Origin of the sequence: Maribacter sp. IgM3_T14_3 (genome assembly GCF_049603095.1) — a bacterium.
GTDB lineage: Bacteria > Bacteroidota > Bacteroidia > Flavobacteriales > Flavobacteriaceae > Maribacter.
Map to the genome: position 1 here is coordinate 2,506,444 of NZ_CP187138.1, position 57,671 is coordinate 2,564,114.

The 57,671-nt window shown below is 35.1% G+C and carries 52 protein-coding genes, 1 tRNA gene and 2 pseudogenes (2 of these 55 only partly in view); 24 read left to right on the forward strand and 31 right to left on the reverse strand.

The genetic code is table 11. From position 1 onward, the window contains the following. The 3 genes from feoB to ACPF9A_RS11205 form a co-directional block, all read right to left on the reverse strand. Window positions 1-25: the beginning of a ferrous iron transport protein B gene (gene feoB, locus ACPF9A_RS11195; protein ID WP_423996907.1), read on the reverse strand. 2,162 nt of this gene lie to the left of the window's left edge; the window shows 25 of its 2,187 coding nt (coding positions 1-25); the start codon lies at window positions 23-25; the stop codon falls past the left edge of the window. Next, window positions 22-267, reverse strand: coding sequence for a FeoA family protein (locus ACPF9A_RS11200; protein ID WP_423996909.1), 246 nt, complete (start codon window positions 265-267; stop codon window positions 22-24). The genes feoB and ACPF9A_RS11200 overlap by 4 nt, the downstream gene beginning before the upstream one ends. Before the next feature lie 105 nt (window positions 268-372). Beyond that, window positions 373-1,056 carry an SCO family protein gene (locus ACPF9A_RS11205; protein WP_423996911.1) on the reverse strand — a complete coding sequence of 228 codons (684 nt, stop codon included), beginning with the start codon at window positions 1,054-1,056 and terminating at the stop codon, window positions 373-375. A gap of 162 nt (window positions 1,057-1,218) precedes the next feature. Here ACPF9A_RS11205 and rseP point away from each other — a divergent pair, with 162 nt between their 5' ends. The 5 genes from rseP to ACPF9A_RS11230 all read left to right on the forward strand — a co-directional run bounded on the left by rseP (window position 1,219) and on the right by ACPF9A_RS11230 (window position 6,757). After that, on the forward strand, window positions 1,219-2,571 hold the full coding sequence (rseP, locus tag ACPF9A_RS11210; RefSeq protein ID WP_423996913.1) for an RIP metalloprotease RseP: 1,353 nt from the start codon (window positions 1,219-1,221) through the stop codon (window positions 2,569-2,571). 123 nt (window positions 2,572-2,694) lie between these two features. After that, window positions 2,695-2,768 (forward strand) — tRNA-Asn (locus ACPF9A_RS11215). A 284-nt stretch (window positions 2,769-3,052) separates the two neighbouring features. Continuing rightward, window positions 3,053-3,532 carry a biotin/lipoyl-containing protein gene (locus ACPF9A_RS11220; RefSeq protein WP_423996915.1) on the forward strand — a complete coding sequence of 160 codons (480 nt, stop codon included), beginning with the start codon at window positions 3,053-3,055 and terminating at the stop codon, window positions 3,530-3,532. A gap of 183 nt (window positions 3,533-3,715) precedes the next feature. Beyond that, the gene (accC, locus tag ACPF9A_RS11225) at window positions 3,716-5,188 is read left to right on the forward strand and encodes an acetyl-CoA carboxylase biotin carboxylase subunit (RefSeq protein ID WP_423996917.1); all 1,473 of its coding nucleotides are present in this window, start codon (window positions 3,716-3,718) and stop codon (window positions 5,186-5,188) included. Between the two features lie 27 nt (window positions 5,189-5,215). Further along, window positions 5,216-6,757 (forward strand): acyl-CoA carboxylase subunit beta, encoded by a 1,542-nt coding sequence (locus ACPF9A_RS11230; protein WP_423996919.1) that lies wholly within the window; start codon window positions 5,216-5,218, stop codon window positions 6,755-6,757. A gap of 51 nt (window positions 6,758-6,808) precedes the next feature. Here the strand turns inward: ACPF9A_RS11230 and ACPF9A_RS11235 are convergent, their stop codons facing one another. Then, a complete protein-coding gene (locus tag ACPF9A_RS11235) occupies window positions 6,809-7,060 on the reverse strand; it encodes a substrate-binding domain-containing protein (protein ID WP_423996921.1) in 252 nt (83 codons plus the stop codon). Window positions 7,061-7,410: 350 nt separating this feature from the next. Here ACPF9A_RS11235 and ACPF9A_RS11240 point away from each other — a divergent pair, with 350 nt between their 5' ends. The 6 genes from ACPF9A_RS11240 to scpA all read left to right on the forward strand — a co-directional run bounded on the left by ACPF9A_RS11240 (window position 7,411) and on the right by scpA (window position 15,119). Next, complete coding sequence (locus ACPF9A_RS11240; RefSeq protein WP_423996923.1) at window positions 7,411-9,705, forward strand: PAS domain S-box protein; 2,295 nt, start codon at window positions 7,411-7,413, stop codon at window positions 9,703-9,705. Window positions 9,706-9,716: 11 nt separating this feature from the next. Beyond that, window positions 9,717-10,133: a response regulator gene (locus ACPF9A_RS11245; protein WP_423996925.1), complete on the forward strand. Its 417-nt coding sequence runs from the start codon at window positions 9,717-9,719 to the stop codon at window positions 10,131-10,133. Between the two features lie 107 nt (window positions 10,134-10,240). Beyond that, entirely contained in the window at window positions 10,241-10,396 is a 156-nt protein-coding gene (locus ACPF9A_RS11250; RefSeq protein ID WP_073241915.1) for a YqaE/Pmp3 family membrane protein, read from the forward strand. 277 nt (window positions 10,397-10,673) lie between these two features. Further along, complete coding sequence (locus ACPF9A_RS11255; protein ID WP_423996928.1) at window positions 10,674-11,483, forward strand: DUF6503 family protein; 810 nt, start codon at window positions 10,674-10,676, stop codon at window positions 11,481-11,483. A gap of 107 nt (window positions 11,484-11,590) precedes the next feature. Further along, complete coding sequence (locus ACPF9A_RS11260) at window positions 11,591-12,964, forward strand: methylmalonyl-CoA mutase subunit beta (protein WP_423996930.1); 1,374 nt, start codon at window positions 11,591-11,593, stop codon at window positions 12,962-12,964. Continuing rightward, window positions 12,957-15,119, forward strand: coding sequence for a methylmalonyl-CoA mutase (scpA, locus tag ACPF9A_RS11265; RefSeq protein WP_423996932.1), 2,163 nt, complete (start codon window positions 12,957-12,959; stop codon window positions 15,117-15,119). Before ACPF9A_RS11260 ends, scpA begins: the two co-directional genes overlap by 8 nt. A 74-nt stretch (window positions 15,120-15,193) precedes the next feature. Here the strand turns inward: scpA and ACPF9A_RS11270 are convergent, their stop codons facing one another. Further along, entirely contained in the window at window positions 15,194-16,438 is a 1,245-nt protein-coding gene (locus ACPF9A_RS11270) for an MFS transporter (protein WP_423996934.1), read from the reverse strand. Between the two features lie 238 nt (window positions 16,439-16,676). On the opposite strand from ACPF9A_RS11270, the gene ACPF9A_RS11275 reads away from it, so the two are divergent. Next, complete coding sequence (locus tag ACPF9A_RS11275) at window positions 16,677-17,249, forward strand: RidA family protein (RefSeq protein ID WP_423996936.1); 573 nt, start codon at window positions 16,677-16,679, stop codon at window positions 17,247-17,249. Window positions 17,250-17,695: 446 nt separating this feature from the next. Here the strand turns inward: ACPF9A_RS11275 and ACPF9A_RS11280 are convergent, their stop codons facing one another. Beyond that, window positions 17,696-18,445 (reverse strand): hypothetical protein, encoded by a 750-nt coding sequence (locus ACPF9A_RS11280; RefSeq protein WP_423996938.1) that lies wholly within the window; start codon window positions 18,443-18,445, stop codon window positions 17,696-17,698. Between the two features lie 476 nt (window positions 18,446-18,921). Between ACPF9A_RS11280 and ACPF9A_RS11285 the strand changes: the two genes are divergently transcribed. The 6 genes from ACPF9A_RS11285 (at window position 18,922) to rimK (ending at window position 25,708) form a co-directional block, all read left to right on the forward strand. Further along, complete coding sequence (locus tag ACPF9A_RS11285; protein ID WP_423996940.1) at window positions 18,922-20,334, forward strand: arginine decarboxylase; 1,413 nt, start codon at window positions 18,922-18,924, stop codon at window positions 20,332-20,334. Between the two features lie 93 nt (window positions 20,335-20,427). Then, window positions 20,428-21,366 (forward strand): agmatinase, encoded by a 939-nt coding sequence (speB, locus tag ACPF9A_RS11290; RefSeq protein WP_423996942.1) that lies wholly within the window; start codon window positions 20,428-20,430, stop codon window positions 21,364-21,366. Next, window positions 21,353-22,330: a deoxyhypusine synthase family protein gene (locus ACPF9A_RS11295; RefSeq protein WP_133686063.1), complete on the forward strand. Its 978-nt coding sequence runs from the start codon at window positions 21,353-21,355 to the stop codon at window positions 22,328-22,330. The genes speB and ACPF9A_RS11295 overlap by 14 nt, the downstream gene beginning before the upstream one ends. Window positions 22,331-22,332: 2 nt before the next feature. Further along, on the forward strand, window positions 22,333-22,656 hold the full coding sequence (locus tag ACPF9A_RS11300; RefSeq protein WP_133686064.1) for a hypothetical protein: 324 nt from the start codon (window positions 22,333-22,335) through the stop codon (window positions 22,654-22,656). 116 nt (window positions 22,657-22,772) lie between these two features. Further along, window positions 22,773-24,299: a bifunctional GNAT family N-acetyltransferase/carbon-nitrogen hydrolase family protein gene (locus ACPF9A_RS11305; RefSeq protein WP_423996944.1), complete on the forward strand. Its 1,527-nt coding sequence runs from the start codon at window positions 22,773-22,775 to the stop codon at window positions 24,297-24,299. Window positions 24,300-24,334: 35 nt separating this feature from the next. Continuing rightward, entirely contained in the window at window positions 24,335-25,708 is a 1,374-nt protein-coding gene (gene rimK / locus ACPF9A_RS11310) for a 30S ribosomal protein S6--L-glutamate ligase (protein ID WP_424004463.1), read from the forward strand. A gap of 19 nt (window positions 25,709-25,727) precedes the next feature. Here rimK and ACPF9A_RS11315 read toward each other — a convergent pair whose 3' ends face one another. Beyond that, window positions 25,728-26,675, reverse strand: a complete 948-nt coding sequence (locus ACPF9A_RS11315; protein ID WP_423996946.1) for an NAD-dependent epimerase/dehydratase family protein — start codon at window positions 26,673-26,675, stop codon at window positions 25,728-25,730. A 63-nt stretch (window positions 26,676-26,738) separates the two neighbouring features. Here ACPF9A_RS11315 and ACPF9A_RS11320 point away from each other — a divergent pair, with 63 nt between their 5' ends. Beyond that, window positions 26,739-27,239, forward strand: a complete 501-nt coding sequence (locus tag ACPF9A_RS11320) for a hypothetical protein (RefSeq protein ID WP_423996948.1) — start codon at window positions 26,739-26,741, stop codon at window positions 27,237-27,239. Window positions 27,240-27,393: 154 nt separating this feature from the next. On the opposite strand, the gene ACPF9A_RS11325 is transcribed toward ACPF9A_RS11320, so the two are convergent. The 4 genes from ACPF9A_RS11325 to ACPF9A_RS11340 form a co-directional block, all read right to left on the reverse strand. Then, window positions 27,394-28,098: a hypothetical protein gene (locus ACPF9A_RS11325; RefSeq protein ID WP_423996950.1), complete on the reverse strand. Its 705-nt coding sequence runs from the start codon at window positions 28,096-28,098 to the stop codon at window positions 27,394-27,396. 133 nt (window positions 28,099-28,231) lie between these two features. After that, complete coding sequence (locus ACPF9A_RS11330; RefSeq protein ID WP_423996952.1) at window positions 28,232-28,606, reverse strand: hypothetical protein; 375 nt, start codon at window positions 28,604-28,606, stop codon at window positions 28,232-28,234. Window positions 28,607-28,730: 124 nt separating this feature from the next. Further along, the gene (locus tag ACPF9A_RS11335; RefSeq protein WP_423996954.1) at window positions 28,731-29,537 is read right to left on the reverse strand and encodes an SDR family oxidoreductase; all 807 of its coding nucleotides are present in this window, start codon (window positions 29,535-29,537) and stop codon (window positions 28,731-28,733) included. Next, the gene (locus ACPF9A_RS11340; RefSeq protein WP_423996956.1) at window positions 29,530-31,812 is read right to left on the reverse strand and encodes a M28 family peptidase; all 2,283 of its coding nucleotides are present in this window, start codon (window positions 31,810-31,812) and stop codon (window positions 29,530-29,532) included. The genes ACPF9A_RS11335 and ACPF9A_RS11340 overlap by 8 nt, the downstream gene beginning before the upstream one ends. A 120-nt stretch (window positions 31,813-31,932) precedes the next feature. Here ACPF9A_RS11340 and ACPF9A_RS11345 point away from each other — a divergent pair, with 120 nt between their 5' ends. Next, the gene (locus tag ACPF9A_RS11345; RefSeq protein ID WP_423996958.1) at window positions 31,933-32,397 is read left to right on the forward strand and encodes a CBS domain-containing protein; all 465 of its coding nucleotides are present in this window, start codon (window positions 31,933-31,935) and stop codon (window positions 32,395-32,397) included. A gap of 194 nt (window positions 32,398-32,591) precedes the next feature. On the opposite strand, the gene ACPF9A_RS11350 is transcribed toward ACPF9A_RS11345, so the two are convergent. The 14 genes and pseudogenes from ACPF9A_RS11350 to ACPF9A_RS11415 form a co-directional block, all read right to left on the reverse strand. After that, window positions 32,592-32,942, reverse strand: coding sequence for a hypothetical protein (locus tag ACPF9A_RS11350; RefSeq protein WP_423996960.1), 351 nt, complete (start codon window positions 32,940-32,942; stop codon window positions 32,592-32,594). Then, entirely contained in the window at window positions 32,943-33,434 is a 492-nt protein-coding gene (locus ACPF9A_RS11355) for a DUF6265 family protein (protein ID WP_423996961.1), read from the reverse strand. A gap of 51 nt (window positions 33,435-33,485) precedes the next feature. After that, entirely contained in the window at window positions 33,486-33,866 is a 381-nt protein-coding gene (locus ACPF9A_RS11360; protein ID WP_423996963.1) for a VOC family protein, read from the reverse strand. After that, a complete protein-coding gene (locus tag ACPF9A_RS11365; protein WP_423996965.1) occupies window positions 33,863-34,279 on the reverse strand; it encodes a hypothetical protein in 417 nt (138 codons plus the stop codon). Before ACPF9A_RS11365 ends, ACPF9A_RS11360 begins: the two co-directional genes overlap by 4 nt. Further along, entirely contained in the window at window positions 34,276-34,947 is a 672-nt protein-coding gene (locus ACPF9A_RS11370) for a DUF433 domain-containing protein (RefSeq protein WP_423996967.1), read from the reverse strand. The genes ACPF9A_RS11365 and ACPF9A_RS11370 overlap by 4 nt, the downstream gene beginning before the upstream one ends. 203 nt (window positions 34,948-35,150) lie before the next feature. Then, window positions 35,151-35,660: an outer membrane beta-barrel protein gene (locus ACPF9A_RS11375; RefSeq protein WP_423996969.1), complete on the reverse strand. Its 510-nt coding sequence runs from the start codon at window positions 35,658-35,660 to the stop codon at window positions 35,151-35,153. 147 nt (window positions 35,661-35,807) lie between these two features. Then, window positions 35,808-36,365: a hypothetical protein gene (locus ACPF9A_RS11380; protein ID WP_423996971.1), complete on the reverse strand. Its 558-nt coding sequence runs from the start codon at window positions 36,363-36,365 to the stop codon at window positions 35,808-35,810. Between the two features lie 7 nt (window positions 36,366-36,372). After that, the gene (locus ACPF9A_RS11385) at window positions 36,373-36,591 is read right to left on the reverse strand and encodes a DUF6500 family protein (RefSeq protein WP_423996973.1); all 219 of its coding nucleotides are present in this window, start codon (window positions 36,589-36,591) and stop codon (window positions 36,373-36,375) included. 3 nt (window positions 36,592-36,594) lie between these two features. Beyond that, a complete protein-coding gene (locus ACPF9A_RS11390; protein WP_423996975.1) occupies window positions 36,595-36,786 on the reverse strand; it encodes a DUF4177 domain-containing protein in 192 nt (63 codons plus the stop codon). Window positions 36,787-36,804: 18 nt separating this feature from the next. Further along, entirely contained in the window at window positions 36,805-37,377 is a 573-nt protein-coding gene (locus ACPF9A_RS11395) for a pentapeptide repeat-containing protein (protein WP_423996977.1), read from the reverse strand. Between the two features lie 8 nt (window positions 37,378-37,385). Beyond that, a complete protein-coding gene (locus tag ACPF9A_RS11400; protein WP_423996979.1) occupies window positions 37,386-40,541 on the reverse strand; it encodes a WD40/YVTN/BNR-like repeat-containing protein in 3,156 nt (1,051 codons plus the stop codon). A 188-nt stretch (window positions 40,542-40,729) separates the two neighbouring features. Further along, the gene (locus tag ACPF9A_RS11405) at window positions 40,730-42,280 is read right to left on the reverse strand and encodes a M20/M25/M40 family metallo-hydrolase (protein ID WP_423996981.1); all 1,551 of its coding nucleotides are present in this window, start codon (window positions 42,278-42,280) and stop codon (window positions 40,730-40,732) included. A 211-nt stretch (window positions 42,281-42,491) separates the two neighbouring features. After that, window positions 42,492-43,784, reverse strand: a complete 1,293-nt coding sequence (locus ACPF9A_RS11410; protein ID WP_423996983.1) for a Zn-dependent hydrolase — start codon at window positions 43,782-43,784, stop codon at window positions 42,492-42,494. 76 nt (window positions 43,785-43,860) lie between these two features. Continuing rightward, a pseudogene (locus tag ACPF9A_RS11415) lies at window positions 43,861-43,935 on the reverse strand (CDGSH iron-sulfur domain-containing protein); the annotation flags it as partial. A gap of 43 nt (window positions 43,936-43,978) precedes the next feature. Here ACPF9A_RS11415 and ACPF9A_RS11420 point away from each other — a divergent pair. Continuing rightward, a complete protein-coding gene (locus ACPF9A_RS11420; protein WP_423996985.1) occupies window positions 43,979-44,458 on the forward strand; it encodes a CatA-like O-acetyltransferase in 480 nt (159 codons plus the stop codon). A gap of 28 nt (window positions 44,459-44,486) precedes the next feature. On the opposite strand, the gene ACPF9A_RS11425 is transcribed toward ACPF9A_RS11420, so the two are convergent. Beyond that, entirely contained in the window at window positions 44,487-45,989 is a 1,503-nt protein-coding gene (locus ACPF9A_RS11425; protein WP_423996987.1) for an ATP-binding protein, read from the reverse strand. Window positions 45,990-46,207: 218 nt separating this feature from the next. On the opposite strand from ACPF9A_RS11425, the gene ACPF9A_RS11430 reads away from it, so the two are divergent. The 3 genes from ACPF9A_RS11430 (at window position 46,208) to recQ (ending at window position 49,976) form a co-directional block, all read left to right on the forward strand. Next, window positions 46,208-46,894 carry a GNAT family N-acetyltransferase gene (locus tag ACPF9A_RS11430; RefSeq protein WP_423996989.1) on the forward strand — a complete coding sequence of 229 codons (687 nt, stop codon included), beginning with the start codon at window positions 46,208-46,210 and terminating at the stop codon, window positions 46,892-46,894. Between the two features lie 264 nt (window positions 46,895-47,158). Continuing rightward, complete coding sequence (locus ACPF9A_RS11435; protein ID WP_079511889.1) at window positions 47,159-47,491, forward strand: single-stranded DNA-binding protein; 333 nt, start codon at window positions 47,159-47,161, stop codon at window positions 47,489-47,491. Window positions 47,492-47,891: 400 nt separating this feature from the next. Further along, window positions 47,892-49,976, forward strand: a complete 2,085-nt coding sequence (gene recQ / locus ACPF9A_RS11440; protein WP_423996990.1) for a DNA helicase RecQ — start codon at window positions 47,892-47,894, stop codon at window positions 49,974-49,976. Window positions 49,977-49,995: 19 nt separating this feature from the next. On the opposite strand, the gene ACPF9A_RS11445 is transcribed toward recQ, so the two are convergent. From ACPF9A_RS11445 to metG, 5 genes and pseudogenes are all read right to left on the reverse strand, one after another. Continuing rightward, the gene (locus ACPF9A_RS11445; protein ID WP_423996992.1) at window positions 49,996-50,829 is read right to left on the reverse strand and encodes a phosphatase PAP2 family protein; all 834 of its coding nucleotides are present in this window, start codon (window positions 50,827-50,829) and stop codon (window positions 49,996-49,998) included. Window positions 50,830-50,922: 93 nt separating this feature from the next. Beyond that, window positions 50,923-52,290: a hypothetical protein gene (locus tag ACPF9A_RS11450; RefSeq protein WP_423996994.1), complete on the reverse strand. Its 1,368-nt coding sequence runs from the start codon at window positions 52,288-52,290 to the stop codon at window positions 50,923-50,925. A gap of 139 nt (window positions 52,291-52,429) precedes the next feature. Beyond that, a pseudogene (locus tag ACPF9A_RS11455) lies at window positions 52,430-53,330 on the reverse strand (histone deacetylase family protein). Between the two features lie 8 nt (window positions 53,331-53,338). Beyond that, window positions 53,339-55,462, reverse strand: a complete 2,124-nt coding sequence (locus ACPF9A_RS11460) for a Tex family protein (protein ID WP_423996996.1) — start codon at window positions 55,460-55,462, stop codon at window positions 53,339-53,341. A 224-nt stretch (window positions 55,463-55,686) separates the two neighbouring features. Then, window positions 55,687-57,671: the 3' portion of a methionine--tRNA ligase gene (metG, locus tag ACPF9A_RS11465; RefSeq protein WP_423996998.1), read on the reverse strand. It continues 118 nt past the right edge of the window; only the last 1,985 of its 2,103 coding nucleotides appear in the window; the start codon falls outside the window, past its right edge; its stop codon occupies window positions 55,687-55,689.

Below are 57,671 nucleotides of genomic sequence, written 5' to 3' on the forward strand. Positions count from 1 at the left end.
GGGCTACATTGATTTGTTTGCTCATATAACCACATTATCTTCAATAATATCAAGTGCTATATGTAAGGCCATTTCTCTTCTTATGGCAATATGCGATCCGTTGACATTGATATAGATGGGATCATTTAAAGGAGCTACTTGCACTAATTCTACTACATTACCTGGTAAACAACCTAGCTCTAGTAGTTTTATAGGTAATAGGTTTTCGGTGAATTCTTTAATAATTCCCCTTTGACCTCTTTTTAAATGTGCGACTGTAGTTTCCAATCTTTATTTAGATTCATTATAAGTAACAAAAGTAAAGCAAATAATTCAATTAGGAAATTAATACATCTTAAATCTAATACTGTTAGACTGTCTTACCTTAAAGGTTTAATCGTTGTTTTCGTCGTAAGACTTTTTTAAAATTTCGATATCAGCTAAAATCTTATCGATATCCTCTTTCTTGGTGCCATCATAGAAACCTCGAATTCTCTTTTTCTTATCTACCAAAATGAAATTTTCGGTGTGTATCATATCAAACGGTCCGCCATCACCATCTGTTTTTACGGCTAAATACGATTTACGGGCAAGATCATAGATTTGTTTTTTATCACCCGTAACTAAATTCCATGTTGCATCGTCTACCCCTTTTTCTAGGGCATATTTCTTTAGCTGAGCTACAGAATCTATTTCTGGTGTTACCGAGTGTGATAATAACATTACACCAGAATCGTTACCAAGGGCTTTTTGTAGATCGACCATATTCTTGGTCATTATAGGGCAAATAGTAGGACAGGTGGTAAAGAAGAAATCGGCAATGTAAATTTTATCCTTGTAATCTTCTTGAGTAATCGTTTCGCCATTTTGGTTGGTCAAAGAGAAATCGGCGATAGTATGGTATTTTCTAACATGCTGAATCTCTTCAGAAACCAATTCTGCATTCACCATAGCAGGCGAATATACCGGTAATAGCTTTACAGGTTGTAAGGCATTATAGAACAGATACATGATAACTGCAGAAATTGGCAGTAGCACCAGACCGAATAACTTGAATTTAGCAAAAAAAGAACGCATACGAATTTTTTACAAAGGTACGCTAGGGTGCTTTATTTTTCAAGCAAATAGGTAGGTTCAGGTTATAAATTATTCATAAAATACCACTACCTCAGTGTGTTTCTTTTTTTTAGCGGTTGTAAAAATGTACTTTTGTGCGATTTTAATTTTCAGGAAAAAAGAATGAGCCCCATTATAATAAAGACAATACAATTTTTTTTAAGCCTTTCTATACTTATAGTACTACACGAGTTAGGGCATTTTATACCAGCAAAATATTTTAAAACAAGAGTAGAGAAATTCTACTTATTCTTTGATGTGAAGTTTTCACTTTTCAAAAAGAAAATAGGAGAAACTGAATACGGAATAGGTTGGTTGCCATTAGGCGGATATGTGAAAATATCTGGAATGATAGATGAAAGCATGGATAAAGAAGCCATGGCAGAAGAACCTAAGGAATGGGAGTTTAGAAGCAAACCAGCTTGGCAACGTTTAATTATCATGTTAGGTGGTGTTACTGTCAATTTTGTGCTAGCGGTAATTATTTTTATTGGTTTAGCTTATGCTTATGGAGAGCAATATATTGCAAACGATAGTTTAAAAGATGGTGTTTGGATAACTGACACAACCTTAGGGAATGCACTTGGAATAGAAACAGGAGATAAGGTTATTGCTGTTGATGGTAAAGAAATTGAATCTTTGAATAGTATAATGCCAGAAGTGGTTTATGGTGAAAAAATAACTCTAGAGCGAAATGGTGAAATCATAGAAAAGGATATTCCGGTAGATTTTATAGAAACTATTTCTGACAATAGGGAGAATGCGAGGTTTATTTCATACCGAAATCCGTTTGTAGTTAGAAGTATTCCAGAAGATTCTCCAAATAAAGAGAGCGGATTTCAAGAAGGTGATGCTGTAGTAAAAATTGCCGGCACACCTGTAGAGTTTCAAGATCAGGTGATTCCTGTGTTGGCGGCTAATAAAGGTAAAACCGTTCCTGTAGAAGTTATGAGGGAAGGTGATAAAGTTTCTCTGAATGCAAAGGTTTCTGACGAAGGTAAATTTGGGATTTATGCAGGATTAGGTTCTATGGAGGAGTATCAAGAGAAGGGTTATTTTCAAATAAAACAATTAAAATACAGTTTTGTAGAATCAATCCCCGCCGGATGGAACAAAGGTGTTAAGACTCTTACAGACTATATAAAAGGGATGAAGAAAATCTTTAATCCTGATACCGGTGCTTATAAAGAGGTTGGTGGTTTTGCTGCTATTGGTGGTATGTTTCCAGATACTTGGAACTGGCCTCAATTTTGGGCTACAACTGCGTTTATATCGATTATTCTTGCATTTATGAATATTCTGCCAATACCTGCTTTAGATGGCGGACACGTTATGTTCTTGCTATATGAAATGGTTACTGGTAGAAAGCCAAGCGATAAGTTTTTAGAGTACGCACAAGTAACAGGTTTCTTTATTTTAATAGCCTTATTACTGTTCGCAAATGGTAACGATGTGTATAAATTGATATTTAAATAAAAAAAATAATTTATTTATTTGGAGACTTTTAAAAAACCACTATATTTGCACCCGATTTAGGAAGCTAAAGCAATTAAGTATTGCAAAATACAAGTCAAAAAAAGACTTTAAAATAACATAAATTCCTCCTTAGCTCAGTTGGTTAGAGCATCTGACTGTTAATCAGAGGGTCCTTGGTTCGAGCCCAAGAGGAGGAGCAAAAAGCGAAAGCCTTATCAGAGATGATAAGGTCTTTTTGTTTTTAATCAATACTGGTTAACACCTATATCGGTTTGTCATAGATTTCTACTTTATCCTATAACATCAATATTTCAATTTAAAATCTAAAATTCGGTGCGCTATTCTGTATCCTATTTTAAAATTTTAGACATCCGTGGTATACATATTGAAATGGAATGGCACTTTTTTAATTGGTAAAATTCATCGCCAATCTTTTTCAATATCTTTGGTACACACTATAAGTTGTTTTATAATATAAAATATGTCAAACTATTTAATTACCGTAAACGAAGAAGAACTGCATGTTAATAGTAGCGATGTCGATGCTCTAGATAGCATTAATGTCGATGCAAAAAACCTTCATGTTTTAGATAATAATAGTGCTTTTCAAGTAGAGATTGTCCATTCCGATTTTTTGAATAAGACGATGTCATTGTCTATCAACGGAAATATGTATGACATAAAGCTTGAAGACGAGTACGATCAGCAGGTCAAAAAAATGGGATTGCTAGCGGTTACGACTCAAAAACTAAATGAGGTAAAAGCACCAATGCCAGGGTTAATTGTAATTGTAATGGTTGAGGTGGGTCAAGAGATTGTAGTAGGTACTCCCTTATTGGTTTTATCGGCAATGAAAATGGAAAATATTATTCTTGCGCAAGGTGAGGGGATTATTAAGTCTATTGAGATTAAGAAAGACGACGCTGTAGAAAAGGGACAAGTGATTATTGAAATGGAGTAGATACCAAACACGATAGCTGTTATGGCATATAGAATACGTGACCTAGGATGAGACCTTTGATACACTCCTAAGAGAAAAATCCTATAATATTGAGACCCGCCCAATGGTACTGACGAGCAAGTCTTAGAAAATTAAACCCTCAATGAGGGATTAAATCTCGAATATCGAGTAAAATAAGTTTTAATGAAGAAAATACTAATAGCCAACCGCGGTGAAATAGCTTTACGAATAATGAAAACTGCCCAAAAAATGGGTATTAAAACCGTTGCTGTTTACTCAGAGGTTGACCGTCATTCTCCACATGTAAAGTTTGCTGATGAAGCAGTTTTATTGGGGCCTGCGCCATCATCAGAATCTTATCTAGTGATGGAGAAAATTATTAATGCGGCAAAAGTAACCGGTGCTGAAGGTATTCACCCAGGTTACGGATTCTTAAGTGAAAATGCGGTGTTTGCCCAAATGGTTGAAGATAATGGGATTACTTTCATTGGTCCTAAGCCTCATGCTATTAAGGTGATGGGGAATAAATTAGCTGCCAAAGAAGCGGTTCGTGATTATGATATTCCTATGGTGCCAGGTATCGAAGAGGCAATAACCGATGTGGCGTTAGCTGAAAAGGTAGCTATGCAGATAGGTTTCCCGATTTTAATAAAAGCTTCTGCAGGTGGTGGCGGTAAAGGAATGCGTGTTGTTGAAAACTTGAAAGATTTACCAGAACAAATGCAACGGGCGATCAGTGAAGCGCAAGCCGCTTTTGGCGATGGTTCTGTTTTTATAGAAAAGTATGTGGGTTCGCCTAGGCATATCGAAATTCAAGTATTAGCCGATACACATGGCAATACAGTTCATTTATTTGAACGTGAATGTAGTGTTCAAAGAAGGCATCAAAAAGTAGTTGAAGAAGCTCCGTCAGCAGTATTGACTCCAGAAATTAGAAAAGCGATGGGTGAAGCTGCTATTAAAGTGGCAAAAGCTTGTGATTATGTGGGTGCGGGTACGGTGGAGTTTTTACTAGACGAAAAGAAGAATTTTTATTTTTTAGAAATGAACACCAGGTTGCAAGTAGAGCATCCGGTTTCTGAGTTAATATCTGGTATTGATTTGGTAGAGCAACAAATAAAAGTAGCTCGTGGCGAAAAGTTGGCTTTTACCCAAGAAGATTTGAAAATAACAGGTCATGCGCTTGAAGTTCGTGTGTATGCCGAAGACCCGTTAGCTAATTTTATGCCGAGTATCGGTACGCTGTCAACTTACAAAACTCCCGTTGGGGAAGGTATTCGTGTTGATGATGGTTTCGAAGAAGGTATGGAGGTTCCAATTTATTATGACCCCATGATTTCTAAGTTGATTACCTATGGAAAAAATAGGGAGGAAGCTATTCAGTTAATGATAAAGGCAATTGATGGTTATAAAGTTGAAGGTGTTGCAACAACCTTGTCTTTTGGCAAATTTGTATGTGAACATGAAGCTTTTACATCAGGAAATTTTGATACACATTTTGTCAAAAACTACTATTCTCCAGAGCATTTAGAAAAGCAGTATGCTGAAGAAAAAAGAATAGCAGCATTAGTAGCCTTAAAGCTGTATTTAGAAAATGATAAAATAGTAAAAATTCCGACTAAGGTTTCTTCGAATTGGAAGAAGAGTAGAGCTTAAAATTGCAAATTGATTTGAAAAATTAGAATGAAAGATAATAAACAGATACTAGCAGAGAAACTGGCATTGGCTAAATTAGGTGGTGGTCAAGCACGTATTGATAAACAGCATGCCAAAGGAAAGTTAACTGCTCGTGAACGTGTTCATTTTTTGTTAGATGAGGGCTCATTTGAAGAAATGGGCGCTTTGGTTACCCACCGTACTAAAGATTTCGGTATGGAAAAACAAGTTTTCTATGGCGACGGAGTAGTTACAGGTTACGGAACTATTAACGGAAGACAAGTTTGCGTTTTTGCACAAGATTTTACGGTTTTTGGCGGGGCACTTTCTGAAACCCATGCCGAAAAAATCCTTAAAATTATGGATATGGCTATGAAAATAGGCGTACCAATGATTGGTCTGAATGATAGTGGAGGAGCCAGAATTCAAGAGGGAGTACGTTCATTAGGTGGATACGCTGATATTTTTCATAAGAACGTAATGGCATCGGGAGTAATTCCTCAGATTTCTGCCATAATGGGACCATGTGCCGGTGGTGCGGTTTACTCGCCTGCCATGACCGATTTTACCTTAATGGTAGAGAATTCTAGTTATATGTTTGTTACAGGACCCAATGTGGTAAAAACAGTAACAAATGAAGAGGTAACATCAGAAGAATTGGGTGGAGCGTTAACCCATGCTACCAAATCTGGAGTAACGCATTTGACGGCTGCGAATGATATTCAATGTATCAATCAGATTAAGCAGATGATTAGTTATATGCCTCAGAATTGTGAGGATAAACCAGCAGATTTGCCATTTGAGCTAGGTAATGAGGTGCGCGATGTATTAGAAGATATTGTTCCTGAGAATGCAAATCAACCTTACGATATGCGTCACGTCATCAACGGAATTATTGATCAAGACACATTCTTTGAAATTCATGAAGCGTATGCCGATAACATCGTTGTGGGCTTTGCACGATTAGGTGGTAAAAGCATTGGTATTGTTGCCAATCAGCCTATTAGTTTGGCGGGTGTATTAGATGTTGATAGTTCTAAAAAGGCAGCACGTTTTACTCGTTTTTGCGATTGTTTCAATATTCCGCTTTTAGTTTTGGTAGATGTACCAGGATTTTTACCGGGTACTGATCAAGAATGGAACGGTATTATAACTAATGGTGCAAAATTATTATATGCTCTAAGTGAAGCAACAGTACCTAAAGTAACGGTTATTACACGAAAAGCATATGGTGGTGCGTACGATGTAATGAACTCTAAACATATTGGAGCCGATTTAAATTATGCTTGGCCAGGTGCAGAAATTGCAGTGATGGGAGCAAGGGGAGCGAGTGAAATTATTTTTAAGAAAGAAATAAGTGCTTCTGATGATCCTGTGGCGAAATTGGCTGAAAAAGAGGCTGAGTATGCAGAATTATTTGCAAACCCATATAGCGCTGCACAAAGAGGGTTTATAGATGAGGTAATTCTACCAAAAGATACCAGAAGAAAACTAATAAAAGCATACACTATGCTAGAAAATAAAGTAGCTACTTTACCAAAGAAGAAGCATGGTAATATTCCGTTGTAATGTTCGGTTTTTAAAAGTGGATGTCCACTTGTTTTAAGAGGTTCTGTAGCTTTATACCATTAGCGAAGAATCTCTAACAATCAGGCTAGTTTTGATCTCAACGGTTTTTGTCATTACATCATTGGTAGGGTTTTCAAGTTCTTGAATTAAAAAGCGAACTGCCGTTCTACCTATTTTATCGCCAGGTTGATCGACTGTTGTTAATGCGGGACTTACTATTTTCGAGTTAATTTTAAGAGGCATTTCTACTCTAAAAGAAGCTATGGAAAATAGCAGGGAAAATCTTGTAAATGCATCGTACAATTTTGCTAGTTTATTGAAGTAAAGATTTTACTTTTGGGCATTAATATAACTTAAATTCATCTTAGTAATTTAAGTACAGACTGTACATCGTAATTTCCTTTGATACTTATAGTTGCTTCCGGTAATTCTTTAAACCGTTTAAAATAACCTCAAAAGTTCCTTTTAAGTCAGAAGTAAAAAACTCAAAATCATAATTCTGTCCTTAATATCTAGACAGTTGTCTTTTTGCCTTTTTTAAAGTCATATCCATTCATTACCAAAAATCTTTTTAAAGGAGGTCATATCCCATTTCATTACTTATCAGTATTTTATTACTATTTTTAACATATATACTTGTTAAAATCAATAAATTGAGTCATTACCGTAATAATACCGAGCTTTTGGAAAAGCATCACCAAATATTCATTGAACAAACGCCCACAGCTATTGCTATGTTAGATACCAATATGGTGTACTTAGCTGCTTCTCAGCGTTGGCTCAAAGATTTTAAATTAGAGGATGAGACAATTGTTGGTAGATCTCATTATGATATTTTTCCAGAAATAGGTGATGATTGGAAAACTAAAAATCAAGAATGTCTTAAGGGTGCAATCGATATTTGCGACGAAGCACCATTTACACGTGCAGATGGTTCTATTCAATGGATTTATTGGGATGTTCGACCTTGGTATAATGCTAACGGAGAAATTGGCGGACTCTTAATGCATACTGGCGATATTACAGACCAAAAAGAAAAGGAACTTGAGAGAAAACGTGTTGAATCTATTTTAAATGATACCAGCGAAATTGCACGTATATCAACTTGGGAGATAAACCTTTCTACTCAAGAACTTTTATGGAATAAGATGGCCTATAAAATCTATGAAGTTGCAGATGATTTTAGACCAACAGTAGATGGTGCATTAGAGTTTTTTAAATACGATGAAGATAAACAAGCTGCTAAAATTGCAATTCAAAATGCAATTGATTATGGTTCTACTGTAGATATGGATGTAGAAATGCTTACTGCAAAAGGGAATACTATCTGGGCGAAAATTTTAGGTAAAGTTGAAAGTATATCTGGAGTGCCAATAAGATTTTATGGTATTTTACAAGATGTAAGTAGTATAAGACTTACCGAGCAACGTCTTAATAAGGCAGATTCAGAACTTGAGGCAATTTTTAATTCTAAATCTACCGCTATAATTACCACTGATAAAAACGGAATCATTAATCGTTTTAACAGCGGTGCTGAAAAATTGTTAGGGTATACTGCTGCAGAAATGATTGGTTTACAAAAACCGGAAATTTATCTCAGTGCCGAAGAATTGGATCAGTTCAAAAAAGATATTATAATAGAGTTTGGTAAAGATGCTACAGATATAAATTATAACTATAGAAATGAGAATATTAACGATACCAGACAGTGGACTTATAAAAGAAAAAATGGTACCACCTTTCCTGTATTGTCAACTATTACAGCTGTAAATAATAAGAAAGGTATAAATGAAGGTTTTATTGCCGTAGCTACAGATATTTCGAAAATTAAGGAAGTAAAGGACGAACTTCATAGAAAAAATGACCTTTTGAATTTAGGGGAGAAAATTAGTTTAATGGGGAATTGGCAGTGGAATATAGTTGAAGATATCGCTATTTGGTCAGAAAATCTTTATGCTCTTTTAGATCATGTAGGTGAGCCATTTAAATTAGATTTTACAACTTATTTACAAATGGTGCATGATGATGATAAAGAAAATGTATTACTACATTTTGAAAAAGCTCAAGAGATACAGGTTTTTGGTAAGCTTACCCATAGAATTATAACTTTTGCAGGTAATGTTAAAACCATTCAAATATTAGCTAGTGTTCTCTCAAATGATAAAGGGGAAACCGTTGAAATGATAGGCACTTGCCAAGATGTTACAGAGTCCAAAATTGCTGAGCAAAAGTTGATTGATGCTAAAGAAGAATTAGAAATAGTTGCTCAAAAACTTTCATATCAGAACAAGCAACTGGCAGATTTTACGCATATTACCTCGCATAATTTAAGAGCGCCGGTAGCTAATTTAAACTCGTTAATGGAGATTTATAAGCTTTTAGATGATGATGAAGAGCGCTTAGATATATTCGGTAAGTTCGATACGGTAATCGATCGCCTTACTTTAACATTAAATACATTGATAGAAGCGTTAAAAACGAAAATTAGTGATGCCCAAGAAGAATTGGAAAATGTAGATTTAAATGAAATTTTAGAAAATACGACCCAAACATTAAGTGGTGTAATTTTAACTTCAAATGCTATTGTAAAAGGAGACTTTACAGAAGTGTCGAACATCACTTATAATAGAATATATATGGAAAGCATTTTCCTTAATTTGATTGGCAATGCCATAAAATACAAAGCAAAAGACAGGGCTCCAGAAATTATAGTAAATTCTAAAGTAAAGAATGGTAGAAATATCATTACATTTAAAGATAACGGCTTGGGTATTGATCTTGAAAAACATGGTCACAAATTATTCGGACTAAACAAGGTTTTTCACAGACACCCAGATGCAAAGGGTGTTGGTTTATTCCTTACGAAAACTCAAGTTGAAGCAATGGGTGGTACGATTACCGCCACAAGTGAAGTTAATGTTGGCACAACTTTTACAATAATTTTTTAATGAAGCTTACTATGAATAATGTTTTAAAAACATGTATTGTTGATGATGATTCTATTTACCGTTTTACAATGGTAAAAGCACTAGAATCAACCAAATGTCCTATGGAAATAATGGCTTTTTCTGATGGCGAAGAGGCTATAAATTTTATGCTTGATAATCTTGAACAAGATTCTGTTTTTCCTGATGTTATTTTCTTGGATATTGATATGCCTGTTATGGACGGATTTCAGTTCATGGAAGAATACGTGAAAATTAAACCTAGAGTAGGTAAAAAAATCACTATTTATATGGTTTCGTCTTCATTAGATCCAGTTGATATAGAAAGAGCAAAGAAAATAAGTGCCATCTCAGATTATATTGTAAAACCAATTGGGTTAAACAGATTAAAGAATATTATTGAAGAATTATTGGAGGACCGTGAAAACTAACTACCCATGAGATTGTTATAACTGCGTTTCAGGTTATCATTCGAATGAATCGAGTTAAGCTTAAAAGCTTGAACTGGGTATTTTTGAACGAACCAAAAAATAATTCTATGTCGCTTTTAACAATAATTCTAAATATTTTATTACCACCATTAGCTGTTTTTCTAAAACATGGTATAGGTACAACATTGTTGGTCAGTATTTTATTGACTATGCTAGCTTGGTTGCCAGGTGTAATTCATGCTTTTGTTGTCAATCAAGAATAACTTGCATAATTTATAGCCTTGCCTGTTTATATACTGGTAAAGACAAATAAACCGTACTAATCTTCAATATAAATTGTTGGTTAGTGCGGTTTCTTTTTTTAGCTTATCCTTTTTTCTGTATTTGAGAATCAGTTTCCTATTAACATTAATTATGATAATCAATCTATTAAACTGTTCTTTTATATAATAACTTTGACTCGATAGGTGTAAATAGCTCCTTCGACTATTATTTTTTTAGCGATAGAATTCACCTACCGTTCCATTTAATTTTAAAGACATGAATAAATTTTTAAGAATAGTTTTTGGTTTTATATTTTTATCAATTGTTAGTTGTAAAGATGTTGATAAGCGCACTACTGGCGAAGGACAAAGTGAAAAATCTACTCAAGAATTGAAGGAAGAGACTACATTGGCTATTGTGCAAAATGCTATAAAAGCACATGGCGGTAGCTTCTATGATACCGCTAATTACGAGTTCGTATTTAGAAATAAAATGTACACTTTTAACAATAACGATGGATACCTATACCGCGTTAATTTCAAGGATAGTGTGCAAAATAAAATCGAAGATGTATTACAAAACGGTTCTTTTTCTAGAAAGATCAATAATGAGTTGATCGATTTGTCTGAGAAGGACATAGCAAAATATAGTAATGCCTTAAATTCAGTTATTTATTTTGCAACGTTGCCACATAAACTAAATGATAAAGCGGTACACAAAGAAGATGTTGGTGAAACCGTTATCAAAGGTGAAGATTACGATGTTATTAGAGTAACATTTGGTAAAGAAGGTGGTGGTACTGATCACGATGATGTTTTTATGTATTGGATAAATAAAAAATCGCACTACATAAATTATTTGGCATACAGCTACAGTACCAATGATGGCGGTGTACGTTTTAGAAGTGCCTATAACCCGAGAACTATAGACGGCATTCGTTTTCAAGATTATATTAATTGGGAAGCTCCTGTTGGTACTCCGCTAAAAGAGCTTCCGGTCCTTTTTGAGAAACAAGCGTTGAAAGAGTTGTCACGAATTGAAACAGAACAAATTCGTAATCTTAATGCAGCTGAACTAATAGAATAGGGTCGTTCTAGAACACAATTTACTTATCGTATCTTTGATAGTAGGTATTTGATACTTTTTTAAATACACATTAAACGAACTTGTTTTTAAATTAAAATCCGTCTTGTATGAAGGGTAAGACCTTATTTGAAAATTTTAATCCCATTTCTGAAAAAGAATGGAAACAGAAAATTCAATACGATTTAAAGGGGAAAGATTATAATGAAGAAGTGGTGTGGAATTCTCCTGAAGGTATTAAAGTAAAACCTTTCTACCATGCAGAAGATTTAGAACACATAACGGTTACTTCATCTCATATTACTTCTTGGAATATTGGTCAGGTTGTCTACGCAGGTAATGCCATTATGGCTAATGAAAAGGCACTGAAATATATAGCAAAAGGAGCTGAAGCAATCCGGTTTGTTATCCCGGTAGAAACTGTAAATGCTGCGGTTATTTTGAACAATATTGATTTATCTGCCATAAAAGTATATTTAGACATGCAATTTTTGTCTAAAGATTATATTACTAAAACTTTAGATAAGGTTACTGATTCCAATAAAATACATTTTCAAGTTGATCCTATCGGTCATTTGGCAAGATCAGGGAACTGGTATGAATCTATGCCTTCAGATATTGATCTCGTTAATGATTTAGCAGCACTTAATATTGACAATTTATTGAGTGTAGATGTTTCTCTCTATCAAAATGCTGGTGCAGATATGGTGCAACAATTGGCAAATGCTTTATCTCATGCCAATGAATATTTAAATATTTTACAAGAGAGCGGAAAACTTGCTAATCTTAAAAGTATTGATTTTAAGGTAGCAGTAGGTGGTAATTATTTCTTTGAAATTGCTAAGATAAAAGCGTTGCGTAATCTTTGGAGTGTTCTTGCCCAAGCATATGATATTGCTATTCCATGTCATATTACTACACAACCTTCTAGACGAAATAAAACCATTTACGATTATAATGTAAACTTGCTTAGAACCACCACCGAATGTATGTCTGCGGTATTAGGTGGGTCTGATGCTGTATTTAATTTAAATTATAATTCAGAATATAAAAAAGATAATGATTTTGCAGAACGTATAGCTTTTAATCAGCTTATTTTATTGAAAGAAGAAAGCTATTTTGATAAGGTAGAAAACCCAGCTGAAGGTAGTTACTATATTGAAACAATAAGTACTCAGTTAGCTGAGAAAGCGTTGATTTTGTTCAAGACAATTGAAAAGGATGGTGGATTCTTAAAGCAGCTTAAAAATCATACGATTCAGAATAGAATTGCTGATAGTGCTCAAAAGCAACAAGAGAAATTCAATACTAAGAAAACAGTTTTGGTAGGTTCTAATGCGTATCAAAATGAGAATGATAAAATGGCGCAGGAAATAGATCTGTATCCGTTCGTAAAAAAGAATCCTCGAAAAACATTGATTACTCCGATTATCGAAAAACGATTGGCAGAAGAACTAGAGCAAAACCGTTTATCTCATGAGTAGAAAAGATTTGCAACATATTCAATTGAATGATTCGGTATTACCTGATAATATTCAGAAGAATGGTACTTTAGAAACAGAAGAATCAACATTTACTACGGCAGAAACAATTTCATTAAAAAAGAAATATGCTAAAGAGGATATAGTTGATATAGAGCATTTAAATTTTGCTGCAGGTATACCGCCATTTTTGCGCGGACCCTATTCGACCATGTATGTATTACGCCCATGGACGATCAGACAATATGCTGGGTTTTCAACGGCTAAAGAAAGTAATGAGTTTTATAGAAAAAATTTAAAAGCAGGTCAAAAAGGATTATCGGTCGCCTTTGATTTACCTACCCACAGAGGTTACGATAGTGATCACGAAAGAGTAGTGGGCGATGTTGGTAAAGCAGGAGTTGCCATAGATAGCGTTGAAGATATGAAAGTACTCTTTGATGGTATTCCCTTAAACGAAATGTCTGTATCAATGACCATGAACGGTGCGGTATTGCCAATAATGGCATTTTATATCGTGGCAGCAGAAGAACAAGGAGTTTCGTTAGATAAGCTAGCGGGTACTATACAGAATGACATTCTTAAGGAATTTATGGTGCGTAACACCTATATCTACCCGCCGAAACCATCTATGCAATTGGTTGCAGATATATTTGAGTACACCAGTAAATACATGCCTAAATTTAATAGTATTAGTATTTCTGGCTATCATATGCACGAAGCGGGTGCCCCGGCGCATTTAGAGTTGGCGTATACACTTTCTGACGGATTAGAATATATAAGAACGGGAATAAAAGCGGGATTACTGATTGATGATTTTGCACCGCGACTTTCCTTTTTCTGGGGAATAGGCATGAATCACTTTATGGAGATTGCTAAAATGCGGGCAGCAAGAATGCTTTGGGCAAAAGTGGTGAAAGAATTCAATCCGAAGAACGAAAAATCTTTAATGTTAAGAACGCATTGCCAAACTAGCGGATGGAGTCTTACAGAACAAGATCCATTTAACAATGTAGCAAGAACTACTATAGAAGCCTCTGCAGCCGTTTTTGGCGGTACGCAAAGCCTTCATACGAATGCTTTAGATGAGGCAATAGCGTTGCCTACAGATTTCTCTGCGCGTATTGCTAGAGAAACTCAGATATATCTTCAACAAGAAACGAATATAACCAAGACCGTAGACCCATGGGCAGGTAGTTATTATGTAGAGAAACTTACGCATGAGTTGGTGCATAAGGCTTGGGAGCTAATGGAAGAGGTTGAGAGTCTTGGTGGTATGACCAAGGCAATTGAAACCGGTATCCCAAAAACTCGTATTGAAGAAGCTGCTGCTAGAAAACAGGCGCGTATAGATAGTCAGCAAGATGTAATTGTAGGTGTTAATAAATATCGATTGACCGAGGAAGACGAGCTTCAAATTTTAGAAGTTGACAATAAAGAGGTTCGTAGACAGCAATTACAGCGATTAGATGAAATAAAGAAGAGTAGAAATACAGTTGTAGTTCTTGAAAAGTTAAAGGCACTGACTATAGCGGCTAAAACTAAACTTGAAGATAGCGATTCGCAAGAAAATTTATTAGCTTTAGCAGTAGATGCCGCAAGAGAAAGAGCAACTTTAGGCGAAATAAGTAGTGCTCTTGAAGAAGCATTTGGTAGACATAAGGCAATTATAAATTCATTTACAGGTGTGTATTCAAGAGAAATTAAAGATGATTCAAGTTTTAAAAGAGCACAAGAACTAGCTGATCAATTTGCAGAAAAAGATGGTCGTAGACCACGTATTATGGTTGCCAAAATGGGGCAAGATGGTCATGATCGTGGAGCAAAAGTTGTGGCTACAGGGTATGCTGATTTAGGATTCGATGTAGATATAGGTCCGCTTTTTCAAACTCCGAAAGAAACGGCTAAGCAGGCGGTAGAAAATGATGTGCATATATTAGGAATTTCATCACTAGCTGGCGGACATAAAACCTTGGTGCCAGAAGTAGTTAAAGAACTTAAAAGCTACGGTCGCGAAGATATTATGGTTATTGTTGGGGGAGTAATACCGAAACAAGATTATGATTTTCTGAAGGAAGCTGGTGCTACGGCAGTATTTGGCCCAGGCACTAAAATTAGTGATGCAGCTATACAATTGTTAGAACTGCTGTTGAAATAAACGTAGAAATTAAATCAAATAAAAAATGCCGAGCAATTCAATTGCTCGGCATTTTTTTATGTTAATCGTAGTAGTTACGCAGTGGCAACCTCTACATTACTTTCTTTATTCTTTAACCAGAAGTATAGAATGGTAAATAGAACTATTAAGATAGCAGGAAACAAAACCATGGTACCTAAAGTTTCTTGACCAGAAACTAATTCTAATTCATCACCTGTAAATCCTTGTGCTTCTGCAGTTGCTCTGTCAGCGTCGATCCAACCACCAATAATAGGTTGAAAGATAGAAGAAGAGAACATACCTATTGCTCCAATAATAGACATACCCAAAGCGCCTGTTTTTGGTGTTTTTGTTGCAGCTAGACCAATCATGTTAGGCCAGAAGTAGGCAACTCCAAGCGCGAAAACTACAGCTGCTACATAAGCCATAGCTCCTGTTTGTGTACTAAATAAATAGATACCTAAAGTTGCTAAAACAGCAGAGCCCAAAAGAACTCCGGTTTGGTTAAATTTAGCAACCATGCTACCTCCGAAATAACGTGCTACCGCCATTAAACCTGCAGTTAATGCTAATATTATTGTTGGTTCAGCCCCACTTTTAGAAAGGATAAGACTTACCCATTGGTTTGGTCCAAATTCAGAAATTGCAGTAAGTGCCATACATATTCCTATAAATAAAAATAGCGGGGTAAACATGCCTTTTAAGTTACCACTAATAGTTGCAGCTTCTTCAATTTTAGCTTTAGGCCAAGTTTGCCCATAAAATAAATAGGCATAGATTACTGCTGGTATTAATAATAACCATACTTGGCTTTGACCAATAATACCAAAATCTGTCATAAAACCAGAGAGCAAGCTACCTACAGCGATACCACCAGGAAACCACATATGAAACCTGTTTAGCATCGTACTCATTCTATTTCCTTTATACGCATCAGCTATCATTGGGTTACAAGCAGCTTCAGTACACCCATTACCAAGGCCTATTAATAAGTTTGCTACTAAAAGCCCCATATAGCTTTCTGAAAAAATCAAGAGTAAAATACCAACAGCATGAGCGAAAAATGCAAATTGCATAATTACTTTTCCACCTACTTTATGATAAATTAAGCCACCGATGACCATAGCAATAGGGAAACCTAAAAACCACATAGAGGTTATTAGTCCCGCTTGACTAGCGCTTAATTCTAATTCAGTTTTTAATTGGTCTAATATTCCTGCCGCTATGGCAAAAGAGAATGCCGTGGTAATTAATGCGAAACAGCTGGCATAAAAGAGCCTATTCGCATTTACTTTAGAAGTTGAGTTAGAACTGTCCATATTTAAATTGATTTAGTTGTTGTTTTGGTTAATTTGCTAAACTAATAAAAATGAAATAATATCAGTGCTTTTTTAGTAAAATGATACCTTAAGTACGACAGAAAGCACAAAAAATAGTATTTACACAATTTTTACTGTTTTTTATGCAATACATTCTATATTGAATCTTGGGGTATTGTGTTGATAATGAAGTATTAGGTAACTTGTAGTCTAAATAATCACCTTTAATTTGAAAAATATGAAATACTGTGTTTTAATGCTTTTAGCCACTTTTGTGATAAGTTGTGGAGATATAGATAGGGCTGTGAGCGAAGAAAATGAAATCACGAGCACTAAAGCAGGCGCTAATTACAACCCAGAAGATTCTTTAGATAGTTTAGGGATTGTGTTACGTGATCAAGGTACGCCTGTTGCAAATTATGTGCATGCGGTAAGAACTGGTAATCTTTTATTTTTAGCGGGTAAAGGTCCAAAACAGGCTAATGGTGAAAATATTAGTGGGAAGCTAGGCGATAGCTTAACTATTGATCAAGGTTATCAAGCTGCTCGAGAGGTAGGTATTAATCAGTTGTCGGTTTTGAAAGCAGAACTTGGCAATCTTAACAAAGTTAAAAGGATTGTAAGCGTACATGGCATGGTCAATGCCTCACCAGATTTTAAGGATCACTCTAAAGTCATTAACGGATATTCAGATTTAATGGTTGCAGTTTTTGGAGAAAAAGGAAAACATGCACGTGCTGCAGTAGGCATGGGGTCTTTACCTGGTAATATGGCCGTTGAGGTTGAGATGGTTGTTGAGGTTTATGAGTAGGAATTTTCAGGAAATTGAAAACGTTTGCAAAGTGGAGTTAAATCAATATAATAACAAGAGGTTGATGTTTACATTACTTTTCGGTAGACATAGAACTATATTTTTGCGATGCCTTTTAAAAGGATACGTTCATAATTTGAGTTAGTTCTATAAAGCCGATTTATTTAATCGGCTTTTCTTTTGCCATATAGTAATGACTAATTAGTCAAAATAGAATGGATTTTGCTAATCTAATTCTTATTCTCGCTAAAAATAAATACCACCAAAAAGGCAACTATTAAACAAATTGCGAAAAATCCGAAAAGATTAATGTAATTAGACATAAGTAGGAATTTTCATCTAAAATATAAAAAGTACAGCAGGGCAAAGACCTTTAGGCTTTATTTTCGATGAATGGTAGGTTATTTATAGCTTACCAAAATTCGGTATTTATGCAGGTATTGATTTTATAATCTTGATAATTCTCTTTTACTCCAAATTTCATACATGGGCTCTCCTTTGCTGTTTTTTCCTGTATGGTGCCAGTCATCACCCTCGAGTTTATAATTGAATTCTAATTGTGCGCCAACTCTAGAGTTGTCTTTAGAAAAAAATTCTATATGCTCTTTGTAAATTCCATTTTCTGCACTGTAAGATCCTCCCCCTGTTCCTGAAAAACGAAAAGATTCTGTGTCATAGGCAATCCACTGAAAGGTATTGTCCATTAAAAGTTTTAAAGTTTTTCTAGTGTTTCCTTCCCCTCTTCTTTCTTGACCGGTACCTGGTCCTCTGGTTGCAAAAAGCCACTCGCCATCGAGGTCTTGTGTTGAATGATTACTAGGTGTTAAGGTCAATTCTTGAAACCAATTCATTTTAAGATTTTCACCTTCCATACTAAAAGGGATAGAGATTTTTCTTACACCATCCTTTTCATAATCAGAATTAAATTCTAAAAGAATGACTAAAAGACTATTCGATGCGGAGTTTTCAATCTGAAAAAATCCTCCTAGAGTTTTTATAAAATTATTAGGGGCTATTTCATACTCGTTATAGATAAAATAATCGTCATTTAGTTTAACCTGATGTACACTTTTTTTGCCATTGCTTTCAATGGTATCGGTGTAAATACCTGTGGGAATTTGACTATAACCCACCAAATTGCCAATAAAAAATAGCATGCAGAATAGAAAAGATGCTGTTATAGTTATATTTTTCATTCGAATAATTTAATTTTCATTTGTTAATTATCTAAAAATAAATTAGTTATAGGTTAACTTCAAATAATTTCAATAGAATTATTAAAAAAAATGTGTATGGTCGTAAAAAAACTGAAAACCCTTGTTTTTTCATTTTTTTTGATTTCATTTGTCCTGTTCTTACGCGCTACTTTGTGTGTTTGAGATTTCAAGCTTTTAGCTGAACATTATGTATCGTAATTCTATGTTCGGGTTTGAGGGAAATTGGAAGTTTTTCCCACAAATGGCTTATAAGATAGGTTGCCGATTAGTAAAGCAAACTTCCAATTCATTTTCTGCAATCATGCAAAGTCAGCATGATTATTTCTTTATACCTACCACACAGAAACAAATTTTGGTATGATACCTTGGTTAAGATGATTACATTTTCTTAACTTTCGACTATTAGGCTAGTTGTTATATTTATACTTTATCAAATTTCATTATAACTTAATTTCATGAATACCAAATACATTGATCTTATCGATCAAACCTATTATTTTCCACAAGAAGAGTTTAATTTAGATGGTGAGTACCTGCAATTTCACGGTATACCCTTAAATGAGTTGGTTCAAAAATATGGTAGCCCTTTAAAATTCACCTACCTACCAAAAATTTCAGATAATATAGTAAGAGCTAAAAATTGGTTCTCAAATGCTATAGAGAAGAATAATTATAAAGGTAAATACCATTATTGTTATTGTACAAAAAGCTCTCATTTTCAGCATGTAATGCACGAGGCTTTAAAGAATGAGATCCATATGGAAACCTCATCGGCCTTCGATATTAATATTATCGAGAAGTTGAAGAAAGATGGTAAATTAACCGATCAAACATATGTTATCTGTAACGGCTTTAAACGCGATAAATATATTGACAATATTGCACGATTAATTAATAGCGGTCATCAAAATTGTGTGCCTATTATTGATAATTATGAAGAAATAGATTTATTGTCAGATGCGATTAATGACACCTTTAAAGTAGGTATTCGTATTGCATCAGAAGAAGAGCCAAAATTCGAATTCTATACTTCTCGTTTAGGGATCGGGTATAAGAATATTGTTCCTTTTTACGAAAATCAAATAAAAGATAATGACAAGGTTGAGCTTAAAATGCTTCACTTTTTTATTAATACTGGTATTCGTGACAATGCGTATTATTGGAACGAGCTTGTAAAATGTTTAAAAGTATATGTTCGTTTAAAGAAAATATGCCCATCATTAGATAGCTTAAATATTGGTGGTGGTTTTCCGATTAAAAACACATTGGCTTTCGAGTACGATTACCAATATATGATCAATGAGATTTTAAATCAGATCAATATTACATGTTCAGAAGCTGATGTTCCTGTACCTCATATTTTTACCGAATTCGGTAGCTTTACGGTAGGTGAAAGTGGTGGCGCTATTTATGAAATTTTATATCAGAAGCAGCAGAACGATCGCGAGAAATGGAATATGATCGATTCATCTTTCATTACAACATTACCAGATACTTGGGCAATCAATAAAAGATTTATCATGTTGCCTATAAATCGCTGGAACGATGAATATGAGCGTGTTTTGCTTGGTGGTCTAACCTGTGATAGTGATGATTATTATAATAGCGAGCAGAATATGAACGCTATATATTTGCCTAGGTATAAAAGAGAGAAGCCATTATATATCGGCTTTTTCAATACAGGTGCCTATCAAGAATCTATTGGTGGCTATGGCGGCTTACAGCATTGTTTAATACCGCAGCCTAAACATATTTTGATAGATAAGGATGAAAACGGTAACTTCACTTACAAACAGTTCAGGGCCCAACAAAAGGCGGAAGATCTTTTAGATATTTTGGGGTATGATGTTACTGCCGAAGATGAATAAAAATAGTTTGCTTACAACGACCGATAGGTATAGAAATACGTATATAGAATTGAAAATAGTACTAAAAAACCACTTAACAATAGCTAAAATATCATGAGTACATCTAAGAATTATGCCGGTATTTCCGATGAATTCGCACAACTAGAAAAATCGAAAATTATCTTGATACCTGTTCCTTATGACGGAACCAGTACTTGGGGTAAAGGAGCGGACAAAGGTCCAGATGCTTTTTTAGAAGCTTCTGAAAACATGGAAATGTATGATATTGAAACCGATTCTGAAGTATACAGACAAGGTATACATTTAACAGCGCCAATTACAGAGAATAGCTCTCCTGAGGCGATGGTCAAAGAAGTACATAGCATTACAAAAGACTTTATTAAACGTAATAAGTTTGTAACCTTGTTCGGCGGTGAACATTCAATTTCTATAGGTTCTATACGTGCCTTTAATGAATGTTTCGATAATTTAACGGTATTACATATAGATGCACATGCCGATTTAAGAGAGTCATATGAGGGTACAAAGTATAACCACGCTTGTGCCGTATATGAAGCTAACCAGACTACAAATTTGGTACAGGTGGGTATTCGTTCTATGGATATTATTGAGAAAACCTTAATGGACGATGATAGAACTTTCTTCGCCCATGATATGGTCAATGATGAGTATTGGACAGATAAAGTGATTGAAGCAATGACTGAGAATGTATTTATTACATTTGATCTAGATGCTTTCGACCCTTCTATTATGCCTTCTACAGGAACTCCAGAACCAGGTGGATTATTTTGGTATGAAACTTTGGAATTCTTAAAGCAAGTTTTTGAAGATAAGAACGTGGTAGGTTTTGATATTGTAGAACTATGCCCTAATAAAAATGAAAAATCGTCCGATTTCTTGGCGGCAAAACTATATTATAAAATGCTTAGCTATAAATTTGCTGGGCAAGATATAGATCAAGAGTATGATAATACCTTTGATGTAGATTATAAAGCAAATACAAATTCAAAATTTGAAGATGACGAAGAATAAAGGTGCGATCACCAATTTTATTGAAAAATACTATTTACATTTTAATGCCGCTGCATTGGTCGATGCTGCAAAGGGCTATGAAGAGCAATTAGAAAATGGTGCCAAAATGTTGGTTTCGTTAGCTGGTGCTATGTCTACTGCAGAAATCGGTAAAATTTTTGCCGAAGTAATTCGCCAAGATAAGGTGCAGATCATCTCTTGTACGGGTGCCAATCTTGAGGAAGATATCATGAACCTGGTAGCACATTCTCATTACAAACGCGTACCTAACTACAGAGATCTGACTCCGCAAGACGAGTGGGATCTGTTAGAAAAAGGCTTGAACCGTGTTACCGATACGTGTATACCAGAAGAAGAGGCTTTTAGAAGATTACAAGAGCATATTTTCAAAATTTGGAAAGATGCCGATGATAAAGGCGAGCGTTTTTTACCACATGAATTTATGTACAAAATGCTACTTTCAGGTGTTTTAGAGGAATATTACGAAATAGACCTTAAAGATTCGTGGATGTATGCCGCAGCAGAAAAGAACTTACCTATTATTTGCCCAGGATGGGAAGATAGTACTATGGGTAACATTTTTGCTTCTTATGTAATGAAAGGTGAGTTGAAAGCAAGTACCATGAAATCGGGTATCGAATACATGACCTTTTTAGCAGATTGGTATACTGCCAACTCTGAAAACGGAATCGGATTCTTTCAAATTGGCGGTGGTATCGCTGGCGATTTCCCTATATGTGTAGTACCGATGCTATATCAAGACATGGAGCGTACTGACACTCCTTTCTGGAGCTATTTCTGCCAAATTAGTGATAGTACAACTAGTTACGGTTCTTATTCTGGTGCCGTACCTAATGAAAAGATAACGTGGGGTAAATTAGATATTAATACTCCTAAATTTATTATAGAAAGTGATGCGACTATTGTTGCTCCCTTGATTTTTGCTTACCTTTTAGATATGTAATTATGGATAAGAACGCACATTTAAATAGAGTCATTGTCGACTTTAAAAAATTGACCCCAGAAGTTCTTAAACTTTTGGTAGAAAGATATCCAGATGGGTATGATGATCGTAATATTATTTCCTTTAGAAACGGACAAGGAGAACGTATTGAAGCGGTTGAGGTTTTAACTGAAGACACTAAATATTTGGTGAAAATCAGTGCCAAGCTTGAGTATACCATGGAAAATTATGATGAGGATGATTACGAAGATTTCGATGATGATGATCCAACAGCAGTAGTTGAGCCAGATCCAGAGGATATGGTCGATGGTGCAGATGAAGATTAATTTTTCTGATATACCACTAAGATTACTTTATTAAATTTCCGGCTTGCTTCTAGTAAGCTGGAAAAATTTTTCTACATATAAATTAAACTAAATATTGTTGTACATACAACAGATTAATGAAAATTGACGAAATTGAAAATATCGAATTAAAGTTTTTGGATCTTGAGGATTATCAAGAATTAAAAGCAGCTATGATTTCTGCTTATACCAATATGCCTGGTTCATATTGGAAAGAGGAACATATAAAATCTTTAATCGATAAATTTCCAGAAGGTCAAGTAGTTATAAAAATCAACGGGCAAATAGCTGGCGTAGCCCTGTCTATAATTGTTGATTATGATGCGTTCGACGATAGCCATACTTATGAACAGATTACTGGTAAATATACTTTCGATACCCACGATGATGAAGGCGATGTGCTTTATGGTATAGAAGTTTTTATAAAACCTAGTTTTAGGGGCTTACGTTTAGGTCGACGTTTATATGATTATAGAAAAGAACTATGTGAGAAGTTAAATCTAAAAAGTATTGTATTTGGTGGCCGTATGCCTAACTACCATTCTCACGCTTCAGAACTTTCGCCAAAAGAATATATAGACAAGGTTCGTCGTAAAGAAATTCATGATCCAGTACTGAGTTTTCAAATCAGTAACGACTTTCATCCTGCTAAAGTAATGAAAGGCTATTTAGTTGGTGGTAAAGCTTCTCAAGACTTTGCTATTCTTATGGAATGGGATAATATCTATTATCAAAAACCAAATAAAAAAGCGGCTACCAAAAAATCAATCGTTCGTTTAGGGTTGATACAATGGCAAATGCGCCCTTACAAAGACCTAGAGGAACTTCTGCAACAAGCGGAATTTTTTATAGATTCTGTTTCTGGATATAGGTCAGATTTTGCGCTATTTCCAGAGTTCTTTAACGCACCCTTAATGGCAGGGAACAATCATATGTCTACAGCCGATGCTATTAGAGAGCTGGCTAAACATACCCAAGCCATAGTTCAGAGATTTTCTGAATTTTCTATTTCTTATAATATCAACATTATTTCTGGTAGTATGCCTGAAATGATAAATGGACGTCTTTATAATGTAGGATATTTATGTAGACGCGATGGTAGTATGGAGCGTTATGAAAAGCTACACGTTACCCCAGATGAAGCAAAGATTTGGGGAATGCAAGGTGGTACGCAGTTGAAGACTTTTGATACCGATTGTGGTAAAATAGGAATTTTGATTTGTTATGATTCTGAATTTCCTGAATTAAGTAGGTTACTGGCAGATGATGGTATGGATATTTTATTTGTTCCTTTCCTGACCGATACCCAAAATGGATATTCTCTTGTACGCCATTGCGCTCAAGCAAGAGCAATCGAAAACGAATGCTACGTAGCCATTGCCGGTAGTGTCGGTAACTTGCCAAATGTTGAGAATATGGATATACAGTTCGCTCAATCGATGGTATTTACCCCATGCGATTTCTCTTTTCCAACCAATGGTATTAAAGCGGAAGCTACCCCAAATACAGAAATGATTTTAATAGCAGATGTGGATATTGACCTATTGAGAGAGCTTAATCAATTTGGAGCTGTACGTAATTTGAAAGATAGAAGAACAGATTTATTTGAGTTAAAAAAGAAATAATTATAACTCCGTTTGTTCGGAGTCAAAAAAAATAAATATTGGATAATTTACAAATAATAGGTAGTGAGGAGTGGTGTGTTTTTAATGACTTAGGCATCCCTGCTATAAAAGCAAGGGTAGATTCTGGAGCTAAAACATCTTCTATACAAGCTACCAATTTAAAAATAGTATCAAAAGGTGGTCATGAATGGGTTAAATTCGAGGTTAGTCCATTACAAGAAAACCGGAGTATTGGCATCGAATGCCAAGCAAGATTGGTAGACCGTCGTATGGTAAAAAGTTCTTCTGGTATTTCAGAAGAACGTTTGGTTATAAAAACACCAGTAACTATTGGTGAATCTACTTTTGAAATAGAGCTTACGCTAGCAAATAGAGATACGATGGAGTTTCGTATGCTGTTGGGTAGAGAGGCATTGAACGATCGTTTTATAGTGAACCCTGCTTTAAATTATCAATTGCAAAACTTTGAAGATGCAGAAGTCAATAAAATGTACGCGCCTTACTTTAAAGAAAAAACCGGATTAAAAATTGCTTTATTGGCTAGTAACCCAAGCTTATATAGTAATAAAAGAATTATGGAAGCCGCTGAAGCTAGAGGTCATGAAATTGATTTCTTAAATGTAGAGCAGGCGTATATGAAACTTGATGCGCATTCTCCAGAAATCAGATATCGTGGTGGCATCATTTTAAAAGATTACGATGCTGTTATACCACGCATTAAACCGTCGGTAACTTTTTATGGTTGTGCATTAATACGCCAATTCAATAACTTGGGCGTGTATTGTCAAAACTCTGCAGAGGCTATTACACAGTCTAGAGACAAGTTATTTGCGTCGCAGTTATTCTCAAAGAACGATATTCATATTCCTATTACAGGTTTTGCTAAATCGCCGATGGATACCAAAGACCTGATCAAAATGGTTAATGGTGCGCCGCTAATTATTAAGCTTTTAGAAAGTACCCAAGGTAAAGGTGTTGTTTTGGCAGAAACCAACAAGGCTGCAGAAAGTGTTATTAACGCGTTTAAAAGTGTTAATACCAATATTCTGGTACAAGAGTTTATTAAAGAAGCAAACGGGCAAGATATTCGTTGTTTCGTGGTTAATGGTAAAGTAGTCGCAAGTATGCAACGCCAAGCTCAAAAAGGGGAGTTTAGAGCTAATATTCACCAAGGTGGTATAGCCTCTATTATTAAGATCACTCCCGATGAAAAGAAATTAGCGTTAAAGGCTGCCAAGGTATTGAACCTTGCTGTTGCCGGTGTAGATATTATTCGTTCTAATAAAGGACCATTGTTGTTAGAGGTTAACTCTTCGCCAGGTTTAGAAGGTATTGAAAATGCTACGGGTAAAGATATCGCCAATGCTATGATCATGGCAATTGAAAAGCGATTGAAATTTGCTAATTAAAATAAATTTGAAGAACATGTTAAACCCTGTTCTTCAAATTTTCTAACATTACTTCTGTAGTTTTTTGAAGGTCAAATTCTGCCTTCCAGTTCCAATCTTTTTGTGCAGTGGTATCATCGATGCTACTTGGCCATGAATTCGCAATCTGTTGTCTAAAATCTGGTTCGTAGGCAATTTTAAATTTTGGTAGAACGGCTTTAATATTTTCGGCTATTTCTTTCGGTGTAAAACTCATTGCTGCTAAATTGTAAGCAGAACGTTCTTTAATTTGATCTTCTGGTGCTTCCATAATCTGTAACGTGGCACGTATGGCATCGTCCATGAACATCATTGGTAATTTAGTGTCTTCTTCAAGAAAGCAGATATATGTGCTATCAGAAAGTGCTTTATGATAGATTTCTACGGCGTAATCTGTAGTTCCGCCAACTGGCATAGTTTTCCAGCTGATAAGTCCCGGGTAACGAATGCTTCTGACATCCACATTAAACTTATTAAAGTAATACTCGCACCAACGTTCTCCACTTTGTTTGCTTATACCATAAACCGTACTAGGTTCCATTATGGTATTCTGAGGAGTATCTTCTTTGGGAGTATTTGGACCAAAAACAGCAATACTAGAAGGCCAGAAAATCTTGTTTATCTTTTTTTCCTTTGCTAAATTCAATACATTGAAAAGGGTGTTCATATTAAGGTTCCATGCACGCATGGGGAATTTCTCTGCGGTTGCACTTAACATTGCCGCCATTAAATATACCTCAGAGATATCATGATAGGCAATAATCTCTTCAAGTGCATCGTAATTAGTGGCGTCTAAAATTTCAAACGGTCCAGATTGCATTAGTTCATCGTTACCTTCTCTAATATCGCTGGCGATAACATTGTCACTGCCGTATTTTTCTCTAAGTGTTAAGGTAAGTTCTGTTCCTATTTGACCACAGGCCCCGATAATCAATATGTATTTTGGCATTAAAAATTTCGTTAAATAAATTTGAGATAAAGATACCTTTTCTTAAAATTTGTACATTCGCTTATGTCCAAAATTATCTTTTTTTTATTCATCGTTACACTGGTCGCTTCTTGTAAAGATGCTCCATCAGATATTGCTACCGTTCATGAATCTCGTTGGGAAGAGACAACAGATAGTTTACCAACTAAAATACGTGTCGATGCCAAAGCACAAACAATCTTAAATGATTGGAAGGAATATAGCGCATTGGAAAAGAGTTTTGATAAAATCTATACTTCTGAATTTATTGAAGATTTTACTCTTGTAGTTGAAGAGTTGATAGAGAATCAGAATAAAATGGAGCTTGCCGAGTATCCTGAAAAATTTAATATACCACAAATAAAGGGACGCCAAAAGCTTTTTAAAACCTTTGTATTAAAAACAAAGGGAGATTTAGAGTACCGACAGAATCCGAAGGAATCTATCATACAAATGATTACGGCATATAACGATTTAAGAAATCAATTTAATGTTGAGGTAAATAATACCTTGCCAGAAGAATTACGAGCTAATGAAGATAATTAGCTTATTTCTGGTGCCGTACCCAACAATTTGGTAGACAAGCTGATGAAGCTATAAAAAGAAGAAGATGATTTAATCTTAAAAGAGCCTCAAAAGAATGATCTAAAAAAGGCGAATCTATATGATTCGCCTTTTTTGGTTCAATTACAATTCGCTCTTATTTCTTCTCTTCTGGCGCCTCTTTTCTAGAGGTCAGTGCTTGCTTGCTTAAACTAGCTAAGTTGAAATTAGGGTCTATTACCAAAGCCTCGTCTAAAGTTGCTATCGCTTGGTCAATATTATTTTTATCCATATTATATTGTATAAGTGCTTTTACATGAATAAATGCAGCTTTTAAAGGAACTTCATATGGTTGTTGACGCTCATAGAATGCATATTTCATATCATCTGTAGCATTTAAAATACCATATTCAACATGTTTCATTGCACCTACGTTATCGCCGGTTTGTACTTTTAAATCTGCCAATTCATAGGCAAGGTATGCATTTGGATCTCTTAAATATAAAGCTTCAAACTGCTCTAATGCTCTTTTTGGCTGGTTCATAGCTTTTAAAGAAACCGCTTTTACTTGAATCGCCAGATTAGAATCTGAATCTAATTTCTCGATTCCGATGATGTTCAAGGCTTGTAAATGTTGATTGTCATTTGCATAGATATATGCAAGGGTGTCATTACGTTGTTGAGATGGAGATAAGATATTTAAGTGAGTCAATGCATTAATTACACCATCAACATCGCCCTGTAACCGCATTTGATCATAAAATGCTTCGTAATGCTTTAGCAATTCTGATTTGGTCTGCGAATATCCATAACTACCTGACAATAATACTGTAGCTACTACTATTAAAACTGATTTTTTCATCTTTCTTGTTCTGTTTAAAGTGCGCTAAACTATTAAAATATTCTCTATGATCCTGTTAAGGAAAGGTTTAAATATTAGAAATGAAAAAAGGCACCCCAAAGGGCACCTTTTAAATAAGCTAAAATTTGAAAGCCTAAGCCAATTCTAAACTGTTGTTCGATTTTCTAAAAGAATTTAAAAGTTGGCTATAAAAACCAATACTCTTGTTGTCTTTTTCAACACATGAAATTAGAAATTTACACAAGTTATTAAATAATAAATTAGTGTAAAATGTTGGTAAATAGGTGTTCACCTTTTTAGGATCGTATAAACTATCGTCTTCTATAACCTCCATTTTAATTCTATGTCGATGATAGTCTATAGTTACATTCGTCGCATTATAGTACTTTTTCAATAACGCAATATGTAAATCTTCATACTTTTTAGAATCGTTCGGGTTCTTGCAACTTAGGGAGATGAGCTTCTCTAATTCAACTAAAACCCTCTCCCGTAATTTATCTTTCTTCATAATATATGGTTTTATATTGTTAAACAAAGGTATGTCATACGTCGATAAGTAGTTGAATATCAATAATATATTAACGCTGTTTTAGGGTATATGTTGTGAAAGGGATGCTATGTGTTGTAAAGGGTTAATTAATAGATGTAAGTAAGCTATAGTCATTAATAAGAAAAATACTACAAAATGTAACAATTTTTTGATTTTTGCCTGTTGCCGTATATTTTGGAGCAGGTATACCTCTTTTTTCTGCTTGTAATGTATAATATTCTTTTTTTGTCGGATGCTCAGGGTATACTGCATTTAATACATCGTTATAATGGTCGTGCTCAATAACCCTTTTTATAATACCTATACAATCATCTAAATGAATTAAGTTAACAGGGGCGTCACCACCGCTAAGATTTTCCCTGCCCGATAACATGGTTACGGGGTGTCTGTTCGGTCCAATCAATCCGCCAAATCGAATGATCGTCGTATTTAACGCTTTATCATTTTTTAAAAGGTCTTCGCATTGTACTAATTGTGTACCAGATTCAGTATTAGGTTGAGGTGCTGTTTTCTCGGTAACTGTGCCTTCAATATCACCATAAACAGCAGTGCTACTAGCAAATATGATATTTTTTACTGCCGATTTTTTAATAGCCTTGTGCAGCAATTTAATCTTTGCGATGTAACTTTCTTTAGGACCGTTTCCTCTTAATTTCGGCGGAATATTTATAACCAGTACCGAGACTGAATCAAGAAATGCGTGGATATCACCTTTAATTTCCTTTTTAGATAAAGCTATTTTAAACGGAGTGATGCCTTTCTCTTTTAAGACCGTAATTTTCTCATTAGAAGTAGAAGTTCCGTTTACAGTATAGCCGTTGGCAATTAAATTTTCAGCCAATGGTAGTCCAAGCCATCCACAACCTATAACACCTATTTTCTTAGTCAAATTTTACTTTTTGTATGGTTAAAATAGCATCGTTCAATACAAACGGCATCGGTATTTGGTCTTCTTTTCGTTGCGGTATAGAGAATAATCCATTTTTAAGTAAATCGTTAGAAGCTTCATAAACTGTAAGTTCCAATTCTTGATCTTGCGTGATTTCTAATATAATATCGGTGTAATTTTTATCACTAATATAATGGGTAACTAGTCTACCGCCATATCTGTTTTTAAGAAAATACTCAGATAGTTCTATTCCGTTTATATCTGCCTTTACTATATCGACATCATTGGTGAACACCTCTAAACGGTTTATAGGTCGATTCGGAGTAATACATAAATGAACTGTGCGAATGTTATTTACTACAGAATCTAGTTGCACCTCAACAGTTGGTTTAGGTACGTTTTTTAACGGAGCCTCGTTGGTAAACGTAAAATTAGAACCGTATTTGCTGCTTATGGTGTTTTTAGAAAGAAGACTGTCTGCCGATTTTTTGGTGATGTATTGCGAAGTCCAGTCAGATGGTTGATGCTCGTAAGTTGCCCACTTCGCTTCATTTTCATCGGTATCTAAAACGTATAATAAACTTGTCGGTTTTGGTCTGTCGTTAGTAAATCCAGAATCTATATGTGCCGATACCATAAAGCCAGCAAATAATATGAAACTTAGAAATGCCAAAGCACCTTTTTTTCTGTATTTGGTTATCAATGGAAGTAACAAAAAGAAAATTAATGTCGTCAATAGGGTAGAGGCTACCATCATTTTAAGACCTAGCCCAACCGGAAACATTTTTACGAACGGTGCGAATATGAATATTGCCGGTATGCCTAGAAATACCAATAAGAACGCATCAGGATTTTTTTGGTTGATATGCACATAAAAGGCAACTAAAAAGCTATATAAAGGTATGATGAAAAATGCAGCGCCTTTTAAATACACTGCTACAAGACCGCAAATTATAATCCATATAATAAATGGGGCAACAAGCAAATTTGCCGTTTTAATCACTTTAAATTTATAATAGGCATAGAAACAAGTGCCCAAAGAAAATAAGGTGAAAGCAAATATATACGCGTGACCGTTATAGGTAAAACCATGTAGAATATCATTATATGCAGGGTATAACCATTTTAAAAATTGCCAGCTGAAGAACCCTACCACTCCATTAATGACCAAAGTGAAGAGTACGGGAATAAATCCTTTTAGAATATCTTTTCCGTTCAAGACTTTTTTTCGAAATCCGGAAATCAATAATAGTATAAAAAAGAGAATTGCAATTATTAGCATTGGCATAATCCAAGTAAACGGATATGATACCATTTTAAAGAAGGGTACATTAAAATATACATTGTCATCAAGACTTTTTAAGTTGGTGATATCAGCATTGCTGAAATAGGTCAATAAAGGCATTAAGTAGCTACCTTGGTGAGCCAAGGTGTTTCTGTCTAATCTTTCATAATTATCTATTTGTGTGTGATAATCGAAATGGTCATCAATAAATGCGAAGTTGAAACCCTCTACATCGCCATCTTCTCTAAATACGGTTAGATCGGTATCATTGGGTAGCATTTTGTAAATACTATAAGCAAGTGAATTTGCAACAGGAAACTCAGGATTCGCAGCAATAAATTCAGAAATCAACTTACCATTACCCCTATTGGTTTCCATCAGCATATAACTTGGTCCGCCGCTACCACGAGCTTCAAAATTTAAAACCAAGCCAACATCTTTTAGCCATTCATGCTTATCTACAAACAAATCGGCACCGTTTAGTCCTAACTCTTCAGCATCAGATATAAGAATAATGATATCGTTTTTAGGTGTTGCATTAGTTTTTAAAAAAGCCCTTACGCCTTCTAAAATTGTAGCCACACCACTACCTGCATCACTTGCGCCTAAAGAAGAATGTGGGTTGCTATCATAGTGACTTAATAATAATAGTGCCTTGCCCGATTCGCTGCCTTTAATACGCGCCAGTACATTTTCGGCTTTACTCAAATTACCCCAGTCACCAGCAGTATAGCCTTCTTGCAAGGAAGTTTCTAAACCTAATTTTTGAAGTTCTTCAGTAATATAGTTGCGTACGGTAGTATGTGCAGGAAACCCAACGCCATGCGGTTCTTTTGATATTTCTTTTACATGCACTAAAGCTCTATCTGTAGAAAATTCGGTTTCAACAATTGTTTCGCCCTCGTTATACTGTGGTAAAAGCACTCTAAAACTCCAATAGGTGGCAAGTATAATTAGTAGTAATGTTAGTAAGGTTGGTGTTTTTTTCATGATTGTGATATTCTTTTAAAAAGTCTTAAAATACTGATTATAAAGTGGTATACATCGAAAATTATTAGTGTAATTCGTTTTATTTGTTATCTTTAGTAATCAACCTCTAAATAAACTGTCATGGGAATCAAAAGCTTTCAAGGTGTTCGAAAAGTATTTAAAAAGGAATTTGATGCCCCAATTTTGGTCGCTGATTATATGACTACTAAGTTAATCACTTTTTCGCCAGATGATTCAATTTTAGCCGTAATGGAGAAATTTGCCAAGCATCATATATCTGGTGGACCGGTTTTGGACAACAACGGATTTCTAGTGGGAATCATTTCTGAAGCCGATTGTATGAAGCAGATTTCTGAAAGTCGTTACTTTAATCAACCTATTTTAGATAAGAGTGTAGAGAATTTCATGACAAAGTCAGTAGAAACGATTCCTCATGATATTTCAATTTTTGATGCAGCTGGTATTTTTGCACAACACAATAGAAGAAGACTACCAGTAATGAAAAACGGAATATTAGTAGGTCAAATAAGTAGAAAAGATATCGTTGTGGCCGCACTTAAATTAAGTGGACATAATTGGAAATAGATTTTATTAAGTACAGAGTACAGAGTAAGAAGTAAGAAGTAAGAAGTACAAAGTAAGAAGTAAGAAGTAAACGTATAAAAAAAGTCTCCTAAAAGGAGACTTTTTTTATAATGCCAACAGCCAACAGCCAACAGCCAACAGCCAACAGCCAACAGCCAACAGCCAACAGCCAACAGCCAACAGCCAACAGCCAACTATTCCCTCTTTACAATCATGTAAAAATCATTGTCTAGTGGCAGATAACCTAAATCATATAAAAAGAAATATGTAGTACCTTTTTTTGTGGTGTATAGATTGGTGATGAAGTCAAAATCGAAACCTTTATCTATTAACCGCATACGGGTGGTTTTCGTTTTACCGTCTTTTAATTTATAACTATCAAGAATGCGGTAGTTTTTGCGAAGCTTATTATTGATGTTCCTAATAAGGTTTTTGCTGTCTGGGTTAACCCTATTGTTAAACGTATTACGGCAGTGATCATTACAGAACTTTTTGTCGATCCTGCCCATAACCTTATTTCCACATTCTAAACAGGCTCTATCCATCTATTGTCTGTGGTAGTTAAAGGTAACTTCGTTCGATGTTCCGTCTTCTTCACCAACCTCTACATGCATGTTTATTTCTTTGTCAGATATGCGCTCAATAGTAAAATCATCAAAGTAAAATTTGTTCTCTTCTATTTTAATTAACCTAAATTCTATATTTTCATCTCGTTCTTCCCAACCACTTAAATTAGCATCGAAATGTTTGAGTTGTAAAATGAGTGTTCCATCTATCTCAATAAGATGACCGAATTCATAAAAACTTACTTCACCTTTATCTAGTAATCTAAAGGAGAACATCATGGAACCATCTGCAGGCGGAGACCATATTTCCTCAGCAATTCCGCCAAAGGCTTCTCCTTTCCAATGTCCCGCAAGCCATTCTATATTGTTTAATGTCGCAGCCGGACTCATCATTCCTTCTTCAAAAGAAACTGTATTTTGTGCTTGTAGCGAACACATTGATGAAAGTAAGGAAAGTAGAAGTAATTTCATGTTCTAGTATTTGCAACAAGATACAAATTATACGTTTACAAACGGCTTCGCTTATTTCTCATAAAACTCTATAGGCAAGTCATCTGGGTCTGCAATGAAAGTAAATCGCTTGTTGGTAAATTCATCGATACGAATAGGTTCTGCTATTACATCGTGTTTTTTACAATGTGCAATAATTTTTTCCAAATCGTCTACTTCAAATGCGATATGTCGTAATCCGCATGATTCTGGTCTTGATGGTCTCTTTGGTGGATTTGGAAAAGAGAACAATTCAATGATATACTCACCTTTCAAAGCCAAATCTAATTTGTAAGATTGTCGATCTTCTCGATATACCTCTCGAATAATCTCTAAGTTTAAAACCTCTGTATAAAATTGTTTAGAAACCTCGTAATTAGAGCAGATGATAGCGGTGTGGTGTACTTTGTTCATTTTATCCTTTTCATTTTGCCATTTAATGCAAAGGTGTATCCAAAAGGTCTTTTTTCAGTATTTGCTATCTTACAAATTTCGTCCCAATTTTTAGAAAGAGCTTGAACCATTTGCCAAATACTTAAGCCTTGTTTTTTTGATGGTCCTCGTAAGAAAAACATTCCAACACCATGTTTTTGATAAAGTTCTAATTCATCTCTTCTTCGAGAAATATTTAAATCTTGAGTAATTACACAGCTATTTTCTGCACCTACTTTTGGAATCCACTCCTTATCAATTGCACCATAATTGAAGACTTCTGGAAGAAATTTAACGCTAACTTTATATCCTGTTTTTATCCCTTCTGGCAATTGAATTTTTTCAAAGCCATGTGCGAGGTGTGGAGGCATGTTTTCGTCAAAATAAATTATCATGCTGCTTTACAGTATTCTAATGCATGATTAACTTCTGCTTCAGAGATTTGATATACATGTGCTATATAAGGAATAGGGTCTCCTGCCTTATGATGATTATTGATTATTTCGGGAAAAATGTTTTTACCATCAATAACTGGATGGCCAAAACGCCTTTTAGGGTCAACAAGTATAGATTTTTCTTTACCGATTGGCCAAAATCTAGATGCTAAATTGTCTTTGTCAAATTCTAGATTGATAAAGAAAATTTCAATTAAATCTAAATTAAATTGTTTTGTTCCATTAAGTTCAATCGTACCTTTCAAAGTTTTTAAAAATATATGTTTTCCGTCAGATCTAATTTCTTTTAAAACTTCTTTTCTCGCAAAAGGAAAAGCGGTAGAATACATTTTACTTAATTCATGATGTGCTTCTAATACCTGTTTTGGCTTAACCCCAGCTTCGGAAAACCTCATCATTACATAAAATTCGATAAATGTATGAAAGCTTACCGCACGTTTTCCGTTAATATTCCATGAATATTTTGAGCCAAATTCTTTTCCGATTTTTCCGTCCCAATATTTGTTCATCCAAGTATAGACTGTTCTATATGGGACGCGCAAAATACTAGCTATTTCACTAGCAGTATATATACCTGAACCTATTTTTGGTTTATTCTCGAAATTCATTGTTTTAAATATACTTCAAAATTACAACTTAAATAAATTGTAGTTGTTGATTACCCAAATGTTATGGTTTTTCTTTGAGAATTTTAACTTTTGGTTTATGGGCATGCATTCCCAATATCTAATATAAAAGTTAATAATATTGTAAAAAAAATGGGTGATTTACAAAATTGTAAATCACCCATTTTTATATATAAAAAGTATTCTTATAACTTATAAGTGATTCCGATTCTACCTCCACTTACAACGTTACCGCCACCAACTTGAAGGTTAATCGCAAAGTTGTCATCGAAGAAATAGCGGCCACCTACTTGTAGACCAATACCGAAATTATCGACGTCAACATCAGTAACTGTGCTACCGTTAATTTTGGTAGACCAGCTATAGTATGTCAAATTTGCACCTGCATATAAATCCCACTGACTTGGAATTTCAAAAACCTCATTAAAATGATAATTACCATTTCCTGTAATACCAAATATTGAGCTCTTGTAATCGCTACCAAAACCGCTACCGTAGTTGTAGGTTTGATAAGATAATTCGCCTCCAACAGAGATATTCGGTGCTACCCCATATTCTAAACCAGCGTAAATAGGAACTCCCCATCCAGAAAACCCAACTCCTGCATTTGCTTGTAAAGCTCCTTCTTCTAATGGTGATTGTGCGTACGTAAAGCCAATAGTAAACAGGGCTAGTAATAAAGTGATTTTTTTCATGGTTAATGTTTTGATTAACAATTAGTTAATTAATGTTGTTTAGGTATTTTAATCTAAAATATCGGCGAAAGATACTTAATAATTTTAATTGATAATGTTTATTAAATATCTAATTAGATGAGATGAAATAATTTTTTGTTTACATTTCTATTCCCGACCCTCATATAATTCAATCGCTTTCAAATATCTCATTGCTCCGGGCATAGTCATATCATTCACGAAACCATCTAATTCTGGATGATTTACTTTTACGAAACTCACTAAAGAATCTCTGCGTTGCGCCCATGTATTCCAATTCACGTCTATATAATCTAATTCTTCAACTTTTGTAATTTTACCTGATACAAAAGATATTTTGACATTTAACTTTAGCGGATTATTCTTTAAAAACTTATTACGAATATTCTTTTGAGTGATAGTTGCAATAACGTCATCGTCCTCTTTTACCAATTCAATTATCTCGTATGATGGTTCAAAAACGGAATCCCATTTATAGAATTCATGAAAACTTTTCTTGTCAAATGGCATTACAAAATCACCAGAAATTAGGGTAATACTATCATGAATTACTTCTTTGATTTTGTTGAACTCGCCAGAATCAAAAGCTTTGTAATAGCTATTGACAGTCTTTTTGTGACTTAACTTTTGATTACCACAACTAGTAAGGATAACTGCAAAGAATAGAATAAAAAATATGTTTTTCATCTAGGTATTAGTTAATAGATTTAACCATTTTTTTAATCTTAATAGCCTTTTCAAAATGGTCGAGTTTATGTTCTAGAATCCACCATTTCGCTACTTCCATTAAAAGCTCTGGATTGTCATTTTTGTTTTTGAAGAACGCGTAGAAAGACAACCCTACATTTTCTCCCTTAGCGGCTATTTTGGAATCGCAAACTTCAATGATTTTTGATTTTATTTCTTGGTTCATTTTTTATTCTATTTTTTTCTCAAAAATCAATTCAAAATAAGATGCAGAGCCATATCCAGATGTTGCAGGTGCGAATATTTGAACAAACCGCCATCCTTCTTTTGCTTTAGACGCTATAATTTCTTTGTAGTCTGAATTTGGTTTCGAGGTAAATATTCCTCCTAAGGCTAGTTTAATATATTGATATTCGTACATAATTTTTTCTTTTTATTATTACTTCAAAATCTTAAGCTTGTGTTTCTGCAATAATCCCTCAAGATTATCTTTTAAAAATATGGCTCCTGCCATAGAATTATTATCAGGGTCAATACTGAAATTTGTTGCGGTGCTAAAGTCTGCTTTTTGCAGATTAGTTCTCCCAAAAACGGCTCTTTCTAAGTTGCATTCATCAAATTTTGACTTGCTTAAATCGCAATCTCCAAAATCAGCTTCTTCAAGTTTACAAGACATAAATACCTGTCCGACTAATTTTAATTCAGTGAAAATTGCAAAACTTAAATTACAATCAAAAAAAGATAAATCCATTAAAAAGGCATTACAGGTATTAAAGGCTAAACCTATGAGTTTACAATGAGAAAATTTTACTTCTTTGAAAGTAGAGTTTACAATATTGGTATTACTCAAATTACAATCTATAAACTCGCACTCCAAAAAAATCTGATTGTCTAAATATCCTTTAGAGAAATCGCAACTTTCAAAAATGCAATTTTCGTATTCCGCTCTAGCCAATCTATTAGCAGTGTAATTTTCTCCTTTAAAGTTTTGATCTAGTATTAATTTTTGCACAACCTGTTTTAGTTTTGTTTTACAGATAATATGATTGCCGGAATTTCTAAGCTTTGAAACAAAGTATTATAGGACTTCATTTCTGTATTTATGATGGCATCATGCTCTATTTTAAACGTATTCCAAATTGTTAATAGATCTTTTAATCGCTCTTTTGCGCCAGCGGTAACCTTTGGTTCTGCAGCATCAATATAACCTCTTAGATTCAATAATTGTGAATTCAGTTTATTTTCAAAATTAATCACATCTTGAAAGGTTTTCTGGTTAGGCTGAATTAGATTTTCTTGCCAATTTGTAATGCGTTTTGTTAGGGAGTCGCCTTGCGTTAATAACGCTTCTGCTTTTTCATTATCTACAAGTAATTTGCCATATTGTTTTAATTGCGATTTTGCCGATTGCATATCGTTTACAGCAGTATGTATTTCTATTACAGTCGCTTCAATGGTTTTCATCATTGTTTGTTGTTCTGCATAATCTGCCATGCCGGCTTTTACTTTTGGGTGTGGTAAAATTGTTGCCGTTATTTCTGCTGTTTTCTCGCCTAAGGTTAATTTCAACTTATAATCACCAGGACCAACAGTAGAACCGTTTAACCCTCCTAGTACAAAAATCTTGTCCACAGCAGGTAAAGGATCTCTTTTAAAATCCCAAGTAAAACGGTTATATCCTTTTTTTGAAGCTAGAATAGCTGGCTTTGCCGGACCGCCTGGCCAAGATTTAAATTTCTTATCTTTTTGGTTGGTTATGGTTCTAATTACCTCACCATCTTTCAGTACTTCCAATTTTAATTCTGTACTGTCTTGTGCTTCGCTTAAATAATAATCGAAAGTTACTCCGCTTTTTGGATTGCTGCCCAAACCAGGAACTGGTTTTTCACTAGAACCTCCAATAAACAAATACGTGTCTTTTGGTTTAAAAATGTTTAGCTCTTGTTTTGGGGTAGTGCTATTCTGTATAGCTGCTAAGTCATCTAAAATCCAAAATGCACGACCGGCAGTTGCAGCAACCAAATCATTATCTTGAATAACTAAATCATTAATAGGAGTTAAGGGTAAATTTAATTGAAATGGTTGCCAGTGCATACCATCATCTAAGGAAATATATAAGCCAGTTTCTGTACCTGCGTAAAGTAGTTCTTTTACTTTTTTGTCTGCACGAACCACTCTCGTGAATGTATTTTCGCCTGTTATGCCATTGGTGATTTTTGTCCAAGTGATTCCGTAATCTGTTGTTTTGTAGATGTAGTTGGTAAAATCCATCGACTTATAACGCATCAATACAATGTAAGCTGTTGCCGGGTCATGAGGTGAGACTTCAATACTGTTAATGATACCATCCTTGGCACCAGTGGGTGTAACATTCACCCAGTTTGCGCCACCGTCTTTGGTTACATGAACTAGTCCATCATCACTACCAGACCAAATAACACCCTCTTCATGTGGAGATTCTGTCAAGTAAGTTAGGGTGTTATATATTTCACCACCAGCAGCTTCATTGGTAAATGGACCACCACCGAGACCATGTTTGTCTTTTTCGTTTCGAGTTAAATCGGGACTAATAACTGACCAGCTTTGACCTTCATCGGTAGATTTGAATACAACATTACCACCATGGTAAATTGTTTTTCTGTCGTGTGGAGAGGTGATTATCGGTGCATTCCAGTTGTAACGGTATTTTGCATTTTCTGGAGAGATGCTCAAACCTAATTCTGGGTATTCTTTTATAGACTTAGATTCTTTCGTATTCGCATCCCATTTATCAATATTACCTTGGTAAGTTCCACCATAAATCAACTTTGGGTTATCTGGATCGAATGCTAAAAAGGCACTTTCGCCACCAGCAACAGCATACCAATCTTTCCAGTCAATACCATCATCATTTGTTCTAGATGCAATCGCAACGGTAGAGTTATCTTGCTGACCACCATACACATTATAAGGCACTAGATTATCGGTAATTACCCTATAAAATTGAGCTGTATTTTGATTTTCTTGCGTGCTCCAGCTTTTTCCGCCGTTATTAGAAACATTTGATCCACCATCATTTGAATTTATCACGCGTTGATTGTTCAATGGATCTATCCATAAATCGTGATTGTCGCCATGCGGAGTAGAAAGCGGTGAGAATGATTTACCACCATCTATTGATTTCGTTACAGGCGCATTTAAAACATACACAATATCTTCATTTTGGGTGTCTGCAAAAATCTCCATGTAATACCATGAGCGTGTAATATTGATACGGTCTTTATTAATAAGCGTCCATTTTTTACCTGCATCGTCAGAACGGTATACGCCACCTTTTTCTCCCTCTGCTTCGATAACAGCAAATACACGTTCTGGGTTGGCACGAGAAACAGAAATACCTGCTTTACCCATTTCTTTAGGTAGCCCTTCTTTTAATTGTTCCCAAGTTTCACCACTATCTGTCGATTTGTAGATGCCCGAGTTTTTTCCTCCAGATTCCATGGTCCAAGGGAAACGTCTGTGTTGCCACATTGCAGCGTATAAAATGGTAGGGTTGGTCATATCCATCGATAAAGCAGAAGCTCCAGTTATAGTATCTACAAACAGAACATTTTTCCAAGTTTCGCCACCATCGGTAGATTTGTAAATACCTCGTTGAGATGAAGGTCCGTATTGTGCACCTTGTGCAGATACAAATATGATATTGGGATTGGTAGGGTCTATAATAATGTCAGAAATATGTCTTGTTTCATCAAGCCCCATATGTTTCCATGTCTTACCCGCATCTGTAGATTTGTAGACTCCGTCACCCATAGAGGTCATAACACCACGGGCAGCATGTTCGCCCATACCGGCAATTACAATATTTGGGTTGCTTTCAGATACGGAGATTGCTCCAACAGTAGCTGTTTTTAAAAATCCGTCAGAAATATTTTTCCAAGTGATTCCGTCATCCGTAGTTTTCCAGATTCCGCCACCAACAGTACCCATGTAGTAAACCATTGGTTGACCCAATACACCGGTTGATGCTACGCTTCTTCCGCCTCTAAACGGACCAATATTCCTCCATTTTAATCCGGTGAAAAGAGAATCTTCTAATTTAATGGTTGGTTCTGAAATTTTGTTTTTTCTACGTTGAGATTGTAGGGCTAAAGGTGCCATAATGAGGAGCACTAACAAGAGTCTGATGGTTTTCATGGTGCGGTCTGTATTTGTTGTTGAATAGGGAAGATAATAAAAGCGCATGTAAAAAAATAGCCTATGTATTGAATTTGATGGGTTTGAAATTAAACAAACAAGGCTATACGGTGTTGTGCACTTTATTAAAAAAGTACTACAAGCATTGTATAGCCTTAAGCTTAAAAATAAATTAGTGGTTAGGTCAACTATTCGTCTTGTCCACCTTTACGTTGTGGAGATCTTGGTGTTGGCCATTCTCCTTTTTCGCCAGATCTAGGATTAATTCCCAAAACAGCTTTTTCACGTGATGTTCTTTCTGGATCTTCACAAGCCATATAGGTAAGTATAGCCGTTAGAATTGCATTGTTACGCACATCATGGAATACAATCTTGTCATACGTATCTAAATTTGTGTGCCATGTATAATTCCAATAATCCCAACTAAGAGAGCTTAACGAAAATGCCGGAGCACCTGCAGCTACGAACGATGCATAATCAGATCCACCACGACCAGGTGAACCTGGGAAGGTAGTTTCGATCTCATTTTTATACGTTTCAGGTACAGCTTCTAACCAACGCCCTAAATAATCATATGCATGAAGAAACCCTTGTCCCGATAAGTTTACAACACGACCGGTACCGTTATCTTGATTAAAAACCGCTTGTACACCGGCTACAATTTCTGGGTGATCTTCTACAAAAGAGCTCGAACCATTTAAGCCTTGTTCTTCACTACCCCAATGACCAATTAAAATCGTTCTTTTCGGATTCGGATACACTTTTTTAAGAATTCGAGCAGCTTCTAACATGGTAATAGTACCTGTGCCGTTGTCTGTTGCACCTGTGCCACCATCCCAAGAATCGAAATGAGCAGAAAGAATTACGTACTCGTCTGGGAATTCGGTGCCTGGTATAGTTGCAATAGTATTAAAAGCTGGTACTACACCTAAATCTTTAGATTCGGCGACTATTTTAATTTTAGTATCGGCACCATGTTCTACCATTCTGTATAGCATACCGTAGTCTTCTAAAGAAATATCTACTGCGGGAATTTTATCGGTACCTGCGCTGAATATTTTGTTAGCTCCAAAACCTTCAGACCATCTCGATTGGGCAATACCAACGGCACCTGCTCTTTCAAATGCAGAATTGATATTTCTACTCGTGTAGCCTGTATTGTTAATATTCTGTCTCCATATCTTTTCTATGGAATCGCGCTCTTTTTTCATTTTCTCGAAGGATGCTTTTGTCGCATATTCTTCCCAGTTTTCGTCTGGTCTACCTGTGGGTTGTAACATGCTAATCATTACTATTTTTCCTTTCACATTAGGAAGCCATTTTACAAATGATAATGAGTCTTTGAAACTAGGGAGTGTAATTAAAGATGCGGTAACACCTTTAGCGCTTGTGCCTGGGTTCCACGCCAATTGTGTAGCGTGAAGTGATGCTACTCGTGGCGATACCATGTCTACATGAGTAATACCTCTTTGCCAACCCTTCCAAGTTCCCCATTGTTGGTTTTCGGCAGAAATACCCCATTTTTTATAGGTGTTTATTGCCCAGTCATGTGCTGTTTTCATCTCTGGCGTACCTACTAAACGTGGTCCGTTGAGGTCCATTAATTCGTAAGCTAATTGCTCTAATTGAGAATTTTCAACGCCTTCTTTTTCGATGGCATTAACGATGTTTTCTGTGGATTGAGAAAATCCGAAAGTGACGCATAACAAGTATGCACCAAAGAGTAGTCCTTTTTTCATGTTCAAGATAGTTTGTTGAACTAAGGTACTAATTTAAGGGCGTAAAATAGGTGTTAAAATTTGTCGGATTTCTGAAGGAAACGAGGTAGACTTTCTTTAATTGGAAAAGCTCAATATTCTTCACCGCTTTATTTTTAAGTGCGATTTAGTTATTGAGTTTTGGTTAGCTTAATATATGATTCATCGATCGATGAATGATTTTTTAAAACTATTATTTAAGCTTTTTGTCTAATGCCAATATGGTTTGCAAAAGTACATTGGCACCATTTGCCATGTCAACTGCAGAGGTAAATTCTTTAGGAGAATGACTAATGCCATTTTTACTCGGCACGAATATCATACCCGTTGGTGCAATAAGTGCCATGTCTTGGGCATCATGACCAGCGCCACTTGGCATTGATTTGTAACTCAATTTAAGTAACTGAATACTTTTTTCAATTTCAGATTGTATGGTTGAATCCATGATGGCTGGGTCTGCTGTGGTATCTAGTTTTTTAAAGGATATTTCAACTCCCGATTCAGCACTAATTTCTTTAGCTCTTTTTTCGATAGCAGCATATACCTTTTCAATAACCTCAGAAGACAAATCTCTAATTTCAAGACTGGTAATTACATGACCAGGAATTACATTGGGTGCACCTGGTTCTGACTTTATTCTACCAACAGTTGCAACTTGGGCGCCATCGAAACTTGTAGCAACTTCATTAACGGCAATGATAAATTTTGAGGCTGCTAAAAGCGCATCTTTTCTAGCATTCATTGGTGTTGTGCCGGCATGGTTGGCAAATCCGTTAAACTCAACATCCCACCATTTTAATCCTACAATACCTTTTACAATACCAATCTCTAAATTTTCTTTTTCAAGAGTGCCTCCTTGTTCAATGTGTAGTTCTAAAAATGCAGCGACATCTCCTTTTTTACGAGCAACTTCTGCAAGTCTGGTGGTATCTCCGCCTAATCTCATCATACCTTCGCCAATGGTATAACCTGTAGAATTTTTAACAGTAAAAGCACTTTCGTTTAAATGCCCTGCGATTGCCCTACTACCTACAACACCACCTTCTTCATTAGAAAAAATGATAATTTCTAATGGATGTTTCGTTTTAACGTTGTTTTCATTTAGCACCTTAAGAACTTCTAAGGAAGCCATGCTGCCAACACAACCATCATAATTACCGCCATGAGGAACGCGGTCAATATGTGAACCAAACGAAATCGGTTTCATGTTTGGCTTTGTCCCTTTTCGTATTCCAATTACATTACCGGCAAAATCGACATGGGTTTCAATATCCATGGCTTTTAATTGCTCAAGAACCCATTGCTGGGCTGCAATATCGGCATCACTAAAAGCAACACGTTCGGTTTCGCCATTTTCTTCTATGCCAAACTGGGCAAGATCCATAATGCGTTTTTCTAATCGTTCTTGATTGACCGAAATTTGAGCGCTACATAATAAAGGGCTAACAATTAAAAGTACAGCGATTATATTCTTATATTTTTTCATGTTCCTCTATGCTAAAGTGTTTGTATTATTCTGCAAATATTCCAAAAATAGTTGAGCTAGAATTATAAACTATTGATTAACCTTTCCATTCTATTTTTCTGTGCGATCCATCGCAAAATGGTTTGTTTTCTGAAACACCACAATGACATAATCCTGTAGTACCTTACTTTTGTGACAATTTCGCCAGAGGATAATTGAATCTACATATTTTAAAGGCTGCTAATGCCATAACTCCGTTTAAATATCGCATTGAAGATGGTAAGGTGTTCGAGTATGACTGTGTACATGCATCGCCAACCATTGGTAGAGATAACGGTACGTTCGGTTTTTCTTATGTCGAGTATAAAGATTCGTTTACTGAATTTAGAGATGCTGCCAATAAAGAAATTGAAAAGGTTAAGATTTCTACGGGATTAGAATTGCCCGAATGCGGTATCAACGTATTACATTGTTCAAGTATGCCATGGCTAGATTTTACTTCGGTTTCTCATGCCCGGCATTTTGCATTTGCAGATAGTTGCCCAAAAATCTCATTCGGTAAAATGACTGGTGAAGGTGAGCATAGATCTATGCCAGTATCAATACATGTGCATCATGCTTTAATGGATGGTTATGAAGTAGGTTTATTTGTAGCCGAGTTTGAACGATTAATGTCATTAGAAGGAGAGGTTTAGAAGGAGAATTAAATAATATGTCTGTTAATTATATTTGAGGTGCTACTTGCTCATTTGTTACGGTTTTGAAGCTTAAAATGAACTCTGTGCCTTTATTTATCTCGCTTATACAGCTGATTGTACCACCGTTCATTTCTACGAAATCTTTAGTAATCATTAAACCAAATCCGGTTCCTTTCTCACCAACTGTACCTTGCCTTACTGCTGGTGCGCCTTTGCTTTCGGTTGTATTTTGCCAGTCGGTATTCATACCTAATCCAAAATCTTTTACTCCTATTTCAACGATATCAGATGAGCATTTAGAGGACAATATTATTTTTTGACCTTTCTCGCTAAACTTGATAGCATTAGAGGTTAAATTACGAAGAATGACCTTTAACATGTTTTCATCAATAAAGAGTTCTCGACAAGAAATTGCCAATTCTATGTCTATACCCTTATCATTCGCCATTCTTTTAAACTCCTTTTTTATGGAAGTGAAAAGTATTTCTAAGTCGCATATTTTTTTGTCTAAATTGACACCTTCTAGTTGATTATACGACCAATCAAGCAAAACGTTAACCATAGAAATTCTATCGGTTACTTCGTTTTTTAATTTTTTTGTAATCTCTTTTAGTTCACTTTCTTCTAGCTGACTTTCAATCATTTCTACAATGGTGCCCACATTATTAAGAGGGCCTCTAACATCATGGGTTAGAAGCGAGAATAATTTATTTTTAAGTTTATTTACTTTTTCAAGTTCCTCATTTTTATATTCTAATTCTTGTTTAGCGACTTGTAAATGTTTAGTCTGTTTTTCAACTTCTGTAATCAGTTTGTTATTGGCATCAACCTGTATTTTTATAGTATTATCTTCAATAGATTTATACTTGTAACCAACCAAAATTGAGAATAAAATTAATTGAAAAGTCACAAGAATTGAAGTTAGTAGTATTACAAGGTCTCCGTCGACATTGTAATATTTTTGAGTAAACCATGCTCCTACATAAAGAATTGAAGCAAGAAGGTAGGGTGTATAGGAATATAAATAATACTTATTAAATTTTTCAGCTTTATATAATCGTATACCTGAAAATAGGCTGAGAAGTGCTGTTGATAATGCTATAATGGCAGCTAACATTATTATAGAACTGTTTAGCCATTCTATTTTAGTGATTACATTGTTTAAAATATGTAAAATAGGTAAGCAAACTATAATTAGGGCAAATACTTTATAGATAATCGCTAATGTTCGATGGTTGCTTTGAGTTATGTTTAGGTAGCTTTTTGTGAACATTAATAGCCCAAAAGTTGATATCATTGCTGTTGAAAGCGAGGCTTTATTGGCAATAAATATGACTTGGTCACTGAAGGAACCATCCAAAATGAGAGATAAGCTCCAGTGTAAAGTCAATCCGAATATTAGAATAAAATAATACAGTGTAATTTTATGCCTTAAAACTAGAAATGACAAAAGGTGGTAAATGCCAAAAACCCCAAAAATAGACGTGAAGACAATACTTGTTAAATACCTAAAATCAATAATATCCATATATAAATTATAAATTTGTTAAGTGGGGAGACATGAATCTGAAAATTCTCTTATTATCTCTGCTCCCTGAATTTAGAATTTTTTATTGAGAATAGACCATGATTTTAATAGCATCTTCTTGATAACATACTTTTAATTCATTTTTTAAATTTCTAATTCATAAGTTTCGCGATTGGTTTGGGAATTAATAATTTGCGCAAGATTTGATTCGCATTTAAATGGTAAACTTAGAAGAGCAGCTTAAAAATCCGGTTTGGTATTCCTTAAATGAAACTCATAAAAAGTTTCTTGTTGAATATGACGGAGTGCGATTTTATGATCAAGAGGTATGCACTTTTGGGTCTTTTTTTGATGAATCAAAAACCAAAAAGGCTTCTAGTCAATATATAAAAACGACGGATAGTTTCTTCTTCGTATCAGAGAATCAAACCCCAATTATAGATGATGCTAAAATTTTTTTAGAACGAAAAATTGAAGGTTGCCAAATGATTTTAAAGCAACTGCCAGAAGTTTCAATAACAGAGGATATTGTCTTACTGACCGATGAATATATTGATGAAGTGTATGACTTAATCTGGTTGGTTATGCCTGGTTATTATCGTAGAAGAACTTTTGAAATGGGTAATTATTATGGAATTTTTAAAGACGGAAAATTGGTTTCAATAACCGGTCAGCGAATGCAAACGAACCTATTTATAGAAGTAAGTGCCGTTGTAACTCACCCCGATTATACCAAAAGGGGATTTGCAAAACAACTCATCGTGCACACTACAAAAGAGATTTTAAAAGTAAATAAAACACCTATTCTACATACCAATAAAGGAAATTTGGCAATACCTCTTTATCAGAAATTAGGATACGAATTAACCAGAGATATGAATTGGTGGACCTACCGTAAAATTTGATTAATGCTGCTTTCCATGATAAATATTTTTCGTTTCATTTTGAATTTTTCTACTATTTAAAGAATTAATCCTTTTTTATTTCAATTTTTTATTTATTTAAATAACTGATTATTAGAATTAAAAAAGTTTATAAACGACTGTAAACGATAACAAACGATAGTAAGTGTTTACGAACCGATTAATATTTCAATGCTGTTCTAGGTTTGCAGTGTCGAGTCACAATGGCTTGATAGTATGAACTGTTAAACCATAAAAATTAGAAAGATGAACGCATTAAAAAACAAAGTACAGTTGATTGGAAATTTAGGGCAAGACCCAGAAATCGTAAACTTAGAAGGAGGCACCAAATTGGCAAAGTTTTCTATCGCAACAACAGATAGTTATAAAAACGCGAAAGGTGAAAAAGTTGATGATACCCAATGGCATAATATTGTTGCCTGGGGAAAAACAGCTGAGATTGTAGAGAACTATTTAACCAAAGGAAAACAAGTTGCCGTTGAAGGTAAATTGACACACCGCTCATATGAAACAAAAGAAGGTGAGAAAAGATACATTACAGAAATTAGGTGTAATGAGTTGTTGATGCTGGGGAAGTAGATTGATCGTCTTCACGAGGAGGAACGACGAAGTGATCTGTAAGTTTGGAACACGAAATTGGCAGATTGCTTCGTGCCTCGCAAAGACGTTTGGGTTGAATCATCTGGACTTAAAAGTTAAGTTTTTTATAATGAACGTCTTCGCGAGGAGGTACGACGAAGTGATCTGTATGTTCGGAACACAAATGTGGCAGATTGCTTCGTGCCTCGCAAAGACGTTTGAGTTGAATCATTTGAACTTAAAGGTTTAGTTTTTTATTATGTACGTCTTCACGAGGAGGAACGACGAAGTGATCTGTTAGTTTGGTACACAAATTTGGCAGATTGCTTTGTGCCTCGCAAAGATCTAATACTACGAAAACATATGCTAAAGACATTTTCAAACACTATTTTTGCAAAACATGATTACAACAGAAAAAGACTTAATACCATTATTAAAAAAGCATTTTGGTTACGATTCATTTAAGCCGAATCAATTATCAATAATTGAAGATGCACTTAGTAAAAAAGATGTGTTGGCTATTATGCCAACTGGTGGTGGTAAGTCCCTTTGTTATCAGCTGACGGCATTGGCTCTTGAAGGAACTGCGATTGTGATTTCTCCGTTAATAGCTTTAATGAAGGATCAAGTAGATGTTCTAAAGGCTAACGGAATTGCAGCTGAATATTATAACAGCTCTCAGACTCAAGAAACTCAGCAAGAAATTCTTGGAAAATTAGAAAGAGGAGAGTTGAAACTATTCTATGTAGCACCAGAAAGTTTAGGCTTTTTTAATAACATTCTCGGTAACTTAAAGATTAGTCTTTTTGCGGTAGATGAGGCTCATTGTATTTCTTCTTGGGGACATGATTTTAGACCTGCGTATACGCAGCTTGGCGGACTAAAAAGAAGGTTTCCTAATATACCGGTAATGGCACTTACGGCTACTGCCGATAAGACTACCCAAGACGATATTGCAGATCAATTACAAATTCCGAATGCCGAACGTCATTTAGCATCTTTTAATAGGCCTAATTTATATTTGGATGTAAAACCTGCTCAAGATCGAATTAAACATATTCTTGATTTCTTAGACGATAGACCGAACGAAAGCGGCATTATTTACTGCCTTAGTCGTAAGAGTACGGAGTCTATTGCCGAGAAATTACGTAATGCAGGGTTTAAAGCCAAAGCGTATCACGCAGGTATGTCTTCAGATGAACGTTCTACTGTTCAAGAAGAATTCATTACCGATAAGGTGCCTATTATTGCTGCAACCATTGCTTTTGGTATGGGTATCGATAAAAGTAATGTTCGTTGGGTCATTCATTATAATCTTCCAAAGAACATAGAAGGGTATTACCAAGAAATTGGTCGTGGTGGTCGTGACGGACTCCCAGCTCACGCATTATTATTTTACAGTTTTGCCGATGTGGCTCAGTTGCGTAGGTTTATTACACAAAGTGAAAATGCCGATGTTGAATATGCAAAATTAGAGCGCATGCAACAATTCGCCGAGGCATTGAGTTGTCGTAGAATTGCTTTGTTAAATTACTTCGGAGAACAAGTAACAGAAGGTTGTGGTAATTGTGATATCTGTAATTCTCCACCTGCTTATTTTGACGCAACATTGTTGGCGCAAAAAGTATGCTCTGGTGTTGCTCGGTTAAAAGAGCGAGAACCTATGGGTATGGTTATCGATGTTTTAAGAGGTGCTCAGAATGCACATGTTTTGGAAAAAGGCTATCAGAACATAAAAACTTATGGTGCGGTAAAAGATGTTTCATGGTTAGACTTGCAGCAATATGTTATTCAATTGCTTAACCAGGGTGTATTGGATATTAATTTTAGGGAAGGTGCAAGACTAGGGTTGACTGATCAAGCAAAAGAGGTTTTATTTTCTGGGAAAAAGGTACAGTTGGCAGTTTTACAAAAGGAGACTGAAAAAACAAAGGCTGTCGCAAAATCACGAAATACGAAAACCAATTTATTCGAAAAGCTTCGCTTGTTGAGACAGCAAATTGCAACGGAACAAAATGTACCTGCCTATGTTGTTTTTGGAGATGCGAGTTTAAAAGATATGGAAGCTAAACTCCCGAAAAATAGAGAGGAGTTTATGCAAGTTTCTGGAGTAGGGCAGGCGAAATTAGAAAAGTATGCAGATGTATTTATTGCTGAAATAACCAAAAATGCCCCTGCTAAGAAATCTAAAAAAGCAACTCACGACCAAACTTTTGAATTGTTCAGAAAAGGGTCAACGGTTTCTGAAATCGCTACATCAAGAAACTTGTCTGAGAATACGATATACGGACATTTAATGAAAAAGCATGCCGATGGGGAAGAGCTCGATTTAAATCAGTTTGTTGATTCAAAAGAAATAGCAGAAATAGAAAAAGCAAAATCTGAACTCACAGAAGCCACTGGCTTAAAAGATTATTTTGAATTCTTTGAAGAGAAAATGCCGTATTGGAAGATTAAGTTTGCGTTGTATATGTTAGATTCTTAAAAATGGAAAGTTGTCAGCGTTAAAAATTAACGGTTACACCCATTTGCCTCGGTCCGAAATTTAGATTCCAACTTACCATTTTCTTTTGGTTGTTGTATTTCTCGTCATATCTTCTGTCTAGATATTTATCTATAGATTCTACGGTAGCAATACTTATGGCAAATGCAAACACCATATCACTCAAGTAATGTTGACCATCCCAAACACGAGAAATACCCGGGATAGCGCCTAAAGTGTAAATACCTGCTTTTACCCACGGGTTTTTAAATTGTTTCCCAATCGCGTAAGCATTTGTAAATGCCAATAAAGCATGCCCAGACGGAAAAGAATGGAAGTTTCTACTTGAATTGAAAGGGTCGAATGTGTCTTTACCTAAATTCGCCAAAGGTCTTGCTCTACCCACTACAGATTTTAATACCTGTTGTAGAAGTCCCGCTGAAGTCGCTGATGAAATTAATAATACTCCGGTTCTTCTTAATTTTTCGTTTTTGGTAATTAAACCCACAGCGTATACACCTGAAGTGGCTATGTAATTATTTTCAGGACTCCCGTAAAGTTCCCCATAATCACGTATAAATTGTGGTACGCCTTCTCTATTGTTTCTAATGAACCGAGATGTATCGTCGTCCACTAAATAAACCAAACCTGTACCCCCAACTACAGCACCGAATTGTGCCCATTGCTTACCTTGCCAATGAAACGGACTCGCATAAGAATGACCTACACCTCTAAACATGCTACTAACATCATAGGTAAACATATTCCAACGCGTTTCTGTAGAATCTTTTACGGAATCTTGAGCGTTTAAAGAAATGCAAAGGGTTATGCCTAAGAGGATGATTAGATTTTTCATGTTGCAAATTTAAAGTTCTGAGGGTTTAAAATAAACACCTTATGAAATTATTTTTAATTCAATCAATTAGCTAACCGATTGTCTTTATTTACCTTACGGATTAAAAGAGCGTAAAGTGTAGGTTTTTTTATAAGCATCATAGTTTCCTAAAATATAGGAATCTTTTAATTTAAATACAGTTCTTCCTGCTGGAGATATTCTATTTTCATCTTCGAAAGCTTCAATCTTATCAAACACATTTTCTGTAATAGTACCTTCTTGATGTTCGAATTTAGAATTAAATAATGCATCTACTTTGATGGCTTTTGTGTAAGTATATGATTGATATGCGAAAAAAGTAGGGTTGATAAAAACCGTTACGGCACCTAATCCAGCAATGGGAATTCCAAGACCTGGCATGGGTATAGGTATAAAAGAAGGTGAAGTACCTTGGTCTAAAACTCCGCCATATGAGATAAGTTTTAAATCGCCTTGATTTTGTACGGCAATTCCAGAATGTCCTTTGTTTAATTTTCTTAGTAGTTTTCCGGTATCTTCAAATTCTCTATGATTGTCAAAGGTTCCTCCGGTCTGAACAATAGAGGAGTTCTTGAATCTTATTTTTTCATTTTCATGCGCACTATATTCATTAATTATTTCACCTGTATGTATTTTTTGTGCTTTAAGATGAAAGGCTCTTCTAGTACTTATTATTTGATATAAAGTGCCTTTGTCTAAAAATGAATTACTGTTTTTATATTTATACTCCCAATTGTCCATTGCTTTTTTAATGTCTATTACACTACCCTTTAGTGTATTTAAGTCAATTTCTACTATTTGTGTAATACTATGGTTACTGTCGAAAGTAAGCGTGATGTAATTTTTGTTTTTATAAATTTTAGTAGGGTTACTGGCTATTTCTAAAGTTGTTGGATTATCCGTTTCAATTTTGACAACATCAAGTGATTTTTGCATGCCATAAAACCCAGAATTTGTAGTAACCATGTCATATAAATTTTCTGTTTTTTGTTTATGGTTTACAAATGAATGGTCAGAAAAATCGATAGAGAATTTACTGTAGTTTTTTCCGTCATTAAAACGATAGATATTGATAATCGCTGTTTTTGGCACAATAGTTAGCACATGAAATTTGTTGTTGTAATCAGCTGTTTGCAGAATTTTTTCATTATTTAAATCCAAATCAATCTCATTAAATTCTACAATATTCTCATTAAATGAAAAACGAGACGATGCAAATTTTCGTCGATTTTTGGTTGTTAAAAAAACAACGAAGTCTTGGTTGTCTAGAATGGTCTGCCCGAGTATTTGTTTGTATTCTCTGTCTTTTTCTTCTGTATTTAACTCAGCAGTTAATTCTCGTTTATCATTGAATAGATATCCTTTAATTTCTTTACCTCGTAGTAATACTAACGCAAGTCTGTTGTTAACCTCATCTACTAGAGGTACTATCTCGTCAGGCATTATAACTCTGTTTTTATATACTTCGGTAATACTCGCAATCTTTTCCTGAGCGAAACTGATATTCAAAAAAAATAGTAAGATTAAAAGAGAATTGTTTTTAAACTGCATTAATTACGATTATTGGATTAATTTATAAAAATTAAAAATACAGTTTCTGTGCCAATCGAAATGTATTAGCATGGGCTTCAACTATAATTTTAATGTCCGGTGAGTAGCCACCACCCATACTACATTGTATCGGTATATTTAGGTTGTGACATGTACTTAAAACGATCTCGTCTCGTTTTTTACATCCTTCTAATGTCATACTAAGTGTGCCCAATTTGTCACTTTCTAGAATGTCGACACCACAGAGGTAAAAAATGAAATCTGGCTTAACTGTATCAATTAGTTTGGGTAAATTTTCCTTGAGAATTGAAAGATATGTTTCATCAGTGGTTCCTTTTTGTAAGGGAATATCTAAATCCGATTTCTCTTTTTTAAACGGATAATTACTTGCACCGTGCATAGAGAATGTAAAAACGGCATCGTCATTCTGAAATATTTCTGCCGTTCCGTTTCCTTGATGCACATCTAAATCGACAATGAGAATCTTTTTTGCAAGACCTTTGTTCAATAAGTATTTAGCGCCAATTGCTTGGTCGTTCAGCATGCAAAATGCCTCACCATGATCGCTATAGGCATGATGAGTTCCGCCGGCAATGTTCATGGCAATTCCATATTCTAAAGCAAAATCACATCCTTTTATTGTTCCATCTGCAATAATACGTTCGCGTTCTACCAAGTCTTCTGAAAGTGGAAAACCTATTTTACGTGCCATTTTAGGCGAAATCATCATGTTCAACAAATCATAGAAATACTCAGGGTCGTGAACTGCTAATATATTTGTCATTTGGTATTTCTGGTTCAAAGAAATTTTCTTCTGTGCAGGTACCTTCATAAATTAATTGCTGTGGTAATAGCTCATATTTTTCCATAGGAAAACGATGGCCCTCTGGTAACGGATGTTTATATATTGGGTGATTCGCTATTTTCAGCATCGGTTCAATTATTTATGCAGCTTTAATTGAATACGTTTTCTTTGAACATCAACTTCTAAAACCTTTACAATAATCTGCTGATGTAAATGCACATGTTCATTTACATCTTTCACGAATGAGTTAGATAGGTTAGAAACATGAATTAATCCGCTTTCTTTAATACCGATATCTACAAAACAACCGAAGTTGGTAATGTTATTTACAATACCCGGTAATAGTTGTCCGCTATGTAAATCTGTAATCGATTTAATGGTTTGGTCAAAGGTAAATACCTTGGCTTTTTCTCTACGGTCTAAACCTGGTTTTTCTAGCTCTGAGCGAATATCTTCTAAGGTAGGTAGCCCAACTTCATTGGTGCAATACTTTTGAAGATCAATTTCTTTAAGTACTGTTTTGTTCCCAATCAACGATAAAATTTCTGTCCCTTTATCTTTTGCCATCTGCTTGACTATACCATAACTTTCTGGGTGTACGGCAGAATCATCAAGCGGATTCTTAGCATCTTTTATTCTTAAAAAAGCTGCACCTTGCTCAAATGCTTTTCCGCCTAAACGCGGCACATCCATAATATCTTTTCGGCTTTTAAAAGCACCTTTTTCTTTTCTTTGAGCTACAATATTCTCGGCTAATTTCGGACCAATACCAGAAACATAACTCAGTAACGGAACGCTAGCCGTGTTGATGTTTACGCCAACAGAATTTACACAACTTTCAACAACCGTATCTAGAGAATTTTTCAATTTGCCTTGATCAACATCATGTTGGTATTGCCCAACACCAATAGATTTTGGGTCAATTTTTACCAGTTCGGCAAGTGGATCAGCCAATCGTCTGCCGATAGAAACGGCTCCACGAACAGTAATATCGTAATTAGGGAATTCATCTCTGGCAATTTTAGAGGCGGAGTAAATAGATGCACCGGCTTCACTTACTACAAATACTTCAATAGGATTATTAAAAATCACCTTCTTTACCACTTGTTCTGTTTCTCTAGATGCCGTACCGTTACCAATGGCGATTGCCTCTATTTTATATGCATTTGCCAACGAACTCAATTTCTTTATCGCCCCAGCAACATCATTTTGTGGCGCATGCGGATAAATAGTTTCATTATGTACCAAGTTACCTTGGGCATCTAAACAAACCACTTTACAACCTGTTCTAAAACCTGGATCTATGGCAAGAATACGTTTTTCGCCTAGTGGTGCCCCTAGTAATAATTGTCTTAGATTATTAGAGAAAACAGCAATTGCTTCATCATCTGCTTTTTCTTTGGCTACCTTTAATAGTTCGTTGGATAAGGACGGAAAAAGCAACCTTTTATAGGCATCTGCAATGGCAAGTTCAATTTGCTTTCCGCAGGCATTATTTGTTTTTATAATTCTGTTTTCAATTCTATCGAGTAAACGTTCGTCATCTAGCTCAATTTTAACCCGGATAAATTTCTCTGATTCGGCACGTAAAATGGCAAGTAATCGGTGAGACGGACATTTGTTCAATGGCTCGCTCCACTCAAAATAATCACGGAATTTCTGTGCCTTTTCATCATCTTTTTTAGTGCCTATTACTTTGGTGCTAATAATGGCAAATCTTGCTAATTGAGATCTTATAGAACTTCTTATATCGGTACGTTCATTGATCCATTCAGAAATAATATGACGGGCTCCTTCTAAGGCATCATCTTCATTTTCTACCTCTTTGCTGAGATATTTAGATGCCGTAAATTCAATGTCATCATTACGTTGTGCCATAATGATTTTTGCTAAAGGCTCTAATCCGTTTTTGCGCGCAACTTCTGCTTTTGTTTTTTTACTTTTTTTGAATGGAAGGTATAAATCTTCTAACTGAGTAAGATCTTCAGAATTTACGAACTTTTGTTTCAGTTCAGCAGTTAACTCCCCTTGGTCTTCAACGGCTTTAATAATTGCTTTTTTTCGCTTTTCTAATGCTTCGAACTGTTCTTTAAATTGAACGATAGCACCAACTTGTACTTCATCTAAATTACCAGTCTTTTCTTTACGATATCTAGATATAAAAGGAATGGTACAATCTTGATTTAAAAGCTCAATAGTATTTTGAATCCCCTTCTCAGGTAGCTGGGTATATTTAAGTATATATGGCAGTAATTGCATGTAAAATCGTTTAGAACTTTTAAAAATACCCAATATTAGGTATTGAAATCAAGCTGTAGAAGGTATTTGTGTTGATTTTAATATTCTTTCTTTTCTTTTTTCATGGTATACCGATGCCCTTGTAAAATCGAATACCATGATTACGGCTATAACAGGGGTCTATTTAAAATAAGAAGCCTTGGTGAATATTCACCAAGGCTTCTTTAATTAATTAAAATTGTTCTTTATTTAATCCCTTCGCCATTACCAACACTATCCTCATCTGGGTTTACAAACACCAATTTTCCATCGGTATTTTCGGTCATTAAAATCATACCTTCACTGTCTACACCGCGTAATGCTCTTGGCGCAAGGTTAATTAAAACAGTAACTTTTTTACCAATTATTTCTTCAGGAGAAAAACTTTCTGCAATACCAGACACTATAGTTCTAACATCTAACCCGGTATCTACTTTTAAAACTAAAAGCTTCTTAGCTTTTGCCATTTTTTCAGCTTTGATAATGGTACCTACACGCATATCTAGTTTAGAAAAATCATCGAATGTAATGGTATCTTTTTGTGGCATTAGTTTTTTGTTTTCGTTTTGGTTCGCTTTTTTGGTCGCCTCTAACTTATCTAATTGTGTTTGGATTTCGCTATCCTCGATTTTTCTAAATAATAGCTCGGCTTCGTTTATTTGATGTTCAGGTTGTAATAATGCTTCTATTGTTGAAACATCATTCCAATTTAGACTTCGGCTACGCTCAGTCTCCGAATCTTGTTTTGAATTCAACTTAATATTTAGAATATTCTTAAGCTTATTAGATGTAAATGGCAAAAATGGTTCGCTTAAAACAGCTAAACCAGCCGCAATTTGTAAGGCAACGTTCATAATAGTTTTTACACGTTCTTCATCAACTTTAATCACCTTCCAAGGTTCTGCATCGGCTAGGTATTTATTACCTAATCGAGCAAGATTCATTAATTCTTGACCAGCTTCTCTAAAACGGTAGCGTTCAATAGAGCTTGAAATAATATCTGGAAATTTACCTAGTTGCTCTAGTGTCTCGGTATCTACATCGGTTAAATTACCTGCAGCAGGTACTTTGCCATCGTAATACTTATTGGTCAAAACAACTACTCTGTTAATGAAGTTACCTAAAATTGCTACTAACTCATTATTGTTACGTGCTTGAAAATCTTTCCAAGTGAAATCGTTATCCTTAGTTTCTGGTGCGTTTGCTGTTAATGTGTAACGCAAAGAATCTTGCATATCAGGAAAATCTACCAAATACTCATGTAGCCAAACTGCCCAGTTTTTAGAAGTAGACAGTTTGTTTCCTTCTAAATTCAAGAACTCGTTTGCCGGTACATTTTCTGGTAGAATATAACTGCCTTCCGCCTTTAACATAGAAGGGAAAATGATGCAGTGAAAAACGATATTATCCTTCCCGATGAAGTGAACTAATTTTGTGTTTTCATCTTTCCAATAGGGTTCCCAATCTTTTCCTTCACGGGCTGCCCATTCTTTGGTAGATGAAATATATCCGATAGGTGCATCAAACCAAACATATAATACTTTGCCTTCACCACCTGGTACGGGAACGGGTATGCCCCAATCTAAATCTCTAGTTACGGCTCTTGGCTCTAATCCGCCATCGATCCATGATTTACATTGTCCGTATACATTAGGTTTCCAATCATCTTTATGGCCTTTTAAGATCCATTCCCTTAAAAACTCTTCATACCTGTCTAATGGTAAAAACCAGTGTTTTGTTTCTTTAGTTGTAGGTATAGTTCCGGTTATAGTTGATTTCGGATTTATTAAATCAGTAGCATTTAAACTAGACCCACAATTTTCACATTGATCTCCATATGCCTCTTCATTACCACATTTAGGGCATGTGCCGATTACAAAACGGTCTGCCAAAAATTGCTGAGCTTCCTCATCATATAACTGCGCGGTAGTTTCTTCTATAAAATCTCCTTTGTCATAAAGATTTATAAAGAATTCTGAAGCCGTATCGTGATGAACCTTTGCAGATGTTCTTGAATAATTGTCGAACGTTATTCCAAAATCTACAAAAGACTGCTTAATAATTGCATGGTATTTATCGATAATATCTTTTGGTGTAACGCCCTCTTTTTTAGCTTTCATAGAAATGGCAACGCCATGTTCATCGCTACCACAAACAAAGGCAACATCTTTACCAGTTAACCTTAGGTAAC

What these genes read in the sequence shown, in the direction of transcription:
- ACPF9A_RS11205 (WP_423996911.1), bottom strand. Translation starts at nt 1,056, where the DNA reads ATGCGTTCTTTTTTTGCTAAATTCAAGTTATTCGGTCTGGTGCTACTG.
- rseP (WP_423996913.1), top strand. Translation starts at nt 1,219, where the DNA reads ATGAGCCCCATTATAATAAAGACAATACAATTTTTTTTAAGCCTTTCT.
- ACPF9A_RS11220 (WP_423996915.1), top strand. Translation starts at nt 3,053, where the DNA reads ATGTCAAACTATTTAATTACCGTAAACGAAGAAGAACTGCATGTTAAT.
- accC (WP_423996917.1), top strand. Translation starts at nt 3,716, where the DNA reads ATGAAGAAAATACTAATAGCCAACCGCGGTGAAATAGCTTTACGAATA.
- ACPF9A_RS11230 (WP_423996919.1), top strand. Translation starts at nt 5,216, where the DNA reads ATGAAAGATAATAAACAGATACTAGCAGAGAAACTGGCATTGGCTAAA.
- ACPF9A_RS11245 (WP_423996925.1), top strand. Translation starts at nt 9,717, where the DNA reads ATGAATAATGTTTTAAAAACATGTATTGTTGATGATGATTCTATTTAC.
- ACPF9A_RS11250 (WP_073241915.1), top strand. Translation starts at nt 10,241, where the DNA reads ATGTCGCTTTTAACAATAATTCTAAATATTTTATTACCACCATTAGCT.
- ACPF9A_RS11255 (WP_423996928.1), top strand. Translation starts at nt 10,674, where the DNA reads ATGAATAAATTTTTAAGAATAGTTTTTGGTTTTATATTTTTATCAATT.
- ACPF9A_RS11260 (WP_423996930.1), top strand. Translation starts at nt 11,591, where the DNA reads ATGAAGGGTAAGACCTTATTTGAAAATTTTAATCCCATTTCTGAAAAA.
- scpA (WP_423996932.1), top strand. Translation starts at nt 12,957, where the DNA reads ATGAGTAGAAAAGATTTGCAACATATTCAATTGAATGATTCGGTATTA.
- ACPF9A_RS11270 (WP_423996934.1), bottom strand. Translation starts at nt 16,438, where the DNA reads ATGGACAGTTCTAACTCAACTTCTAAAGTAAATGCGAATAGGCTCTTT.
- ACPF9A_RS11275 (WP_423996936.1), top strand. Translation starts at nt 16,677, where the DNA reads ATGAAATACTGTGTTTTAATGCTTTTAGCCACTTTTGTGATAAGTTGT.
- ACPF9A_RS11280 (WP_423996938.1), bottom strand. Translation starts at nt 18,445, where the DNA reads ATGAAAAATATAACTATAACAGCATCTTTTCTATTCTGCATGCTATTT.
- ACPF9A_RS11285 (WP_423996940.1), top strand. Translation starts at nt 18,922, where the DNA reads ATGAATACCAAATACATTGATCTTATCGATCAAACCTATTATTTTCCA.
- speB (WP_423996942.1), top strand. Translation starts at nt 20,428, where the DNA reads ATGAGTACATCTAAGAATTATGCCGGTATTTCCGATGAATTCGCACAA.
- ACPF9A_RS11295 (WP_133686063.1), top strand. Translation starts at nt 21,353, where the DNA reads ATGACGAAGAATAAAGGTGCGATCACCAATTTTATTGAAAAATACTAT.
- ACPF9A_RS11300 (WP_133686064.1), top strand. Translation starts at nt 22,333, where the DNA reads ATGGATAAGAACGCACATTTAAATAGAGTCATTGTCGACTTTAAAAAA.
- ACPF9A_RS11305 (WP_423996944.1), top strand. Translation starts at nt 22,773, where the DNA reads ATGAAAATTGACGAAATTGAAAATATCGAATTAAAGTTTTTGGATCTT.
- ACPF9A_RS11315 (WP_423996946.1), bottom strand. Translation starts at nt 26,675, where the DNA reads ATGCCAAAATACATATTGATTATCGGGGCCTGTGGTCAAATAGGAACA.
- ACPF9A_RS11320 (WP_423996948.1), top strand. Translation starts at nt 26,739, where the DNA reads ATGTCCAAAATTATCTTTTTTTTATTCATCGTTACACTGGTCGCTTCT.
- ACPF9A_RS11325 (WP_423996950.1), bottom strand. Translation starts at nt 28,098, where the DNA reads ATGAAAAAATCAGTTTTAATAGTAGTAGCTACAGTATTATTGTCAGGT.
- ACPF9A_RS11330 (WP_423996952.1), bottom strand. Translation starts at nt 28,606, where the DNA reads ATGAAGAAAGATAAATTACGGGAGAGGGTTTTAGTTGAATTAGAGAAG.
- ACPF9A_RS11340 (WP_423996956.1), bottom strand. Translation starts at nt 31,812, where the DNA reads ATGAAAAAAACACCAACCTTACTAACATTACTACTAATTATACTTGCC.
- ACPF9A_RS11345 (WP_423996958.1), top strand. Translation starts at nt 31,933, where the DNA reads ATGGGAATCAAAAGCTTTCAAGGTGTTCGAAAAGTATTTAAAAAGGAA.
- ACPF9A_RS11350 (WP_423996960.1), bottom strand. Translation starts at nt 32,942, where the DNA reads ATGGATAGAGCCTGTTTAGAATGTGGAAATAAGGTTATGGGCAGGATC.
- ACPF9A_RS11355 (WP_423996961.1), bottom strand. Translation starts at nt 33,434, where the DNA reads ATGAAATTACTTCTACTTTCCTTACTTTCATCAATGTGTTCGCTACAA.
- ACPF9A_RS11360 (WP_423996963.1), bottom strand. Translation starts at nt 33,866, where the DNA reads ATGAACAAAGTACACCACACCGCTATCATCTGCTCTAATTACGAGGTT.
- ACPF9A_RS11365 (WP_423996965.1), bottom strand. Translation starts at nt 34,279, where the DNA reads ATGATAATTTATTTTGACGAAAACATGCCTCCACACCTCGCACATGGC.
- ACPF9A_RS11370 (WP_423996967.1), bottom strand. Translation starts at nt 34,947, where the DNA reads ATGAATTTCGAGAATAAACCAAAAATAGGTTCAGGTATATATACTGCT.
- ACPF9A_RS11375 (WP_423996969.1), bottom strand. Translation starts at nt 35,660, where the DNA reads ATGAAAAAAATCACTTTATTACTAGCCCTGTTTACTATTGGCTTTACG.
- ACPF9A_RS11380 (WP_423996971.1), bottom strand. Translation starts at nt 36,365, where the DNA reads ATGAAAAACATATTTTTTATTCTATTCTTTGCAGTTATCCTTACTAGT.
- ACPF9A_RS11385 (WP_423996973.1), bottom strand. Translation starts at nt 36,591, where the DNA reads ATGAACCAAGAAATAAAATCAAAAATCATTGAAGTTTGCGATTCCAAA.
- ACPF9A_RS11390 (WP_423996975.1), bottom strand. Translation starts at nt 36,786, where the DNA reads ATGTACGAATATCAATATATTAAACTAGCCTTAGGAGGAATATTTACC.
- ACPF9A_RS11400 (WP_423996979.1), bottom strand. Translation starts at nt 40,541, where the DNA reads ATGAAAACCATCAGACTCTTGTTAGTGCTCCTCATTATGGCACCTTTA.
- ACPF9A_RS11405 (WP_423996981.1), bottom strand. Translation starts at nt 42,280, where the DNA reads ATGAAAAAAGGACTACTCTTTGGTGCATACTTGTTATGCGTCACTTTC.
- ACPF9A_RS11410 (WP_423996983.1), bottom strand. Translation starts at nt 43,784, where the DNA reads ATGAAAAAATATAAGAATATAATCGCTGTACTTTTAATTGTTAGCCCT.
- ACPF9A_RS11425 (WP_423996987.1), bottom strand. Translation starts at nt 45,989, where the DNA reads ATGGATATTATTGATTTTAGGTATTTAACAAGTATTGTCTTCACGTCT.
- ACPF9A_RS11430 (WP_423996989.1), top strand. Translation starts at nt 46,208, where the DNA reads ATGGTAAACTTAGAAGAGCAGCTTAAAAATCCGGTTTGGTATTCCTTA.
- ACPF9A_RS11435 (WP_079511889.1), top strand. Translation starts at nt 47,159, where the DNA reads ATGAACGCATTAAAAAACAAAGTACAGTTGATTGGAAATTTAGGGCAA.
- recQ (WP_423996990.1), top strand. Translation starts at nt 47,892, where the DNA reads ATGATTACAACAGAAAAAGACTTAATACCATTATTAAAAAAGCATTTT.
- ACPF9A_RS11445 (WP_423996992.1), bottom strand. Translation starts at nt 50,829, where the DNA reads ATGAAAAATCTAATCATCCTCTTAGGCATAACCCTTTGCATTTCTTTA.
- ACPF9A_RS11450 (WP_423996994.1), bottom strand. Translation starts at nt 52,290, where the DNA reads ATGCCTGACGAGATAGTACCTCTAGTAGATGAGGTTAACAACAGACTT.
- ACPF9A_RS11460 (WP_423996996.1), bottom strand. Translation starts at nt 55,462, where the DNA reads ATGCAATTACTGCCATATATACTTAAATATACCCAGCTACCTGAGAAG.